Annotated in this window: 54 protein-coding genes, 2 tRNA genes and 2 pseudogenes (1 of these 58 running past the window's edge); 18 read left to right on the top strand and 40 right to left on the bottom strand. The window is 48.5% G+C overall.

The features are described 5' to 3' along the window. Together Q4579_RS14795 and Q4579_RS14800 are read left to right on the top strand one after the other, a co-directional pair. Positions 1–77 (top strand) — tRNA-Val (locus Q4579_RS14795). A gap of 46 nt (positions 78–123) precedes the next feature. Continuing rightward, positions 124–200: transfer RNA gene (locus tag Q4579_RS14800), tRNA-Val, on the top strand. A gap of 128 nt (positions 201–328) precedes the next feature. Here Q4579_RS14800 and Q4579_RS14805 read toward each other — a convergent pair. Genes Q4579_RS14805 through Q4579_RS14825 form a run of 5 tightly spaced genes read right to left on the bottom strand, consistent with a single transcriptional unit; the run spans position 329 to position 7,372 of the window. Then, complete coding sequence (locus Q4579_RS14805) at positions 329–2,122, bottom strand: M14 family zinc carboxypeptidase (RefSeq protein ID WP_303565297.1); 1,794 nt, start codon at positions 2,120–2,122, stop codon at positions 329–331. After that, on the bottom strand, positions 2,119–2,973 hold the full coding sequence (locus tag Q4579_RS14810) for an ABC transporter permease (protein ID WP_303565298.1): 855 nt from the start codon (positions 2,971–2,973) through the stop codon (positions 2,119–2,121). The genes Q4579_RS14805 and Q4579_RS14810 overlap by 4 nt, the downstream gene beginning before the upstream one ends. Before the next feature lie 5 nt (positions 2,974–2,978). Further along, positions 2,979–3,902: an ABC transporter permease gene (locus Q4579_RS14815; protein ID WP_303565300.1), complete on the bottom strand. Its 924-nt coding sequence runs from the start codon at positions 3,900–3,902 to the stop codon at positions 2,979–2,981. A 58-nt stretch (positions 3,903–3,960) separates the two neighbouring features. Next, positions 3,961–5,496: an ABC transporter substrate-binding protein gene (locus Q4579_RS14820; protein WP_303565302.1), complete on the bottom strand. Its 1,536-nt coding sequence runs from the start codon at positions 5,494–5,496 to the stop codon at positions 3,961–3,963. Continuing rightward, the gene (locus Q4579_RS14825; protein WP_303565303.1) at positions 5,465–7,372 is read right to left on the bottom strand and encodes an ABC transporter ATP-binding protein; all 1,908 of its coding nucleotides are present in this window, start codon (positions 7,370–7,372) and stop codon (positions 5,465–5,467) included. The genes Q4579_RS14820 and Q4579_RS14825 overlap by 32 nt, the downstream gene beginning before the upstream one ends. Positions 7,373–7,559: 187 nt before the next feature. Here Q4579_RS14825 and Q4579_RS14830 point away from each other — a divergent pair, with 187 nt between their 5' ends. The 4 genes from Q4579_RS14830 (at position 7,560) to Q4579_RS14845 (ending at position 11,797) form a co-directional block, all read left to right on the top strand. Then, positions 7,560–8,525, top strand: coding sequence for a LysR family transcriptional regulator (locus Q4579_RS14830; RefSeq protein ID WP_303565304.1), 966 nt, complete (start codon positions 7,560–7,562; stop codon positions 8,523–8,525). Between the two features lie 159 nt (positions 8,526–8,684). Then, entirely contained in the window at positions 8,685–9,362 is a 678-nt protein-coding gene (locus Q4579_RS14835; RefSeq protein WP_303565305.1) for an SDR family NAD(P)-dependent oxidoreductase, read from the top strand. Positions 9,363–9,667: 305 nt separating this feature from the next. Then, positions 9,668–11,365 (top strand): BCCT family transporter, encoded by a 1,698-nt coding sequence (locus Q4579_RS14840; protein ID WP_303565306.1) that lies wholly within the window; start codon positions 9,668–9,670, stop codon positions 11,363–11,365. A gap of 60 nt (positions 11,366–11,425) precedes the next feature. Continuing rightward, the gene (locus Q4579_RS14845; RefSeq protein ID WP_303565307.1) at positions 11,426–11,797 is read left to right on the top strand and encodes a hypothetical protein; all 372 of its coding nucleotides are present in this window, start codon (positions 11,426–11,428) and stop codon (positions 11,795–11,797) included. Positions 11,798–12,171: 374 nt separating this feature from the next. On the opposite strand, the gene Q4579_RS14850 is transcribed toward Q4579_RS14845, so the two are convergent. The 4 genes from Q4579_RS14850 to kynA form a co-directional block, all read right to left on the bottom strand. Then, entirely contained in the window at positions 12,172–12,786 is a 615-nt protein-coding gene (locus tag Q4579_RS14850) for an MliC family protein (RefSeq protein ID WP_303565308.1), read from the bottom strand. Between the two features lie 262 nt (positions 12,787–13,048). After that, positions 13,049–14,293 (bottom strand): kynureninase, encoded by a 1,245-nt coding sequence (kynU, locus tag Q4579_RS14855; RefSeq protein ID WP_303565309.1) that lies wholly within the window; start codon positions 14,291–14,293, stop codon positions 13,049–13,051. Positions 14,294–14,309: 16 nt separating this feature from the next. Continuing rightward, positions 14,310–14,939 (bottom strand): arylformamidase, encoded by a 630-nt coding sequence (gene kynB / locus Q4579_RS14860; RefSeq protein WP_303565310.1) that lies wholly within the window; start codon positions 14,937–14,939, stop codon positions 14,310–14,312. Next, positions 14,932–15,810, bottom strand: a complete 879-nt coding sequence (kynA, locus tag Q4579_RS14865; protein WP_303565311.1) for a tryptophan 2,3-dioxygenase — start codon at positions 15,808–15,810, stop codon at positions 14,932–14,934. The genes kynB and kynA overlap by 8 nt, the downstream gene beginning before the upstream one ends. Before the next feature lie 149 nt (positions 15,811–15,959). On the opposite strand from kynA, the gene Q4579_RS14870 reads away from it, so the two are divergent. Further along, positions 15,960–16,835, top strand: coding sequence for a LysR family transcriptional regulator (locus Q4579_RS14870; RefSeq protein WP_303565312.1), 876 nt, complete (start codon positions 15,960–15,962; stop codon positions 16,833–16,835). On the opposite strand, the gene Q4579_RS14875 is transcribed toward Q4579_RS14870, so the two are convergent. The 8 genes and pseudogenes from Q4579_RS14875 to Q4579_RS14910 all read right to left on the bottom strand — a co-directional run bounded on the left by Q4579_RS14875 (position 16,786) and on the right by Q4579_RS14910 (position 21,524). Beyond that, on the bottom strand, positions 16,786–17,277 hold the full coding sequence (locus Q4579_RS14875) for a GNAT family N-acetyltransferase (protein ID WP_303565313.1): 492 nt from the start codon (positions 17,275–17,277) through the stop codon (positions 16,786–16,788). The genes Q4579_RS14870 and Q4579_RS14875 overlap by 50 nt on opposite strands. Before the next feature lie 37 nt (positions 17,278–17,314). Beyond that, positions 17,315–17,740: an NUDIX hydrolase gene (locus Q4579_RS14880; RefSeq protein WP_303565314.1), complete on the bottom strand. Its 426-nt coding sequence runs from the start codon at positions 17,738–17,740 to the stop codon at positions 17,315–17,317. After that, on the bottom strand, positions 17,737–18,168 hold the full coding sequence (locus tag Q4579_RS14885) for a VOC family protein (RefSeq protein WP_303565315.1): 432 nt from the start codon (positions 18,166–18,168) through the stop codon (positions 17,737–17,739). Before Q4579_RS14885 ends, Q4579_RS14880 begins: the two co-directional genes overlap by 4 nt. Before the next feature lie 35 nt (positions 18,169–18,203). Continuing rightward, positions 18,204–18,950, bottom strand: coding sequence for a PhzF family phenazine biosynthesis protein (locus Q4579_RS14890; RefSeq protein WP_303565316.1), 747 nt, complete (start codon positions 18,948–18,950; stop codon positions 18,204–18,206). A 34-nt stretch (positions 18,951–18,984) separates the two neighbouring features. Further along, positions 18,985–19,101 (bottom strand): annotated as a pseudogene (locus Q4579_RS14895) (AraC family transcriptional regulator); the annotation flags it as partial. Positions 19,102–19,186: 85 nt separating this feature from the next. Next, positions 19,187–20,260: an endonuclease/exonuclease/phosphatase family protein gene (locus Q4579_RS14900; protein ID WP_303565318.1), complete on the bottom strand. Its 1,074-nt coding sequence runs from the start codon at positions 20,258–20,260 to the stop codon at positions 19,187–19,189. Between the two features lie 90 nt (positions 20,261–20,350). Beyond that, entirely contained in the window at positions 20,351–20,944 is a 594-nt protein-coding gene (locus Q4579_RS14905; protein ID WP_303565319.1) for a nucleotidyltransferase family protein, read from the bottom strand. Position 20,945: 1 nt separating this feature from the next. Further along, positions 20,946–21,524 carry a DUF6151 family protein gene (locus tag Q4579_RS14910; RefSeq protein WP_303565320.1) on the bottom strand — a complete coding sequence of 193 codons (579 nt, stop codon included), beginning with the start codon at positions 21,522–21,524 and terminating at the stop codon, positions 20,946–20,948. Between the two features lie 527 nt (positions 21,525–22,051). Between Q4579_RS14910 and Q4579_RS14915 the strand changes: the two are divergent. The 4 genes and pseudogenes from Q4579_RS14915 to Q4579_RS14930 all read left to right on the top strand — a co-directional run. Further along, positions 22,052–22,361 (top strand): annotated as a pseudogene (locus tag Q4579_RS14915) (transposase); the annotation flags it as partial. A 141-nt stretch (positions 22,362–22,502) separates the two neighbouring features. Further along, complete coding sequence (locus tag Q4579_RS14920) at positions 22,503–23,522, top strand: DUF3289 family protein (RefSeq protein ID WP_303565400.1); 1,020 nt, start codon at positions 22,503–22,505, stop codon at positions 23,520–23,522. Beyond that, on the top strand, positions 23,519–23,842 hold the full coding sequence (locus Q4579_RS14925) for a hypothetical protein (RefSeq protein ID WP_303565321.1): 324 nt from the start codon (positions 23,519–23,521) through the stop codon (positions 23,840–23,842). Before Q4579_RS14920 ends, Q4579_RS14925 begins: the two co-directional genes overlap by 4 nt. Positions 23,843–24,019: 177 nt before the next feature. Beyond that, positions 24,020–24,631: a sugar O-acetyltransferase gene (locus Q4579_RS14930; RefSeq protein WP_303565322.1), complete on the top strand. Its 612-nt coding sequence runs from the start codon at positions 24,020–24,022 to the stop codon at positions 24,629–24,631. Positions 24,632–24,765: 134 nt separating this feature from the next. Here the strand turns inward: Q4579_RS14930 and Q4579_RS14935 are convergent, their stop codons facing one another. From Q4579_RS14935 to Q4579_RS14970, 8 genes are all read right to left on the bottom strand, one after another. Beyond that, positions 24,766–25,401 carry a DUF1629 domain-containing protein gene (locus Q4579_RS14935; protein ID WP_303565323.1) on the bottom strand — a complete coding sequence of 212 codons (636 nt, stop codon included), beginning with the start codon at positions 25,399–25,401 and terminating at the stop codon, positions 24,766–24,768. 3 nt (positions 25,402–25,404) lie between these two features. Beyond that, positions 25,405–25,773 (bottom strand): hypothetical protein, encoded by a 369-nt coding sequence (locus tag Q4579_RS14940; protein ID WP_303565324.1) that lies wholly within the window; start codon positions 25,771–25,773, stop codon positions 25,405–25,407. Next, positions 25,773–26,330, bottom strand: coding sequence for a hypothetical protein (locus Q4579_RS14945; protein ID WP_303565325.1), 558 nt, complete (start codon positions 26,328–26,330; stop codon positions 25,773–25,775). Before Q4579_RS14945 ends, Q4579_RS14940 begins: the two co-directional genes overlap by 1 nt. Beyond that, a complete protein-coding gene (locus Q4579_RS14950) occupies positions 26,331–29,582 on the bottom strand; it encodes a PAAR-like domain-containing protein (RefSeq protein ID WP_303565326.1) in 3,252 nt (1,083 codons plus the stop codon). Between the two features lie 297 nt (positions 29,583–29,879). After that, entirely contained in the window at positions 29,880–32,993 is a 3,114-nt protein-coding gene (locus tag Q4579_RS14955) for an efflux RND transporter permease subunit (protein ID WP_303565401.1), read from the bottom strand. Beyond that, positions 32,993–34,381 (bottom strand): efflux RND transporter periplasmic adaptor subunit, encoded by a 1,389-nt coding sequence (locus tag Q4579_RS14960; RefSeq protein ID WP_303565327.1) that lies wholly within the window; start codon positions 34,379–34,381, stop codon positions 32,993–32,995. The genes Q4579_RS14955 and Q4579_RS14960 overlap by 1 nt, the downstream gene beginning before the upstream one ends. A gap of 10 nt (positions 34,382–34,391) precedes the next feature. Further along, the gene (locus Q4579_RS14965; protein WP_303565328.1) at positions 34,392–35,033 is read right to left on the bottom strand and encodes a TetR/AcrR family transcriptional regulator; all 642 of its coding nucleotides are present in this window, start codon (positions 35,031–35,033) and stop codon (positions 34,392–34,394) included. Positions 35,034–35,135: 102 nt separating this feature from the next. Further along, positions 35,136–35,738, bottom strand: coding sequence for a GNAT family N-acetyltransferase (locus tag Q4579_RS14970; protein WP_303565329.1), 603 nt, complete (start codon positions 35,736–35,738; stop codon positions 35,136–35,138). Positions 35,739–35,942: 204 nt separating this feature from the next. On the opposite strand from Q4579_RS14970, the gene Q4579_RS14975 reads away from it, so the two are divergent. After that, positions 35,943–36,554, top strand: a complete 612-nt coding sequence (locus Q4579_RS14975; protein ID WP_303565330.1) for a beta/gamma crystallin domain-containing protein — start codon at positions 35,943–35,945, stop codon at positions 36,552–36,554. A 221-nt stretch (positions 36,555–36,775) separates the two neighbouring features. Beyond that, positions 36,776–37,603 (top strand): hypothetical protein, encoded by an 828-nt coding sequence (locus Q4579_RS14980; protein WP_303565331.1) that lies wholly within the window; start codon positions 36,776–36,778, stop codon positions 37,601–37,603. 82 nt (positions 37,604–37,685) lie between these two features. On the opposite strand, the gene Q4579_RS14985 is transcribed toward Q4579_RS14980, so the two are convergent. The 3 genes from Q4579_RS14985 to Q4579_RS14995 are packed head-to-tail and all read right to left on the bottom strand — an operon-like array spanning position 37,686 to position 38,490. Further along, a complete protein-coding gene (locus tag Q4579_RS14985) occupies positions 37,686–38,087 on the bottom strand; it encodes an ACT domain-containing protein (RefSeq protein WP_303565332.1) in 402 nt (133 codons plus the stop codon). A 12-nt stretch (positions 38,088–38,099) separates the two neighbouring features. Continuing rightward, entirely contained in the window at positions 38,100–38,255 is a 156-nt protein-coding gene (locus Q4579_RS14990) for a hypothetical protein (protein WP_303565333.1), read from the bottom strand. A gap of 40 nt (positions 38,256–38,295) precedes the next feature. Then, positions 38,296–38,490 carry a hypothetical protein gene (locus tag Q4579_RS14995; protein ID WP_368501994.1) on the bottom strand — a complete coding sequence of 65 codons (195 nt, stop codon included), beginning with the start codon at positions 38,488–38,490 and terminating at the stop codon, positions 38,296–38,298. A gap of 768 nt (positions 38,491–39,258) precedes the next feature. Between Q4579_RS14995 and Q4579_RS15000 the strand changes: the two genes are divergently transcribed. Together Q4579_RS15000 and Q4579_RS15005 are read left to right on the top strand one after the other, a co-directional pair. Next, positions 39,259–39,399 (top strand): hypothetical protein, encoded by a 141-nt coding sequence (locus Q4579_RS15000; protein WP_303565336.1) that lies wholly within the window; start codon positions 39,259–39,261, stop codon positions 39,397–39,399. Between the two features lie 399 nt (positions 39,400–39,798). Next, positions 39,799–41,184 (top strand): sodium:alanine symporter family protein, encoded by a 1,386-nt coding sequence (locus Q4579_RS15005; RefSeq protein WP_303565337.1) that lies wholly within the window; start codon positions 39,799–39,801, stop codon positions 41,182–41,184. Positions 41,185–41,265: 81 nt separating this feature from the next. Here Q4579_RS15005 and Q4579_RS15010 read toward each other — a convergent pair whose 3' ends face one another. The 5 genes from Q4579_RS15010 to Q4579_RS15030 all read right to left on the bottom strand — a co-directional run bounded on the left by Q4579_RS15010 (position 41,266) and on the right by Q4579_RS15030 (position 44,749). Beyond that, positions 41,266–42,015, bottom strand: coding sequence for an NAD(P)H-dependent oxidoreductase (locus Q4579_RS15010; RefSeq protein WP_303565338.1), 750 nt, complete (start codon positions 42,013–42,015; stop codon positions 41,266–41,268). Between the two features lie 203 nt (positions 42,016–42,218). Then, the gene (locus Q4579_RS15015) at positions 42,219–43,109 is read right to left on the bottom strand and encodes an EamA family transporter (RefSeq protein WP_303565339.1); all 891 of its coding nucleotides are present in this window, start codon (positions 43,107–43,109) and stop codon (positions 42,219–42,221) included. A gap of 24 nt (positions 43,110–43,133) precedes the next feature. After that, a complete protein-coding gene (locus Q4579_RS15020; RefSeq protein ID WP_303565340.1) occupies positions 43,134–43,706 on the bottom strand; it encodes an O-methyltransferase in 573 nt (190 codons plus the stop codon). A gap of 261 nt (positions 43,707–43,967) precedes the next feature. Beyond that, the gene (locus Q4579_RS15025; RefSeq protein WP_303565341.1) at positions 43,968–44,363 is read right to left on the bottom strand and encodes a hypothetical protein; all 396 of its coding nucleotides are present in this window, start codon (positions 44,361–44,363) and stop codon (positions 43,968–43,970) included. A 155-nt stretch (positions 44,364–44,518) separates the two neighbouring features. Beyond that, positions 44,519–44,749, bottom strand: a complete 231-nt coding sequence (locus Q4579_RS15030; RefSeq protein ID WP_303565342.1) for a hypothetical protein — start codon at positions 44,747–44,749, stop codon at positions 44,519–44,521. 139 nt (positions 44,750–44,888) lie between these two features. Between Q4579_RS15030 and Q4579_RS15035 the strand changes: the two genes are divergently transcribed. Next, positions 44,889–45,413 (top strand): TetR/AcrR family transcriptional regulator, encoded by a 525-nt coding sequence (locus Q4579_RS15035; protein WP_303565343.1) that lies wholly within the window; start codon positions 44,889–44,891, stop codon positions 45,411–45,413. Positions 45,414–45,434: 21 nt separating this feature from the next. Here the strand turns inward: Q4579_RS15035 and Q4579_RS15040 are convergent, their stop codons facing one another. Further along, entirely contained in the window at positions 45,435–47,813 is a 2,379-nt protein-coding gene (locus Q4579_RS15040; protein ID WP_368501995.1) for an ATP-dependent helicase, read from the bottom strand. A 212-nt stretch (positions 47,814–48,025) separates the two neighbouring features. Between Q4579_RS15040 and Q4579_RS15045 the strand changes: the two genes are divergently transcribed. Together Q4579_RS15045 and Q4579_RS15050 are read left to right on the top strand one after the other, a co-directional pair. Continuing rightward, entirely contained in the window at positions 48,026–49,129 is a 1,104-nt protein-coding gene (locus Q4579_RS15045; protein ID WP_303565344.1) for a phosphoribosylaminoimidazolesuccinocarboxamide synthase, read from the top strand. A gap of 210 nt (positions 49,130–49,339) precedes the next feature. Then, positions 49,340–51,208: a methyl-accepting chemotaxis protein gene (locus Q4579_RS15050; protein ID WP_303565345.1), complete on the top strand. Its 1,869-nt coding sequence runs from the start codon at positions 49,340–49,342 to the stop codon at positions 51,206–51,208. A 242-nt stretch (positions 51,209–51,450) separates the two neighbouring features. Here Q4579_RS15050 and Q4579_RS15055 read toward each other — a convergent pair whose 3' ends face one another. The 6 genes from Q4579_RS15055 to Q4579_RS15080 all read right to left on the bottom strand — a co-directional run. Then, on the bottom strand, positions 51,451–51,960 hold the full coding sequence (locus tag Q4579_RS15055) for a GNAT family N-acetyltransferase (protein WP_303565346.1): 510 nt from the start codon (positions 51,958–51,960) through the stop codon (positions 51,451–51,453). Between the two features lie 60 nt (positions 51,961–52,020). Further along, positions 52,021–52,665 (bottom strand): DJ-1/PfpI family protein, encoded by a 645-nt coding sequence (locus Q4579_RS15060; RefSeq protein ID WP_303565347.1) that lies wholly within the window; start codon positions 52,663–52,665, stop codon positions 52,021–52,023. 326 nt (positions 52,666–52,991) lie between these two features. Further along, on the bottom strand, positions 52,992–54,536 hold the full coding sequence (locus Q4579_RS15065; protein ID WP_303565349.1) for a sodium:alanine symporter family protein: 1,545 nt from the start codon (positions 54,534–54,536) through the stop codon (positions 52,992–52,994). Between the two features lie 405 nt (positions 54,537–54,941). Next, positions 54,942–56,537, bottom strand: a complete 1,596-nt coding sequence (locus tag Q4579_RS15070; RefSeq protein WP_303565350.1) for an ABC transporter ATP-binding protein — start codon at positions 56,535–56,537, stop codon at positions 54,942–54,944. A gap of 1 nt (position 56,538) precedes the next feature. Next, on the bottom strand, positions 56,539–57,594 hold the full coding sequence (locus Q4579_RS15075) for an ABC transporter permease (RefSeq protein WP_303565403.1): 1,056 nt from the start codon (positions 57,592–57,594) through the stop codon (positions 56,539–56,541). A 25-nt stretch (positions 57,595–57,619) separates the two neighbouring features. Next, positions 57,620–57,671 carry the 3' portion of a microcin C ABC transporter permease YejB gene (locus Q4579_RS15080; protein ID WP_303565351.1) on the bottom strand. It continues 1,040 nt past the right edge of the window, so 52 of the gene's 1,092 nt are visible here — the last part of the coding sequence; the start codon falls outside the window, past its right edge — the gene reads right to left on this strand; its stop codon occupies positions 57,620–57,622.

The following is a 57,671-nucleotide window of genomic DNA, read 5'->3' on the forward strand; positions in this document are numbered from 1 at the left end:
GCGTCTGTAGCTCAGCTGGTTAGAGTATCGCCTTGACATGGCGGGGGTCGGTGGTTCGAGTCCACTCAGACGCACCAAATTTTTTCAATATGCTAAAGCGTGTTGAAGCAAAAACTGAATAAAGCGTCTGTAGCTCAGCTGGTTAGAGTATCGCCTTGACATGGCGGGGGTCGGTGGTTCGAGTCCACTCAGACGCACCATACAGAGAAGCCCGTTCGAAAGAACGGGCTTTTTCTTTGCCTGAAATTCAGGGCGTGAAAGGGAGTCACTTCCTGCTCCACAGAAAACATAACTCACCCTCATTCATAAAATTGAATCATTCCACTTTTTAAGTTATTGAGCGTTGCTCAGCCGCTCCCTCCACCAAACTCAATTGCTTTAAAGACTGAAAAACGTCATACGCAGCGAGCACAGTGGCCATCTGAATATTGTGACCCGCAATAAAATCATGATCAAAGATGCTTTCATCTGGGTACTCTGTGATCAGTTGAAGCGGCACGTCACATTGCTCGACTGCTGAAATAACACATGGGAATTGGTTAATTAATCTGAATCCAGTCTCTCCCGCATGCATTTCATACAAACGAATCTGTTTTTTGTTCATCGTGATCACTTCTGGATAACGATTCAGTTTTTGAGTCAGTGCCTGAATAAACCGCTCAGCAAATTCTGCCCAATCAGATGTATTTTGATACCGTAAAACCAAGAAAAATCCCTTGGGAATGGTCCACATCTCAAAACCTTGGGGCACATAACCTGATAAAGGTCTGGTCCATTCATGTGAAGGATAGCCATGCAGATTAATATGTAATTGTGCACCACTCAGTTGAAACGCTTGTCGGCGTATCTCTTTTTCATACCAGGGTGCTTTAGAGCGAAACTCGAGATCATCGCCCAAAGCAGTATATCTGGAGGCATGGTGCATGTGTTTCGCATTGTCTCTGATCAGTTCATGATGTAATGCATAACCATCTGGATTTTCTAAAGGTGAGATGACAAAGTGAGCCTGTGGACGCGCTGACAAATGCAAAGCAGCTCTTAATGCACCAACCACCCCGGTTGTTTCATTCGCGTGTTGTCCCCCACTGATCATCACTGCACTCTCATTCCCTTGGCGATAAATGGCCCTCACCTTATTTCCAGTCACTGTCTCGGCCTCGATGAGTCTGCCCGGGATTGCATCAAGCGCTATACCGACTTGCCGGTGGGATAAAGGTTGAAACGCTTTATCCAATGGCTGCAACTCACTTTCGGGAGTGAATAACGGGTATGGTTCAATGTCTAAATCATAATCATAACCCTGATGAGAAGAATGGCAGATAAAAGGAATGATTTGCCCAGGCTGAGAATTTCTCTCCGTTTTGCACTTTCCTTCCCGAAATTTAAACCACTCCTGAATTGAGAAGTAGAGATCTTCATGCAGTGCTTCTTTCAAACTCAAGACTTCATGTTCATATCCCACGGGTTCATCCTTTACAGGAATCGCCACTCTGACACACAATCGCTCGAAATAGGGTGGCTTCTCAGGCCATGGATAGGATTGAACCACGTTCATCAACGCCTGAAATACTTTTTCATAATCAGTCGCCAGGCGTTCGTCCCGAAGACATTCACCCTCTGGGTTATAAAGCTTAATCCACCCCGTCGGTGACAGGCTCTCCTCACCCGTGATCGAGGATGATACATGGTTGGGAGCAAAAACAGTCACTGCTTTATTTTCACCTGGTTCATTACAAAAAGTGACTGAATAACAATCTGAGCAGGTTTCATCCGGAAAAAAGCGAATCGGTTTATCTTTAAGCATCGCGCCGAGAGGATAAGCTTCAAGCAGAAAGCGCTTTTGTGATGCATGTGGACTGACCGGATAACCAATTTCAATGGATTGAGATGGGTACTGTTCGAAAGAAAAAGATTCGAGAAAAAAGTGCACTAATGGTTTATAAGCACTGAATATTCTGGCTTCGACCCCCAATTGTCTCAGCTTTTTTTCTGCGGCCAATCGAGTTTGATGGTCCGCGAATACCCAGACTTCAAGCTGAAATCCCTGATAATCTTTTTGCGAGAAGTCATCTATCAGCGCTTCCAACGTTGAGCGGGATGTCCCTGAACTTAAATGGCTCATCTGACTGTCCTCCCCGTTGGATCTAAGGAATCACGCAACCAATCACCAAGCAGATTCAGCCCCAGAACTGTCAGCAAAATTGCAATTCCCGGGAAAAAACTCACCCACCAGGCCGTTTGAATATAAGTTCTGCCATTCGCCAGCATCCCTCCCCAGCTGGGCGTTAACGGATCAACGCCGAGTCCCAAGAAAGTCAGGCTGCTTTCCAGCAATATATTATTTGCCACATTGAGAGTCATCAGCACAATCACAGGACCAATCAAATTTGGAAGCAAATGACTGAACAAAATATGAAAATGGCTTACCCCAATCGCTCTTGCCGATTGTATAAACTCCCGATCACGGAGTGAAAGCACTGAGCCCCTGACCAAACGCGCATATTGAACCCATTGAGAAATGATGAGCAAAATGATCATATTTTTCAGTCCCCCGCCTACAATGGCAATAAAAGTGATGGCTAACAAAATAAAGGGCATCGCCAGCTGGATATCAGCAAAACGCATGACAATCACATCAATAAAGCCACGAAAGTATCCTGCAACCAGTCCCATGAGAACACCAAAAACCACTGCCCCCATCACCGAAATAAACCCAACTTTCAATGATACTGTACCGCCTGAAACAACACGCGCCAGAATATCCCGGCCTAAAGGGTCGGTGCCAAACCAGTGTTCCGCTTGCGTAAAAGGAGCAATAAGCCGGGCAGACAAATTGATTTTGTCTGCCATCCCCTGAAATAAGAGGTCTGAGCACAGAACCAGTAAAATGATGCCGCCCGTCAGGATGAACCCGAATATAAATTCAAATTGTTTGAAATGTCTGAAGCGACATGCCTCTGTTAAAGTTGTCATCAGTATTACTCCGTTCTGATCCGGGGATCAATCAGCCCATATGCAATATCCACAAGCAAGTTCACCCCAACAATCAACATCGATAAAACGGTAATCACGGCTTGTAATACTGGATAATCACGTGCACTCACTGCATCGAACGCTAATGTGCCCAAACCAGGCCAGTTAAATACTTTCTCAATGACGACAATTCCACCCAGTAGCCCCCCAAATTGAAGACCAAAATAAGTCACCAGTGGAATGGCACAATTCCGGAGTGCATGCTTATAAAGTACCTTGTTTTCACTCAGGCCTTTCGCTCGCGCAACCATGACATATTGTGACTGCAACGTTTCCAGCATCGCCGTTCTGACCAAACGAACATTTGTGGCAGTCAGAATAATGGCCATGGTGATTGCAGGCAGAATAAAGCTACTGATGCTATCCTTCCCGCTTGGCGGGAGCCATTGAAGCGTCACGGAAAATACCAGCACCAGCATTAAAGCCAGCCAGAAGTTTGGAAACGACAAGCCAATCAATGAACCAATCCGAATCATTTGATCAACCCACTTTCCTCTCGATACTGCTGCCTGAACGCCTAATGGTACGGACACAAGGATAGAAATCGCCATCACAACGAGTGCCAGAGAAAGCGTTGCAGGCATGGCCAGTCCAATTAATTCAGAGACTGACGTCCCTCCCATAAAACTATTTCCAAAATCGCCGGAAAACAGCCCTTTCACAAACTCGGTGTACTGCACCCAAAATGGCTGGTTCAACCCTAAAGATTCTCGAATCAGAGCCAGATCTGCCTCCGTGACACTCCCCGCCCCCTGAGTAAGCATTAAGGCAGGATCGCCAGTTAAACGAATGGCATACGCAACCACCAAAGTGATGGAAAACAGTACAAAAGTGGCTTGAATCAATCGCTTTATCAGAAAGCTGATCATAAACACGTCCTTATGCTGGTTGCAGCTATACGACTCCTATGCTGCGCAGCGTGGCAATTTACAATGAATCAACAGTGACTTCAGTAAAACGCAAACGGCTGTCAGGCACCGGTTCAAAATGCTTCACACGATCCGACACTCCGAAAATGGCATTCAGACTGTAAAGTGGCATTTCTAAGGCACGCTCAGCGGTATAGCTCGCGACATTTTTTAAAATTGATTCACGTTTTTGCCTGTCAATCATTGAACGCTGTGATTCCAGCAAACGGTCTAACGCTGCATCGCTATCATACGGATTCCACTTTTCGCCCGTGTGATACATGAAGTAAGCCGTATTATCATAATCAAGCGTCCATCCGCCCCAGGACTGCTGGAACAAGGCTCCGGTTTTCCCTGCCGGTATAATGTCGTTTAACAGCACATTCGTTTCATAAGGCTGAATCACTGCATTCAGGCCAATGATCTGTAAGTAACTGGCAACAGCCTGTGCGACTTCATTAAACGTTGCATCGTTACCCCGGATATCAATCTGAATGGATGTCCCCGGTTTTACACCAGCCGCTTTCAATAACTGCATCGCCTTTGCTGGATCATACGGTAAAGGTTTCATCTCCGGATCATGGCCAAACGAAATCTTGCTCTGAAAGCTTGCAATCGGTTCTGCCTGTCCTCCTAATATCGAGTCGATAATTGCCTGTCGATCAACCCCATAGATCATCGCTTTTCTGACCCGCTCATCCTTGGTGATACCACTTTGCGAATTAAAGCGCAGTGCATAAACTGTCGGACTGGGTGTGGTCACCACAGAAAGATGAGGTGCGGATTGAATTGTTGGAATCATCGCAATCGGGATCGTTGGCGGAATGACCAGGTCGACTCGCCCGGCCTGTAATTCCGCAACGGCGGTCGAAGGTTCAGAAATGAAGCGATACTTCACTTCCGAAAGCTTCGGTGCGCCGCCCCAGAACTTTGGATAAGCTTGCAATTCAATCGAAACTTTAGGTTGATAAGCTTTAAACTGAAACGGGCCAGTGCCAACCGGATGCGTATTAAAATACGCCTCACCTTTCTCTTGAATATATTTCGGAGGCACAATCATGGCCCCATAACCGGCAAGTTTAGTCAGCAACACAGGATCCGGCGCTTTCAGGTAGAAATCAACCGTATAATTGTCAACAACCTGAACACGTTCAACCGCAGTGTAATTCGAACGCTGTGGCCCTTTTTTTCCTTCATCCCCGAGCAAACGATCAAACGTAAATTTAACCGACTCTGCATTAAACGCTTCCCCGTTATGAAACGTGACATGCTCGCGGAGGGTGAAACGAATTCTTTTTCCGTCATCGAGTTGCTTCCAAGAGGTTGCTAAACCCGGCTGCAATTTCAGATCGGGGCCCCGATATGTTAAGCCGTCAAAAATATTCGTCGCAACCGATGCCCAATTCACTAAAAAGGTATCAATTGGATCCCAACTCCCCGGATCCTGTGGCGATGAAACTGTCAGAGTTCCTGCAGCCAGACTCAGTGCAGAATACGTGAGACCTGCTGTCAGAGTGACTGCTTTAAACCAGTGTTTCTGAATGGGTGTTTTCATCAATACGTTCTCCATCAAAGCATGATTGTTGTGCCCCATTTCCCAGGGTTTGGGCAACATAATGTCCTGGTGCTAATTCGTTATAAATCAATGGCGCCGGCTCATGACCCACGAGCCGGACAGGACTGGGAATATCTCCTGTCATCGGGATATTGACCCGCTGATGATTGGGATCGGCAACAGGGACAGCACTGAGCAGCCGTTTTGTATAGGGATGGCAGGGTGATTCAAGAACCTGAGATCGTGGACCGATTTCAACAATTTGTCCTAAATAGAGCACAGCAATTCGATGACTGACCTTTTCGACGACAGCCATATCATGACTGATGAACAAATAGGCAATGCCAAACTCCTCCTGCAGCGCCATAAATAAGTTCAGTATCTGCGCTTGTATTGAGACATCCAGCGCTGAAAGTGCTTCGTCTGCAATAATTAATTTGGGCTTGGATGCGAGCGCTCTGGCAATACAAATGCGTTGCCGTTGCCCACCGGAAAATTCATGAGGAAATCGATTCGCATGCGCTGCATTCAATCCCACCCGTTCCAACAACTCACCAACCCGCTGCTGAATCTGGGCTTCATCGGTCAATAAGCGATGTGTCCGAATAGGCTCCGCGACCGAAAAACCAACTGTTTTTCTGGGATCAAGGGAAGCAAATGGATCCTGGAAAATATACTGAATTTCTTGCTTAAGCCGATGCCGCTCACGCTTCGATAACGCGCTCATGGGTTGGCCTTCGTAATAAATGTCACCACTGGTGGCTTCCTGTAACTGCTGAATTGTCCGCCCGATGGTTGACTTACCTGAGCCAGATTCACCCACCAATGCCAAAGTCTCACCCGGATAAATTTCAAAACTCACATCTTCAACAGCATGAACCCTGTGTGTGTCCTTTCCCCAGAAGTTCTTTTTCACAGAAAACCGCGTCACCAGGTGCAGCACTCGCAATAAAGGATCGACCTGATAGTTGGCAGTATCCTGCTCTTTTTCCTGACCGACGATTTTCAACTGATCGTTTTCCAGGACTGTGACAGGAAAACGACACGGATGCTGTCGTCCTTTCATACTCCCCAAACGAGGAACCGCTGATAATAAAGCCTGTGTATACGGATGCTGAGGCGCATGAAATATCTGCTGGACCGTGCCTTGCTCAACCTTTTTCCCTTGCCACATCACAACGACGTCATCCGCGATTTCGGCAACGACGCCCATATCATGGGTAATAAAAATGACAGCCATATCCAGCTCTTTTTGCAACTCGGCCATGATTGCGAGAATTTGCGCCTGAATCGTGACATCCAATGCTGTTGTCGGTTCATCTGCAATTAAAATTTTTGGCCTGCATGCCAGCGCCATGGCAATCATGACCCGCTGCCTCATTCCGCCTGAAAGCTGATGAGGATACCGCTTGATCATCTCTGCAGCGTCGGGCAATCGAACCAAATGAAGCAATCGTTTTGCTTCTTCGAATGCCTCAGCTTTCGACATGCGCTCATGCAGCAGTAACGCTTCACACAATTGTTCTCCAAGGGTAAAAACCGGATTCAGCGACATCATGGGTTCTTGGAAAATCATTGCAATTTCTTTCCCGCGAATACGGCGCATTTGTGGCTGTGTTAATGTCAGCAAATCAATTGAAGTCGATGGAGAAGCCTGATACTGAATTCTGCCGGACGGGTAACTTGCGCCGCCGATATCCGCCAATCGCATGATTGACTGGGATGTCACCGATTTCCCTGACCCGGATTCACCAACAATTGCTAGCGTCCTGCCTGGCACAACATCAAAACTCAAATCATCAATCACCCGCGTATTCCCAAATTGAACGGAAAGGTTGCATACGGAGAGAATTGGAGTTTCCGAAAATTCGGTCATTTGCACATCCTTGTTCTGAACAATTGACTGTGTTCAGGGCTTGATTGGTTGTCATGACTCGGTAAACCAAGCCGGCACGCCTGCCAGACAAATCAATGTTGTTGACTTGTAACCATCTTGTAAATTAAATTCGATACCAACAACTTATATTCATGCATATTCAATGTGTAAATGTTATGGGTCTTGAATGAAATTTCGACAGCTTGAAGCATTCCGAAACATCATGTTACGTGGTACAACAGCCGCAGCAGCAGTAGAAATGCATGTCACTCAACCTGCAGTCAGCAGGCTGATCAGTGATTTAGAAGACTCGCTGGGATTTCGCTTATTTGATCGAAAAAAAGGACGTTTGCACCCAACACACGAAGCCGGTGAATTTTTCCGTTCTGTCGAAGAAAGCTTTCTGGGGTTGGAAAAATTGACATCCGTTGCTGAAGCAATCCGTAGCCGTGCACCCAGAGAGCTTAAAATCGCCAGTACTTCAGCCATTGCCAGCACACTTCTACCACTTGCCCTGAAAGAGCACAGAAAATACTACCCGGATGAAAAATTCATCATCCATACCGACGGCATGGCTGAAATCATCATGAAGTTACAGTCGAATGCGGTTGATCTTGCTGTGGGCCTTCAACTCTCTCAGTTGAATGGTATCGAGCAAGAGTTTATCGGGAATGCACGTTATGTCTTTGCAGCCAAGAAAGGTCACCCGTTACTCAATAAAAGCGTTGTGACGGCCAACGATCTCGCTGGCGAATCAGTGCTGACAGTTTTAGATACCAATCCGAATTATTGGAATCAACTGACATGTGCCGTGAATGATGTCTCATCAGAACTCACCCGGCATTTATTTATTGATACCTCCCACACTGGCTACTCTATGGTGGCAGCGGGTTTAGCTGTTGGGATCATTGAACCCTTTGCCGCCAGAGTCTGGGCGAATCATGAAGTCATCACTCGCCGCTTTGAACCGGCCATTTATTACCCTTATGGATTTTCTTATCCAACCAACACACGGCACCATCCCTCTTTATATCGACTCACTGAGTCGATTAAACGCTGCGCCAAATCAATGCCGGAGTTTATCAATCCTGATGATCAAATTGAGTCGAAGTCATGCGCATCCATTTCATCCTCACCAAGTGCTGAGCTCTGAAAGCCGCACATTCATATCGCTGAAAATTCACCCTTCTGGCGATAAATAGGCCATATCACTTGAGTGTCAGGGGAAACCTAATCTGACTCACACAACAACCACACAGAGGGAATCTCGCTATACTTGCCTGTAAACACAGAAGAAACAAAAAGGTAAGCTATGATTCTCATCACCGGAGCCAGCAGTGGTTTGGGCGCTGCACTGGCAAAACAATATGCCCGCGATAAGATTGCGCTGACCCTGACCGGACGTCACGAAGAACGGCTTCATGCGGTCGCACAGCAATGTCAGCCAGCTAACATCTGCACCCTGGCCGCAGATCTGGCCGATCCCCAAGCGGTCACTCAGCTGTTTGACCATCTGCCCCACGCGCCAAAATCCATTATTTTCTGCACGGGCAGTGGTTATTTTGGCCCAATAGAAAAACAGGAACCGGATGCCATCGCGCAATTGGTTCAGAACAATCTGCTGTCAGCCAGTTATTTTCTGCATGAAGTCGTGAAGCGTTACCGGAATACACCGCTGACCTGTGCTGTGGTGATGTCGACAGCCGCGCAGTCGGCCAAAGCGGGTGAGTCGACCTATTGTGCAGTGAAATGGGGCGTCAGAGGTTTAGTTGAATCGGTTCGTCTTGAACTTAAAGGCAAACCCATGAAACTCGTTGGCGTCTATCCGGGCGGGATGGCGACAGAATTCTGGGCCACCAGCGGTGAAACCATGGATACCCGGGAGTGGATGACCCCGGACGAAACCGCGACCATGCTCAGAAATGCCCTGCAACAAGCCCAGCATGGCTATATCTCTGAGATCACAATCAGCCGCAATGAACTGTTTTGAATCAAGATGGGCCCGATGCGGTGGCTGCAGCCTGAAGCTGTTCGCACGCCTCATCCTCCTTCGCATTTCCAGTTGGAACGCGCGAAAAGCGATCATCCAACAATAACCCTCCCCTGCCAGCGAGGGTCAAACTCTGGCAGGATTTCACCGCTTTCCTCGCCTTTGAAGCATCTGCGTTTGAAAGCTCAACTATAATCAGCACTGAGCTGATTCCGTCCGCCCGATGGCTCCTCGTTTGTCAGAAGTCTGGCTGTGACAATGAAATCATTCTGCATCATACGAATCCAAAACTTCCGGAGGTTGAGATGTCGTCTACGAAGTTCAATGACATCATTGATAAACCCACTTTTTTTGGTTCTCTCTTTCTTTTACTGGCAGTCACTCTCCCTCTGATCTTTTTCCCGGAAGCCGGTGCTGCCTGGGTCAAATCCGCCAAAGATTTTGTCACCGATCAATTGGGTGTCCTTTATCTGATCCTCGGTCTCGGGGCATTTATTTTCATGGTCTATGTGACTTTCAGTGATATCGGTCAGATCAAGCTGGGAACACCGGAAGAAAACCCGGAATTCTCAACATTCTCCTGGGCTGCCATGCTGTTTTGCTCTGGGATTGGGGCATCGATTCTGTACTGGTCGATGATCGAATGGGCTTACTATTTCCAGACGCCGCCTTTTGACATCCCCGGTGGCACCCATGAAGCCGCAAAATGGGCCGTCACTTACGGCATATTTCACTGGGGCCCGCTGGCCTGGTCGATTTACCTGATCCCGGCGATTCCGATTGCTTATTTCTACTATGTCCGTAATCACAGTGTTCTGAAAATCAGTGAAGCACTGATGCCGGTTCTGGGGGATGAACGCGCTCGAGGCTGGCTCGGTAAAGTCGTGGATGTCTTCTTTATTTTCGGGATGCTGGGCGGCGGCGCCACTACGCTGGGCCTTGCAGCTCCATTAATCAATCAGGGCGTGCATGAGCTCTTTGGTGTCCCGAATAATCTGTATACCCGCATCGTGGTGCTGATCGTCTGTACCGCCATCTTTGGCTACAGTGCTTATGCTGGGCTGAAAAAAGGGATCCAATTACTCTCGAATATCAACATGTGGCTCGCCGTCGGAATTCTAGTCTTCATTTTTGTCACGGGCCCGACACTTTTCATGCTCAACACCGGGTTAGATTCACTGGGCCGGATGATTAATAACCTGTTTGAAATGGCAACCTGGACCGAGCCATTTGCTCAGTTCCGGCAATTCCCGGATACCCACTTCCCGCAAGACTGGACCATTTTTTACTGGGCCTGGTGGCTGGTGTTTGCACCCAGCGTGGGCCTGTTTATTGCCCGGATTTCCCGAGGCCGTACCATCAAAGCCATGGTTGTGGGTTCCATTTTCTTCGGTACTCTGGGGTGTTTCCTGTTTTTCATGATTATGGGTAACTACGGAATTTACCTGCAGCTTTCCGAACAATTAGATGTCATTTCCATCCTGAATAATGATGGGGCAACTGCGGCCATCTTTGCCATGCTCAACACGTTAGCGCTGAGTAAGCTGGTGATTCTGGCCTTCACCATCCTCGCGGTGATTTTCACCGCCACCACCTTCGACTCAATTTCCTACATTCTTGCTGCCGTTGTTCAGAAGGAAATCGACGAAGAACCTGCGCGCTGGAACCGGTTGTTCTGGGCATTCGCTCTGTCCTTCATGCCAATCACCCTGATGTTTCTGGGTGGGCTGGATACCTTGCAGACCGCCAGTGTGATCGGCGGTGTACCACTGCTAATCGTGGCGGTGCTGCTGTGTGTTTCGATTATCCGAGCGGCGCATTTCGATCTCAGATACCAGCCGGACTTCGAAGATAAAGAAATCTACATTGAAGAATTGCCCGATGATGACCCCTGGACAGAAGAGGGTTCCTGGGATCTGGAACCACCGGAGGAGCACGGTGTCTCCCATGATGACAAGCCCCATGAAGAAGGGGATCCCGACAGCCATCCTTCAAGGCTGTAAAGACATGCGACTGCAAAATCAGCAACAGGCGCCTGACACACCCTGCATCCGGGGGGTATTATGCGCCTGATGATCGGATTACTGGGTGTGTTGATTGCCTTTGTGGGCCTGATCATCGCAGCAGAACCGAGATTGATTCTGGACTTTCTGTCCCGACACAAAAAAAAGCTCTGGCTTCATGGTGTTGCAGTGGTATTCCGTTTACTTGTGGGCTATCTGTTGATTGAGTTTGCCGATTCTACGGCCATTCCGCTGGTTGTGGCTGCCGTGGGCTGGTTTGCCATCATCGCCGCGATATTTCTGCTCATTCTGGGCAGAGCGAATTTTAAAAAGCTCATCAGTTGGGCCGTTGAACTGAACGATGCACAAGGACGCGCCGCTGGGATCATTGCGACGCTGTTTGGCGCTTTTATGGTGTATATCGCGTTATAAAAGGATATTTATGTCGCAACGAGTCATTAAAATCATCCTGCCACTAATACCAATCGCAGTAAATAACTGGTCATCCTAGCTTGCTAAAATATTCGATAACTTCGTTAGATTTTTTGATTGTAGAATCAGGACTTATCTAAAAAATCCGCCTTGTTCTCAAACATTTTTCCGGCGCTATTTCTGATCATTGACTTACTTTGATTGGTATAAGCTGGCTGGACAAAGCGAAAGAATTGCTGGAAGAAGATTCAAACACCCTGTACTGGCAGGCCGATCAAGCGAAAAAAGCCAGCCGCAAAGCACTGATACTGTGGTCTTCCACTTTGCTGTTACTGGCGATTGTGATTCTGTTCTGGTCACTGTTTAGCAACGTCTCAGAGGGTGCGGCGGCATTTCAGTTCGGGAGCGCCATAGCCCCAGCGGATTGTCGCCTCCCCCTGATGTTCCCACAGGCTTTCATTCCGACCGGCATACCGGGCGCCACTGCCACTTTCCTGCTGGTACATCAGCGCCACACTGTCGCCCCGTTCCGCGATTAAAGTAGGCGGATTCGTTGGGAAAAAGGTTGCGATGACTTCACTGCCCGGCTGATCATCGCAAAGATAAGTCACCGTTGCAGTGAGGGGGATTAACCGATATGTCGCTTGCAGTGCTGCAATACGCAGCTGATATTCTGAGGTGACACACGCTTGAGGCTCAGCCGCTTTCCAGCATTCATTGCGGCCTTTGATCCACCCGCGTTGCTCTGCTTTCAGGACTGGCGGATGTTCATTTGTTGCTTTTAAAGCGGCCTGCCTGTAAACCTCAGCCAGTTGATTGTCTAAAACAGCCAGAGCGGGATCCTGACAAATCATGGCTTCAATACTCCCGGCATCAATGTCATGACAGTCGAACGATGGCTGTTGTGCTTTCACTTGTGTATAGAGCAACACACCTGCTGCAGCAATACTGAAAACCAGCCAGCCGAATCTCATTTTGCCCAATTTCATCCGGCCTCCGAGAGAAAACCTTCGTCATCTAATCAACTATAGGCAATAGAACTTCGCGTGCCAGAAGAATCAACTCAAAGTACATTTTGCTAAGCGGATGATTATTTCAGTTTACCGATCAGACCAATCAACTAATTCACCTGAATCTGGCATCCCGGCTGTTCTTCTCTTTTTCAACCCAATGGTTTTGCTCCATCGGATTCAGCAACCGGGTGATGCCGGAGGCCGTTAACCCGATCGCTTCAGGCAACCATGAAACGGTTCAGGTCACTGCCGTCAATTGATGATAAGCAGGCTGATCCCAGAGATTATTTTCCATGATATCGGCCAGTGCATCGACGCAATCCCACAAATCAACATAGCGAAGATAAAGCGGGGTAAACCCGAACCGCAAAATTTCGGGAGCCCGGAAATCACCGATGATATTTCTGGCAATCAATGCCTGCATGATGGCAAACCCCTGCGGATGGGTCAGGGAAACCTGGCTGCCGCGGACTTCGGGATCCTTTGAAGAAGCGAGGCCAAACCCGAATTTGCTGCAACGCTCTTCCACCAGCGTAATAAACAGCTGCCCCATTCGCATCGATTTCTCACGAATCAGCTCCATACTGGCAGAGGCCATCAAATCCACCCCGACCTCCAGCAAACTCGCGCCCACGACAGACGTTGTGCCACACAAGGTGCGTTCAATCCCGGCTGCCGGTTCATAATCGTCCCGCATCGCAAACGGACGTGCATGGCCAAACCAGCCACTCAGTGGATGCTGCAATGTGGCCTGATGCCGTTTGGCCACATACAGGAATCCGGGAGCTCCGGGCCCACCATTGAGATATTTGTAACCACAACCCACAGCAAAGTCGGCCTGAACCTGATTCAGATGAAGCGGCACAGCACCTGTGCTGTGGCTCAGATCCCAGATCACCAAAGCACCTTTTGCATGGGCTTTCGCGGTCAATTCGGCCATATCGAACATCGCACCGGTTTTGTAGTGAATATGGGTCAGCACCACAACAGCGGTGTCCTCATCAATAGCGTCCAGCAACCGCTCTCTGGGTGCTGTCACCAGCCGGACCTGACCGTCCAGAAAGTGTTCCAGGCCTTGCAGGATGTATAAATCGGTTGGAAAATTCCCCGGTTCAGACAGAATTTTACTGCGCCCCGGATTTTGTTTGACTGCGGCGGCAGCCAGCTTGAACAAATTCACCGATGTCGAATCCGCCACAATAACTTCGCCGGGATCGGCACCAATCAAACCGGCAATTTTATCGCCAATCCGGCGCGGAAGATGAATCCAGTCATGGGTATTCCAGCTTCGGATCAAGCCATTGCCCCATTGCCCTTCAACAACATCTCTTGCTTTTTGTCTGGCTGCCTTGGGTAACGCACCCAGAGAATTACCGTTCAGATAGATGTGTGCCGGAGGCAGTTCAAAAGATTCACGAAAATGTGCCAGCGGATCCGTGCGATCCAGGGATTCAAAATAAGCCCTGTCCAGTGTTTGCATCATCATATACTCCTGCAACTTATGTGACACTGCGCAGCAATGCCCGAACGGGGGATGCATCCAGTGCATCCAGTTTGAGTGGGGGGGCAATCAGTTCATAACGGCCAACCGGTACATCATCCAGAACCAGCCCTTCCAGAATCGCCATCCCATGACGTTTGATGGCCTGATGGGCCTGCATGGTTTTTGAGGTTTGCGGATCCAGTGAAGGACTGTCGATCCCAATCAGGCAAACCCCGCGTTCCGCCAGCAAATCGATCGTTTCCGCTGCAACTGCCGTGAAGTCTGACACCCACTGATCATGCGGAAATCGTTGATAGGTCCTGAAAATGACGCGCTCAGCCTGATCCGGCAACTGATCAATAATGTCCTGCGGTTTCACCCAGCCAATCGCATGTGTCGCGTCAATCAGGACACAAGGCCCGATGTAATAAGACAAACTGACCGCCGCCATGGCTTTACCCTGCGCATCATAATGAACCGGTGCATCCGCATGGGTGCCGGAATGACAGGACAGCGTAAACTGCCCGACGTTCACCGGACAGGCATCACTCATTTCCCAGTGAAAATGAGACTGGAAAGCTGTATCCCCTGGCCAGACGGGTAAACCCTGACGCAAGGTTTGTGAAATATCCCAAATCTTAGTCATGCTTTACCCCCTCAATGGAGGTTCGCACCGACCAGAGTTCGGGGAAAAATTGTAGATCCAGCGCTTTGGTCAGATACTTCACACCCGATGTTCCCCCCGTGCCCCGGCGGTATCCGATGATCCGCTCCACAGTTTTCATGTGGCTGAAGCGCCATTTCTGGAAGTTGAACTCCAGATCCACCAGCTTTTCTGCCAGTTCGTATAAATCCCAGTATTCATGACTGTGTTGATAGATCTTTGCCCAGATGGCTTCAACCGCTTCGCAAGGCTGATACGGCAGTGAAAAATCGCGGTTGAGCTGCGACTCAGGCACGTCAAACCCGCGTGATTTCAACAGCGACAACGTCACATCATAAATACTTGGTGCATGGAGCACCCGCTTGAGATGATCGTAATATTTCGGATGCGCCCGGTGGGCCTGAATCATGGCTTCATTTTTATTGCCCAGTAAAAATTCCAGCTCCCGGTACTGATAAGACTGGAATCCGGAACTCTGACCAAGCTCATCGCGGAAGCTGGCATAATCTGCTGGCGTCATCGTCGCCAGCACTTCCCAGGCGTTGAGCATTTGCGATTGAATTCTCGCCATGCGGCTCATCATCTTAAATGCGGGTCTCAGCTTGTCCTGACGAATATTTTCAACGGCCCCGTAGGCCTCGTGTAAGCACAGTTTCATCCACAATTCAGAAACCTGATGAATGACGACAAACAACATTTCATCATGCTGCTCTGTCACCGGGTGCTGGCAGGATAACAGCGGGCCCAGGGCAAGATACTGGCCGTAACTCATGTCCTGATCCCAATGAACGGATTCCTGGGCCAGATCCACTTTGAGTGTTGGCTCTGCCTGTTCCTTATCCACATGGCGCATAGCGTATGTCCTTATTCCTTCAGAGTAATTAACCTTTCAGAATTCAGTTTACGAGACGTTTTTTTGCCTGTACATTTCATAAAATATTCAATTTTCATTAACTTTTTTCATACATCATGGCCACCAAAATCAGCACTAGACACTTGCAAATGGTGTTAGCGATCGCTAAAGCAGGCAGTGTCTCTGAAGCCGCCAGTCAAATTGGTCTGACACAATCTGCGGTCAGTCACCGGATTCGTGAAGCAGAGCGGCTACTCAATACTGAACTGTTTTACCGGCAGCATAAAAAGCTGATCCCAACCAGTGCCGGGAAGCGATTATTGCTGTCTGCATCCGTGGTACTGAGTGAGCTGGAACGCGCCGAGAATGATATTGATAAGTTATCCGTTGGCATTGAGCATGTGATCCGAATTGGCAACGAAGCCTTTGGGGGCTACCACTGGATGCCGCCATTTATCCGGCAGTTCAATCAACAATATCCGCGCTATTCTGTGGAAATAATCCCGGATGTCTCGCTCGATCCTTTCAATGCCCTGCGCAATGGCACCATTGATGTGTCGATTGTCTCGGGCACAATCACACAGACAGGGTTTCGCTCATTAAAGCTGTTCCGGGATGAAATGGTCGCTGTGATGCACAAGGCGCATGTGAATGCCGGGAAGGAATGGCTGACCGCAGAAGAAATTGCTGCAAATACCTATATTACTTATCACACCACGCCCGCGCCCGGCCGGGAGTATGAGCAACTGTTCAGCCCGAACCATCTGCTGCCGCCGAAAGTCATTCGTGCGGGGGTGACGGAGGCCGTAGTTGCTTTTGTTGAGGCCGGTATGGGCATTACCATCATGCCAAGCTGGGTGATCAAACCCTATCTGAAGAATCCCGATCTGGTCACGGCAAGAGTGACTGAACAAGGGCTCTATATCGACTGGCGCGTCCTGTTCAGAAAAGATGAACGATCAGACTCGCCCACCGTTACTTTTGCCAAAGCGTTGAAGCAGGCTGATCTGCAGGCATTGTCGTGACAGACAAATGACAGACTAAAGGCTGATAGCGCAGCCCGGCCAGTTCAGCCGGGCTGCCACTTTTTTCAAAGCCAATGGCTTCATAAAAGGACACCGCATTCAGAGAAGCCCGCACCGAGAGCTGCGACTGCCGGCAATGCGGCCGCAAAGCATTCAACAGGCGCTTTGCAATCCCTCTTCCCTGACATTCAGGCAGAACAAACAACATGGCGAGATGCGCGCCCTGCTTCAGCTCTGCCATGCCAAGAATCTGCCCGGCTTCTTCATGTACCAGAATCAGATGATCCTCCTGCAAACGCAGCAACAAGGCTGCTTGAGAAGCAATTCTGAAAAAGGTTTGCACCCCGGCCTGAGACAAACCCGGTGCGATACCAGTCATAAACGCCGTTTTCACTAACGCCTCAACCTGCCCGGCATCTTCAGGCATCATTCGTCTGATCACGATGCGCTTCCCCTCATATTCAAACCAGCAAAACGAATTAATCGGTGCCGTTATTTTCATTCAGCATCGGTAAAATCACCCGGCGGTATTCAGCCAGAGCTATATTGTCTGCGGCCACAGTGGCAGGTTCTGATTCGTACACCGAGGTCCAGATAAGATCTTCGGCTTCCTGGGCGGAAAGCGAACCTTGCCAGTCCGTCACCACAAAGTAATGCAAACGCTGTAACTCAGTGGTCGGGTGATACAGGCTGCACAGCGGAAAATAAAGTAAAGGTTTGACGGTCAGCTCTTCTTCCACTTCCCGCATTAACGCATCGACCAGACTTTCTCCGGGCTCCACATGCCCGCCGGGAATCGCCATCAACCCCGGATCAACCGTTTTCGTCAGCTTGCGCTTTTCCAGTAAAATCTGATCGCCACGGATCAGCATAAATGACACGCAGTCATGGACTTTTAGATTCATGATTCAACCCTACCCCGGTTCGCCATTGGATGATCGGGACTGAATTGCAGCAAGTCCCATAAGTTTCCGTACAAATCTTCAAATACGGCAACGGTGCCATAGTCCTGTTCTGCCGGCGGACGGACGAAATGAATGCCGTCAGCCACCATCCGGTGATAATCCCGCCAGAAATCATCCGTGCTCAGGAACAGAAAAACACGCCCGCCAGCCTGTTGACCCATCACATCTTCCTGTTCGGGTTTCGAAGCGCGAGCAAGCAGCAGCGTCACACCATTGGAGCCAGGCGGAGAAACTACCACCCAGCGTTTATCCTGCTCGGGTTGATAGGTGTCTTCAATCAACTCAAACTTTAGCTTATTCACATAAAAATCAATCGCTTCGTCGTAATCTTTGACGACCAAAGCGACATGCACAATCGCTTGTTTCATTCACATCCCGTTTTTCGTTGTTTCGTCTTAAACATTCAGATTCGCTGGGCTGTCGCAGGGAAAACTCGCCCGCCCACCCAAAGCTGACCTTCAACCGCATGCAGATGTATCGCATTGGCATAGGCCGGAAAGCCCATGTAAACAACCTTTGGTGTGGTCAAAGCAATAGGTAGCGCCGCACAACACACCGCACAGGCCACATCTTCTGGAATATTGAATAATGGGTTGCTCGCCCGGGCATAAAGGCCCTGTTCAGTGATGGCATACAGAATATACCCGCTAAAGTTTTTCCCCTGATTCCAGCTGGCTAACGCTTCGATATCAAACTGAACGGCGTTTAATGCATCCAGCGTATCCAGTTGGATACACCATTTCGCTTTCCCTGCACTAAAAATACCCTGAGAGCGTATTTGGTGAGACATCAATCCAAACCATCGCGCTTCAGGCAGTTCGCGAAACGAAGGCGCAACTTCGACGGGTAACGACATGCTGACAGACACTAAATCGCCGTCTTTTCGGACGTCGCTGATGCCGGAACCCGTCTCCACCCGAAAAGCTGAAGATGGCAAATGATAAGCAGCACCCAGCAAAGCATGACCACAGATGGGCGCTTCTTTCGAATCCGGATAAAAAAAGCGAAACCGCCAGTCCGCTGTCTGCGAAGCTGAAATCACCACCACCACAGGCATCCCTGAACCCGCAGGATTCTCAGCCACTTCGGAGACGGCCATCAAATTGCCCCCTCTGCTCTCGCTCTGCCCAAACACTTTATACATTGGCATGAGCGCCCTCCAGATAGGGAGAGATCACGGTTGGCGTCGGGCTGGTGATTTGTACCAGCCAGTTTTTTGCTTGAACCCGGTTCAGAATCGCGTATGCCACGAGTGAATCGAGCTCATTGAATCCTTCAAATGTCAGTATGGCAATCTTCAAGACAGGCTCCTTCCCTGAACAAAAGCAATGCTGCCAGATTACCCCGAATAAACAGAGATTTACCAGCGGCAATTCCCCCGTTTTCCTATTTCCCCGGCTTCGGTACATCATGAACATTGACCTGCTTTTCCTGAATGATCTCCTGTGCCCAGGTTTCATCTTCAGGTTCTGGCTGTAATCCATTGTGTTTCTGGGATGCCATAGGCTCAAGGTAGAGTTCGGTATACAAAGCAAAGTGATCGGAGCCGATGGAGGGCAAACGCTGAATCTTGTGCAAAGTGAAATGATGGCTGTGAAAAATATGGTCCAATGGCCAACGCATGAACGGATAGTCTGCATGAAAGGTATTAAACATCCCCCGCCCGACTCTTGGGTCGAGCAGACCGCTGATTTTCCGGAACAGACGGGTTGTTGCAGACCAGGCAACATCATTCAGGTCTCCGGTCACAATCAGCGGTTGTGTTGAACCTTCAACACTGCGGGCAACGAGAATCAGTTCAGCATCGCGCTCCGCAGATTCAGGATTTTCCGTCGGACTGGGTGGTGCCGGGTGCAGAAAATGCATTCTGACTCTCTCACCGCACGGCAAGACCAGCAAGGCGTGCATGGAAGGCACATCATCTTCAATCAGAAACTCAACGCTGGTCTCTTCCAGTGCAAAGCGAGAATACACATGCATGCCATACAGGTTGTCCAGCGGGCATTTCAACGTGTAAGGCATGTCACGGACCAGCGTATCTAACTGAGATTGCCACCACGCATCCGATTCCAGTGTCACCAGCACATCGGCATGAAATGCATGCACTTGTTTGATCAACGCATCCGCACGGCGATTCGGTGTCAGCACATTGGCCGTGATCACCCTGAGCCTGCGATTCACATCATCGCCTTTTGCGAAATTGACTTCACAACGCCAGAGACGTGTATACGGCAGAATCCACCACAGATGCCAGCACAGGCAAGCCAGTGCGAGCACAAACAATCCCCATGCCTGAAAAAAGCAAAGATTCACAACAAGCAATACAACCGCAAACACAGCCAGTTGCAGACGCGGAAAGTCCCACCCTCTGACGAGCCAGTGAGGATGCCGCCAGACAGGTAAAACGGTGGTCAGAACCAATAAAGCAGTCAGCAGAGTCAGCGCAATCTCCATACCCATTGGATTCACTAAAATTCAAATGATAAACGCCGGGCCAATCGAACGGTCCGAGCCTAAGTATTTGTTCTACCAGTTGAGTTTAGGCTGATTTTACTGAAATGAGAGATCAGTTTCTGAACGCAGGGAAATCACCTGTAACATCGGCCAGCGGGTCAGCCATTGTTTTTCCGCGATACGTGCTTCAAAAACAGCGCGAGGCCGCCGGGGATTATGGGTGAGATGTCCGGCAAACAAAGAAGCCAGTCCAAAGCCTGAAATAATCGCCAGCGTGTCATTTTCCAACCTGACAGCGACTGCAGTTTCCTGTTCCACCCAGTAACCAATCGCATCCAGCGTACTCTGATAAGGCGGATCATCATGACGGGTATGCATCAGCGCCTGATTGCGAACCTGCCAGACACAATGTGGATGGTGTTGATTGAGCCAGGCTTCAATTTGCCAGGCTGTTTCCTGCGTCTCCTCTGTGGGATCGAAGTAAATGACATCCACATCGTTCAGCGGCGTTGTGACACTGTCACCAAGAAGACGATCCCAGACCAGATTCCGGACAAATCCAGCCCCGATATAGCATTGTGGTAAATTCAGCGCAGCAACAATGGCCAGGATCTGCATGCGTTCCTGATCCTGCCTGAGCCATTGTCGCAGCTGATCTTCCCGTTGACTTTCTGCGTCGCTCAACATCATATTAACGTGTTGAATCAATGACTTCGGGCTGAGTTAACGGCCGACCTTGCGAGTCAAAAAATGGATTGGGTTTTCCTTTTCCGGTGAGCTTCCATCCCAGAATCTTCAGCATGACCCGGATCACCATCGGCCAGACCCGGTTGTGTTGCAGGATGTCCTGCGGCAACCTCGGATTTGCATGCTGCGGATAAGCATGTGCCCGGACAGGCCCTAAATTCTTATCCGTTCTGTCTTCCGGTGTAATCGCCGTTTCAATCAGGCCGACAAAAGGAAAACTTGGCTTGAGCGTATTTGCCAGAGGGGTCTGGCAACAGCCTGCATACCAGCGGTGTAAACCCGCTGCGGTCAGTCGCAAACAGCGAATATGTTCAACCCCCTGATGCCACTGAATACTGGAAGGGCTCACCTGGAAAATCGCCGTGCCACGATGAGGCGTCAGGATTTTTTCGGGCTGAAGCTGCATTGCAAACGCCTGACAATCCTTGCAATAACAAACAACCCGGTTCCCAGATTCAGGTGACGGTACTTCAGCTTTCCCCTGTATTTCTCCACACGCACATCGTAAATGCAGTGTTGTCATCAGTGTGTCCTCAATTAGCCTTCAGTTTGCTTGCGCCGCCCGTGATGGCTGTGCCTGATTCAATTGCACTTTGAGTGCTTGTGCATATTCGCGTAAACGTAACGCATTATTCGCAAACTTTTCGTGACCACAAGCAATCCCCTGATAAAAACATCCTCTGGAAACTCTCGCACCACTGTATTTATCCGAATGCCTCAAATTCTTACGACTGACGATACATTGCGTTAGAGCTCACAGTTCATCTGCATAGAAGCGGCCAAGATGAAGCGTGTTTTCAAGCCGTTTTGAACGGCTAATTCACCCATTCTTACTGCTAGATGCGTCTTACTGAGCCGCTTGGCCCAAATAACACAACATTTTCCTTTCATTTGATATAGCCATCTTAGTTAGCTTATTGAGCTGTTTCATCGATGCGCCTGTCGCTAACTTCAAGTCAAAATCATCAAACGTTTTGTGCTTTTAGTCATTGCGTCAGCTGTTATACATCTAGGCGATGATGTTACCTCTGATCAGGTGGCCAAATTAACTCTGCAACTTCACCGAAACATAAACTGCCGGTCATTATATCCGCCAGAACTGGCGTATTGAGAACAGTTAGCACTACGATCTCGGTGTCGATTTCAAGGAAGATAACTCATGTATTATCTGGAGGGTGTGGTGGAAAATCTAGCTTTAGTCAGGCGTTTCGTCACGAATTTTCTCAGACAGTGTGGCTGTGAACGCTCAAGTCAAAAGATTAAGTTAAAAAAGTCAGCTTGGAGAGATGTTTATAAAAATAGTCAATCTTTGGGTTGTAGAAAAGTGCGCTCGCGACCTGACCAAGATCTACTCTTTTAGGCGAAAAAAACAATCGCCCTGAACGTCTGAATAGTCAAATTAATCATTTCGTTGATTTTCACCTCAAAATACCTTATTAAAGAGGATACTCACTGAAATTATTGATATCATCTCTATTATTTTTTATATGAGTAAACTCGTATCCGGTATGAATCGTTACCATATAAACCTGAAAAAAAGCAAGAAACCACAAGAGAAAGAGCAGAGCGTCAACGTCAAGAACGCAGAGCGGAATTAACCTATACAGCTCAAGATTATGAGAGGTGGACTAAAGAGCGTGAAAGAGTTCTTGCTGAACGTGCAATGGCAACAACCACAGAAGATTGGAAACCCGTAAAAGGAAGTTTTCCGCTATTGGTTTTTGAAACACGAAACAAAATGGATGACTTTGATGCTCCAGATATGAATTTCGGAGATGAAGACCGTTATAAAATAGAGTCTTACGGATTTATGCAGCCATTTGCTCAAAGTGTCAATTATGACCCTGATCATATTGCTTCAGATGGTACGCATTCATCCCTTAGTGAAGACCAATTTTCCTTGCCTGCATGTGAGTATTTCGAACGTATGCGTAATTTAGGAACTGTGTTTTCTAATCAAACATTAGGCGATGTTCTGGGATTCGAAACAAGCTCAATTTTTTCTGAAATGGTTGATAAATTTGAGCGTAACGAGGGCGGTTATTACAGTAATCCATCGCTAAATAAAGCACTGCAAGAGCACGAGACAACTCAACGTTTTCATGACGCTCTGAAAAATTGTTTAGAAGAAAGCCTTAAAAATGGAAAATTGCCTGATGATATCGTTAGCGCTTCAAGTCTGTATATGTCCACTAAGGGAAAAGGGGCTAACTTGCCTCAGTTCTCTTCCGATCTAACAGGAGCGGATCTTTATAATGGAAATGTTCTTACTGTACATGGGATTTGGTCTATGCGTGTCTATGTTGAACAACTTGAATACAAAGGAAATCAAGTTCGTGGGATTTTTAAGTACAAAGTTCAAGATCATTTTGGTCTAGATTATCGTGATATAGACCATGAATGGAATGAGCCTCTGCATTGGTATGAAAAGTTGGAGGGGTTCCGCTCTTGGTATTTGCTTCAGCACTTTCAAGGGTATGGGTATCAGCCTTTTATCACAAAAATAGATTTTGAATTATGAGTCAGATTTTTCGATATTCTTTGTTGTTAATTCCCTTATGTTTTTTTGTTTTGCTTTGGTTGGGTGTGGTTTTCGGTGTCGATATAGTTCCTGATGGTGTACTCTATGATGACACGGTTGAATACACTGGTGATGGTATAAAACCTAGTGGTTTGATACCTACCAGTCTATTTGATTTATTTGGGGTTATTGCAATGATCCCTGGTTTTTTCATTGGTTCAATCTACACCGCCAACAAAAAACTTTGGTGGTGGTTTGGGGCGTACATGCTTATCGGTGGTTTGCCTGTTGGTATTTTTTCAATCGCTGTTTTTTTGTAACCATTCACGCGTAGTGTGTTGACTCGCCAGAAGCCCGTCCAAAGATATCCGGGGTCAGAATGCCTGAAGCTCGTACGTCTGACGATAAATTGCGTTTGAGCTCACAGTTCATCAACATAGAAGCAGCCAAGATATTTCTGGAACATCCAATGCAGCAGCCCATTACAGGTAGCGATCATGGCGGATAAGTTAACTGATTTCAGCACCAGACGATTGATTGATCAGGCACTCATTGATCACCAGATGGAACGACGGGAATTACTCTACGAGTTCAATCACTCCCGGCCGGGCGAGCATCAGAAACGCCGGGATTTACTGAAACAGATTCTCGGTCACTATGAAGGAACCCACATCGAACCCCCGTTTCGGTGTGATATGGGCAGCCAATTATCCATCGGAAAAGGTGGATTTATTAACTATGGCTTGATTGTGCTGGATATCGCCCCCGTGAGTATTGGCAACCATGTACTGATTGGTCCGAATGTTCAGCTTTGCGCTGCCAGCCACCCTATCCTGCTGTCGGAACGAGTCCAGCCTTTCGCCTGTGGCGATCCGATTCAAGTGGGTAACCATGTCTGGATTGGCGCCGGAAGTATCGTGCTTGGTGGTATTTCGATTGGGGAGAATACCGTCATTGGTGCCGGAAGCATGGTGACCCAAGATATTCCGCCCAATGTCGTCGCTGTCGGGAACCCTTGCCGAGTCATCCGTACGATTGAACAGGGTGATATACCAACAGAGGCAGAAATTCAGGCCCTTTACCAGACACTCGGTGTGGGGGATGATTGAACGCATTTTAGGATACACAACACCAGGCAGTTGAAATAATTCAAGAATGAAAATGACGCTTCATCCTCAATGAAAGCACATTCCAAAAGATAATAATTCATATCAAAAATTCCCGGTGTTATGAAGAAAACTACTTACAAGTCGTCATAAAAATCATCTTCCTCATCTTCTGAGGCAAAAGCGGCGCCTGGTCCCCAATCTTGAAGACTTAAAAATCCTACGCCAGTTAACCCGGCTAACTTCAAAGCGCTTACCACGGATTCATGATAAAGATAATGTGGTTTTTCATGTAGCCTGAACACCAAACGTTCTTGTAAAGGAATTTTATCCAATACATCTTCATTCAAAACCATTTGTCTCAATTCAAACTCATCATTTTCATAAGTTCCATCATAAACCGATCGCTTTGGATCTAAAGCACGATAGTTTTTCCAGATGTGCACTAAATAATGCTTATCCCACGTTTTCCCTCGATTCTCGATATATGCCGGGTAAAAATCAACACCAGGCAATTGAAATGATTCAAGTACGTTCTTGAACTTTTCAGACACTAATCCTGCAGGCAATACTTCATGATAATCACAAGGGCTAAAACGTCCATCATCCCCCACAGTAATATGTATATATCCAGGGCCAAGAACCTCACGCTGAATCGAACGCATTGCTAGCAATCTCAATATTCCATCATCAGATTTCCGATTCTTCGCCAGCATATATGGTGCAGAATCTGCATCTTCTGTCAGTAAATAGTACTTAGAATCATACTTCATTATTTACAATTTCCGGTGCATTCGAATGTGTGAATTCGCTTGCTGGATTTTCTGAGCAAGATCTGGATGAAAATACAAAGCTTCATCATCATACGCAAGCCAGATCTGCTCACCTGATTGAATTGCACCCAAAACCATAGGTACAGCTTCCGCCTGAATAAATTCATATTCCCAATCTTCTTCATCTGTCATACGCACCATTGCAGGTAATGTCTCGAAATCGTCGGTAATCCCTAAGTCATCACTGATGTAGACGCCAGGAAATATCGTAAAATCAAGTATCACTCGAGGCTCATCAGAGTAGTATTTCGTTTTTTGTACTTCAGCCAATGGACCAGGCTGTTGGTAGCTTTGTTTGATCCAGTTATCCATCAGATCACCTCTATCGGGAAAGTCACAACACCAGTGATATGGTGCTTATCTAAGATATTCTTAACTTTTTCATTGACAACGACAGCACTGATATATTCTTTCACTCTAAAAACATCATGTTTTATTTTCAATTGATTTAACTTTTTTGAGTCAAACACCATTTTTTTGATGAAATCGTATGATTCATAATAGTCACTGTAATTTCTTGCTTCAGAACGATGAACCTCTAACACTGAATACGATGTATAAACATTCATGTGGAAATAATCAGTGAGAACATGATCATCCAGATTGACTTCAACCGGGATAAATTGAACACCTGAAATAAAGTTTAAATTAAAGAAATCAACTATTTTCCGATGCGGAATAAAGTCAATAGTCTTCAAAACGTCAGAGATATTCCTCTGTGTATAAACCTGGTCAACATGGATAACAGGAGGATGACCATAGGCTTTAATTGATAGATCACTTTTGTTGACAATTTTTCTAAACTCATTATCAAATGAAAATGACGCTTCATCTTCAATAAAATCACATTCCAACAGATAATAATTCATTTATCCTCCTAATTTAGCTTTTGCACCAGAATTCAGTAATTTTATGTTGTTATAGAAATCAAGGAACTGATGATGACTCGCCCCAAATCTATGATTACATTGCTGTTCTTTAGATTTTTTCTTATCACCTTCTTTCAACTTCCCTCTACAGCCAGCATTACCTTGCGCATAATCAGCACCAAAACTTGCTGGTTGACTAATAATTCCTTTATGCGAAAAGTCATTCATCAGCTGAAGCATATCAACAGATATATTATATAATCGGTTTATTATCATATCTTTCGCTGCATTTTTCTGATAGCAATAGAATGAATCTTCTATTTCATCAGATAACATCAAGAGCTTTCTATTTATTTCTATCGTATATGCTGATGGATGACTACTGTTATGTAATGGAACTTCCAATGCACAAGCTAGCTCCGGAACAATTGGTAATACTGTAACATTATATTCTTTGTTAATGTTATAGCCTAGCTTTGGAAGCAGATTAAAAAGGAAGTCATTTTTTTTCATTTCCTCTATAGTAACAATATGATGCGCCGCGATAACATTTCCAGGATATTCCTGTTCATGCTCTTTTCTACGCCATTTTCCATGTTTATTTTTATCTGCACACCTTGCCCACCAGTCATGATCAATTGCTTTGATGCCCAAGTACTTCCATGGTGAGTGTTTTCGCTGCTCTTTGTCAGACCCTTTTCCTGTAAACCCACGACGAGTGAAACCATAGTTAGGATCTGTTGCTTTGAACAGCTCACCTTGATAACCATCGTGCTTGCACAAATTTTTTGTTTTCTGTGCTTTTCTCCCTTTAAAAAGAACTTTTTTACCACATAAACCACAAGGCTTTCCCTTATGCCGCTCTAAATTAGTTTCATTCTCCGTCTCATGCTGTTTCTTTTTATGATGATTCAGCATCAGCTTTTTGTTCTCTGCGATCTTCATCAGCACTTCAATCAGGCCTTCCAGACCTTTACCGGCATTTCTGGCCGTCACACCTCCCGTGATTGCAGCGGCAGCAACGGGGGCTGCGACACCAGCACTGGCTGCACCGGCCAGTGCTGTTCCACCGGTGACCGCGGCTGTATCAATCCCTTTTTGAGTGATCTGTGAAACGGCAAAACGTGTGAATTCATCAGGCGGCATGGCCTGCATCAAACGACGTGGCAAGCTGGCGAGATATTCACGGGTTTCCGGTTCTGATAACAAAAGCAGCAGAATCTCCATCGCCATACTGGCTTGCTGCAAACCCAGTTTTGCCCGATCGATCTGATCTAAACGCCGCTGCAGGATGTCGATGTCCCCTGTTGCAATGGCTTCGACCAGAACGTCAACCCCGATATCTGCCGCGTCCATCAGTTCACCGAACTCGCCGAAATCCGGGATATAGTCGGTAACCCCGGTACTGACGCCTAACCCGGCATGCTGCGCATAACGCCAGCTTTGTTCCAGAAAAGAGAGATCATCAAACGCATCTTTCCGGTGCTCCATTTCCGCTAATTCTGCTTCCACAGATGCCTGTACCAGCGCAAACAGCTCAGGTTCAACTTCAGTGACCGGCATCGTCGCAGCTTCACGACGGGCAATATTCACCATCTCTTTGAGCAATGGCGCCATCTGTTCCGGAATTTGTTTGATCAGATCAGGGATCGCGGTTTCAGCCTTTTTCGCTTCACCTTCATCACCAAACTCAATCTGTGCGCCCACTTGAGGAACGCCATACAAAACGACACTGCCTTTGGCATCCAGTTTCCCTTCATGTGTTTCACCATTGGCAAACATCACGGTATAGGGCACGTATCCCGCTGGCGTGCGTTCGATATCATCGTAAGTCAGGTTGATCGCCAAAGGTGCGGGCATCGCTTTCAGAGCATGTACCACATCATTGATACTACTGCCCTGTGTTGTGCGTTGCTGCTGACTCAACACCACCATTGGCGCTTCACCTTTCGCCCGAATCGTCGTGATTTTCTGTTTCAGGCCTTTCATGGCTGCCGAAACATCGTCCGGAAGAGAACGGCGAACGGTTTTGATGGCATCCCGGTGTGCTTTCAGGTTGTCTGTAATCAAGCTGTACCCACGGGTGTCGGCATGCAGACTGACCGTCTCTAGCCTTTTGTCTGTCTGTTCAAGGATTCGGACACAGGCGCGGCTCAGTTCAGTCGACTTTGCATCCCAATCGAGCTGATCCAGCCAGGCTTGCGGATTCCCCCGGCCAATATACCGCATGGAAGCCAGCAGATTCTGACCGGATTCTTCTTTGTGGTACTTCACAAAGAGCTCAAACAGGACGCCTTCTTTATCCAGCACGGGCATCAGCGTACTGATTAACCCCAGAACCTCCTGCTCTGGCACAGTCTGCTGCTCAAAGAAGTTCATCAGGCGCGCTGCGATATCTTCCACTTGCCCGGGTTTTGGGTTGAGCGGCAGCGCGGCGCGGATTTCCACTTCAAGCATCTGACGGATGTCCATGCTGTCTGTCAGCACTTCACCAACATAGCCCCAGGATTGTTTTTGCATATCCCCGCGCGGGATCCAGAACGGTACACAACGCTCAGAGGCTCGGTCAAAAAATATATCATCCGGCAGGGTTGCCTGATTCGGATTCACAGAACGCAGATAATTGACCGTAAAAGGTGCGGGAGCTTCACCATATTCGACGGTGCATCCTTGGGTTGGCAGGCCGTCGACAATCGCTTCCCCCTGACCGTTTAGCGTCCCTTCTGCCAGCACGGCACCGGATTCATCTTTCAGTTTGAACGGTGCATCGGCCAATGGATAACCTGTACTGTAACGGCAATGAATGCGCAAGGCATGAGTTTGATCCTCGTCCGGCTGGACCGTGACAGACGGATTTTCACATCCGAAGCACACGGTGTTCCCTGCGTTCATGGTCATCATATCGGTTTTACGCGCGACCCCAACGCCCTCAATTTTTACCGTTGAGGAAGCAGACGTAAATTTGGCTTCTGCTTCTGTAGTACCGGACACCAACCCTTTCTGATCGCCACCGGCATCCCCTGTACTGCTCGAGAAAATACTGTTTTTCAGCGCAATACTGTTGCCGCCATCTGCGGTCACTGTCGTGGTGCCATCGGCCAGATCTGCCGACTTTGCGTGATTGCCATAGGGAATCGGAACCACAGGTTTACCTACCGTTGTCAGACAAACATCAGGCACGGAAGCATTGGCTTCACCGCCGGAACCTTGATGAACAATACTCAGACCATCCGCACTGATCGTGACACCCATGACGCTTTCCTCATGAACTGAACAAGAATGGTCGATATTCTATCAGATGCTTAGCAACTCATCCTATTGATAGAAAAGAAGAAATCGCCTGTCAAAATCACTTTTTGACCTGTCATTCCGACACTTGTTCATATCTGTGAAGCGGATCAATGTCGTCAAAATTTTGAACATCACGGGGCGTCTGGCATTCAAAATGTGCGGTAACTGAGTCCATCAAAGTGAAGACGATGGCTGATTTCAGCGTTCTGAAGCACAGATCCGAATCCCATGGCGACACATTCCCTTGGGCTTCAGATCTCAGCTTTCCGTCACAGGTGCCCGGCTTTTATGCGCCTTCAGAGCACGATAATCAGCCAGAATGCCGTAAATGCAAGGCACCACGAACAACACTAAAAGGCTTGCGGCCAGTAAACCGAACGTAATGCTGATCACTAACGGGATCATGACCTGCGCCTGCAGGCTGGTTTCGAATAACAAAGGCAGCATGCCAGCAATGGTGGTCACGGTGGTCAGTAACATGGCCCGAAGACGTGCTTCACTGGCTTTTCGGGCTGCATCCTGCAAGGCCATCCCTTCCAGAACATTGGCTTTCACATAAGTCACCAGCAAAATAGCATTATTCACCACAATGCCCGCCAATGAGACAAATCCCACCATGCTGGGCATGGTCAGCGGATATCCCATCAACATATGGCCCGCAATCACACCGATCAGTGACAACGGAATCGCCAGCATCACAATCAGGGGTTCTGCATAAGTCCGGAACTGAATACTCAGCAGCACAAAAATACCGATCAATCCGATCAGAAACCCATTGCGGACCGAGATCTGGGTGATGCGGCTGTTTTTTATCTCGCCTTCCACCTGAAGGCTGATGCCTGGAAAGCGGGTTTGCAATTCAGGCAGAAAACGCGCAAGTGTATCCGTCACCACCGCTTGGGCATTGGCTTTCTGGCTGTGAACTGCGCCAAATACAGTGACGGTCTGCTGACTGTCGATGCGATGAATCCGCGAGTAATCCCGCTCAACATAAATATCAGCCACACTCAGCAAGGGAATACGGTCCCCGGTCCGTGGATGAAGTAAAGGAAAGTATTCCAGAGATTCAAGATTCAGCTGACTCTCGGCGGCAAGCTGTACTGTGATTTCCAGATCATCAATTCCCCGGTAAATCTCATCGACGGTCACACCATGAAATGCCTGACGGAGCTGCGCTGCGACCTGAGCAGACGTGAGGCCCGACGCCAGAGCTTCCGGTTTGAGCGTAAACCTGAGCTCGGGCTTACCCGGCCGTAAATCATCGAACACGTTATCAACGCCCGCATACCCTTTCAGCCATTGCTGGAGTCCGTAAGACGCCTCTGACAACTGCGCAAGATCCCTGCCCTGCAAGCGTAATTCAATGGCTCTGCCTGCAGGACCGAGAGACGGCTCGGTGAAAATCACCTGAGCAACCTGAGGCAGCGCCGGTAACGCGTCTGACCAGGCCTGAGTCAGGGTATCCATTTCTGTCACCCGCTGCTCAGCCGTGAGCAAGTCGACACTGATCGTTGCCAGATGCGCGCCGGTCTCAAAGGCATCCGCATTGTGGCTGTAGGTGACGGTGACCGCTTTCACCAGCGATTCAGATGCTTGCGGCGCCAGTGAATCCGTGGCTTGGTTCAGCGCACTCAGCACGTGATCAACCACCTGCGCTGTGACATGGAAGGGAGTTCCGGACGGAAGGATCAGCCTTGCCTCCAGCACATCCCCATCCATGTCAGGCAGGGCCTGAAACTTCAGATGACCGCTCACCAGCATCCCAACCGAAAGCATCAGTAATGCGAGACTGCCCCCAAGGACGGCATAGCGGTAATGCATGGCATGCTCAACCGCCTGCCCCGTGCGCTGCTGCAATTGCAGAAATGCCTGATTGATTCGGGTTCTGAATCGGTTGTCCGGCGATGGCTTGTCATGCATCAGGGTATGATGCAAATGGCTGGGTAATATTAAAAACGCCTCAATCAAACTGACCGAGATCACCACGAGTAATACCGCAGGAATCACCCGAAGGACCTGTCCAATCTCTCCTTCAATGAATAATAAGGCCCCAAAAATCAACACCGTGGTTGCAAAAGAAGACAGCACTCCGCTGGCCGCACGAGCGACCCCGTCTGTCACTGCTGCCAGCGGCTTTTTTCCCAGTCTGGACTGCTCGGCAATGCTTTCTGAAATAACAATGGCATCGTCCATTAAAATGCCTAATGCCAGTAACAGCGCGACAATACTCATCATATTCAGCGTGATGCCAAGCGATGACAGGACAAAGAAACTCGCCAGAAAACTCACGGGTAATCCGGCAACCACCCAAAAGGTAAAACGCAGGCGAAAAAACAGCAGCAGACTCAGAAACACCAGAATCAATCCCTGCCAGGCGTTTTCTATGAGCATGTTTAAACGATCCACCACGATCGAGGTATTGTTCTGAATCAGGGTAAGCTGAACACTCTCGGGGAGATGGTCATGCTCAGCGGACACAAAGGACTCAACTGCGGCAAGGACAGACAAGCTGTCATCCGTGATATTTTTCCGGACATTCAGCAAGGCCGCTGGCTGTCCGTTTAATCGGGCCTGATTTTCCGGCTCACTGAATCGCTCTTCAATCGTCGCCAGATCGCTCAATTGGATCTGGCTGCCTGTGTGCCCGCTGAAAATAGTCAGATTGGCAAGTTCAGCCGCAGTGACGCGTTGATCATCCAGGCTCAGATCATACGTTCTGGACACTGTCTCTATGGATCCCAGAGGCAGGTTCAAATTCTGGGAAGCTATCCGCTGACTGATCTCTTCCAGTGTTAAACCGTAAAAACGGAGTTGCTCCGGGCTGACTGACACCCGAAGTTGTCGCGTTGAAAAGCCTTCAATCCGGACGATCGGTATCTCAGGTTGCCGCAACATTTTGGTTTTCAACTGCTCTGCCAGTGTTTTTAATTCCGTCTGGGACAGACCGGACGCCGTCACTGCAATCGTCACCACGGGGCTGGTTCTGCCCATCTCTTCAACGACTGGGGTTTCCGCTTCATCCGGAAAGCTGTCAATACTGTCAACGGCTGAGCGGATATCTTCCTGAAATACCGAAAAATCCCGGCCCTCCTCCATGGTCAGTGTCATCTGCGCGAGGTTATTCCTGGCCTCACACAAAACTTCAAGCAGATTGGGGATCGCTTCCGTCGCATCTTCCAGGGGGCGACAAATCCCGTTTTCAACATCTCTCGGACTTGCTCCGGGATAAGGCACCAGCACACGCACCGTGTCTGACGCAAGCCTGGGGAAGGTCTCCCGTTGTAAAGATGGCAGTGTCAATAACCCTGCCAGAATCAGCAGGATCATCAGTAAATGAGCCGCCGTCGGGTGGCTGGCAAAATATCGGATCATCACTGGCCCACTCCTGCCGACTGCGCCAGCATGGTCGGTGTGGTTTCCAGGCGAGCCGGCGTCAGTGATAACGGCAATCCATCCAGTGCGGGCTGTACATCACTGGTGATCACTCGGGTGCCGTCCGGAATATGACCCGGTGTAAACAACGCCCAATCCTGCATCGTCAGGCTGGCCGTCGCAGACACACGGCTCAAACGCCCCTGCTTGTCGGCAGTCAGAAGCGCGCCAGCATGCAGCGCATGACGCGGCAGAACCACCGCCTCAACCGGGGAACCCACCAGCGTCGCAATGACTGGCATCCCTGCCAGCAAAGGCGGCTTTTTGCCCGGCGACAAAAAACGGTATGGCTGATCGACCGTCAGGGTAATACTCAGTGTGTGCGATTGCGGATCCAGCGACTCCCCCAGATTCACAATCTGCCCGCGCCAGACCGATTCTGAAAAGCCCGGCACCTGAATCCGGGATTCAAGCCCCAGTTGACTCAGCAAGGGGCCGAATTGTCCCGCATCCGTCAGATCAATCGCAGTGCCGTGATCGTCAAACAACAGCTTCAAAAAGGGTTTGAGTTTCGCGATGGGGAACTGCGCTTTCACTTCCATCTGATCGATACCGCTGGCTTCAAATAAACGTTGTCCCGCAGGCACATACTGGAAGCGATCCGTATGAACGGCGGTCAGCCGACCGGTAAAAGGCATCACAATCCGGGTCCGGTCTAAATCGCGCTGGGCCTGTGTCACTTTCGTTTCTGCCAGTGCATGTTTTGCTTCCAGTACATGGCGTCTTGCTGGTAGCGTCGCGATTTCATTTTCCAGTATCGCTTGCTGCTGGCGGAGCTGAATCAGTTTTTGCCGTTCACTGTCGACCTGAGAATCGGATTGTGCGCCCCGCTCGCTCAGCGTCCTTTTCCGCTTCAGTTCACGCTGAGCCAATGCGATGTTCTCCTGAATCAGCGCGTCACGCTGTGACAGGTTCTCCGCAGTGGTATCGATTTCCCGTAAATTCGCTGCTGCTATCGCCCGTTCCGCTTTCGCCTGAGTGAGTGCCAGTTGATAATCCGCAGGATCCAGTTCAACCAGCACCTCCCCCTGATTCACCAGACTGCCTTGTTTCAAATGAGGCGAGACCCGAACCACCTTTGCAGACACCTCAGCCAGTGCCACCACTTTTTGGGTCGGTTCAATGAAACCATGCCCCACCAGCTCGGGACGAATCGACCTTGGCGCCGTTTCGATAAAAGTTACAGCCATGGGCGTCATTTCAGTTGACTGGTGATTGACTGGCGGACGTGTTTTGAACAGCACAACCAACATCAGCAATCCCACCACAGCGAGCATGGGTAACGCGAGTTTGGATTTTAAAATGACTTTCAGGCGATTGCATTTCATGTGGAGCCCCTTACCTGGGCGGACTGCCCAAACCTTGTGTGAGTAATAACGTCAGATGCTGTTTCCAGGCACTGGAGCGAAGCACCTGGCGATCAACGCCCAGTACATCCTGAATCAATGGCTCGGCAATCATTGGAAAAGCCATCAGACTGATCAGCGATGCGGTGGCAAATTTCGGATTGATGTCTTCACGGAGAATGCCTTTCTGCTGCAAAGTCGTGAACAGATTCAGCAAGGATTCCCCCATCCGGGCAGGAAAGGTTTTTACGAAATGCGCTCTCAGTTTGGCCTCGCGGGTCAGCACTTCATCTTTGATCAAATGAACCAGCCATGGTTCTTCAGACATCATGTCTGCGATCCGGTCAACCAGTACCGGTAAAACGGATTCTGGCTGCGTTTCAAGTAAAGACACGACTTCCTGTATCCGCTGCTGGCGCTGACGCCCGCTCCGGTCCAGAAGCGCGATAAACAGCCCTTCTTTGTTTCCAAAGTAGTAACTGATCATGGCGGATTGTGTGCCGGCTTCCGCTGCCAGCTCACGAATAGTGATGGATTGATAAGATTTTTGATCCAGTAATCTTTCGGCAGCATCAAGGAGTGCCGACATCATCTGTGCCTGTTTTTCGGGATCTTGCGGTCTGCCTCGGGACATGAGCTCTCGTTTAGTTAATCAAGTGATTAACTAAATCATAGATGCATTCGGTGAATGATTCAATCCTGTCATTCAGAACGCAGATCAAAACTTAAGAAAATGTCAGTCGCCGCGCAGGTGATAGATCATGGTGGTTGAACCGGAGAAGCCGATCAGACGTTTCAGGAAAGGAAAGGATTCACTTTTGATCGCAACGAACCCTTTTTCCGTGTAGAGCTTTCTGGCTCTGGGATTAGAATCGATCACATCCAGCCGGACCTGCAGGTACTGATCTTCATCTGCAAAAGCAAGGATTGAAGACAACAATGCAGAGCCAATCCCCGCCCCGCGACATGCGGGGTCTACAGCAATGCCATCCATGATCATTTCCCCAGAAACAGGCTGACGTTCAAATAAACTCAAAATGGCTGCGGCGCGTATTCCCTGCCAGAAACCCAGCACACGAAAAAGGGATTTCAGGGTGATCCCGCCAGTCAGCGAACCTTCCGGCGTTTGAAAACCCGCAATACCGACAATTTTATTTTTCTGGGTCGCTACAAATGAATATTCAGGATTGAACGACTCAGCCAATAAATGAATCCGCTGTGCCTGACTCGGAATCGCAACCTGAAACTTATGACCAAATGCCAGCTCATATAAAGTCGCCACTTCCAACGCTCGGGACCGGTGCCACCCCTGTTCAATAGCAATATGTCGCTCGTCCATCAAATTCTCCTTTCAAATCCGGGGGGATCGGGAAATATCGCCCGCTCTGGGTACCTTTGTTTGAAATACTCGCGCACGATTATATTGGGTTCTTTTATTTTTAAATCAATGGTATGCATTTACGGTTTGCACAATAGATTCTGACGTCTAGGGTTTATTTGGCTGTGAAAAAGCCGAAAATCAATACCATCAATAGGTGAAAAAATGAAAAAAACAACGGATGTGGCATTTTATCGCGAAAAAAATTTTGGGGGTTCTCCTGAATATTACGGGTTAGGGGATGATGTGACCTTTCACTACGGAGACAACTTCAATGATAAGTACCTCTCTCTGAAAGTGATTAACCCGGTTAAAATTAATTGCTATCAGAATTCCGACGGCTCAGGGATTTTCAAAACCTATACACAAGGCGACTACGCTGATCTGGCAGAAATCGATGGCCTGTCTAAATTTCAAATTCTTGAAGTTGATACCTATTTCTCGATCAGTATGCGTCTGATCGATCAAACCGGCGGAGAGCCACATCAGTTCTTGATGACTTTCAACGCGCACAACATCGGACAGGCAGAATTTTGGTCCGGCAATGATGACTATACGGCTTTACCGGTCACAGATAACAGTGATCTGGTCACGTGTGCCATTTATATCCGCGACATGTCCAGCGGTGAATATATCAGCAATGGTTCCATGTATTTTCAGTACAACCCGCAGCATGGCATGATTGAAATTGTAACAAACAGCGAGACTTTTCCGTCTAATCTGAAAGTGCAGCGTATTGACAATACCAAGTTCGATTTCACTTTATTGAGCCGCTAATCACGCAATCCATTGTACACCCCGCCCCGGCGCATGTGACTTTTCTGTCGGGGCAGATCGTGAATCTTTCAAAACACAAGCTTCCGTTTAGTTCGCGAATCCCATATCGCAGTTGGATCTGATCACATGCCTGAAAAGCGCTTGTATCTCTTCCCTTAAATTTACCGTTCGATCTGTCGCATAAACCATTGATAGAATTATTGAATACATCCGCATCGACAATGGACCCTTTCATTTTAGTATTACTGTCACTCATCCCACTCGGGATCATGGTTTACATTTGGATCAAAACGACGTTCTATCTCAGAACGCAGCATATTTTGAAGTATCCTTTTCCACAGCCTCTCAAAGCAAAAGTAAAATCGGCTTATCCGCATCTTTCAAATAATGAGGTTGAATTCGTCTTTGAAGCGCTACGGGAATATTTTCTGATGTGTCGTCAAACATCGCTGATTTCTATCGCGATGCCATCCAAAGTGGTCGATACAGCCTGGCATGAAATGATTTTATCGACCAGAACCTATCATGAGTTCTGTAAAAAATCCTTTGGTCGCTATCTGCACCATCAGCCCGGTTGGGAAAGTCCTTCAAAAAATGTACAAAAATTTCAAAACCAGAAAAGCTGGGGAATCATCTGCCAATTTGGCCAAATCAATCCGGCATATCCTGCAACAATACCATTGCTATTTCAGATCGATGAACAACTGAACATCCAAGATGGATTCTTTTACCAATACCGGCCGGAAAAAAACGCAATTTATGTGAAAGACTGCAGCCGCTCTCAGCATGCGCCCTGGAAGCTCTATTGTCGACTCCCCGTTCTTGAAAATCATTCTGATGGCGGTGATGGTGGTGATGACAATGGCAGTAAATCTAACAGCGATGATCGTGATGAAATCCGTCATACAGGGAGCCACGGTGGAAATGCAAGCGGCAGCGATACCAGCAGTAGTGGCTCCAGCAGCGATTACGGCAGCTCAAGTTGCAGCGGTGGTTCAAGCTGTAGTAGTTCAAGCTGTAGTGGTGGCGGGAGCAGCTGTAGTTCTTGATCAGATCAATGCACCAAATGGGAATCAGGCAGATTTCAACGCCAGATCTCCATTTGTCATACGGGGTATACGCTCCGGCGGCTTATGCTGACTGGGCCAGTTGCTGAAGCACGCTCATCGCCTGCGCAGCTTTTCCTGCAGGCACAAAGATATGATCGTGATAATACGCGGCAATGACGTTCGCACTGATGCCCTGTTCAGCCAGTGCCGCAGAAAACGCCGCCGTTAGCCCCACCGCTTCCAGACTTGAGTGTACCGTTAACGTGATACACCGGAAGATCCCTTCGAAACTGAGTCCTGCATGTTCAGCGACCTGACGGGACACGACCAGAGTTAACCCTTCTTTTTCAATAAAGGTCGCCAATGGCGCCAAATGCACATAATCGTTCAGATCACCCGACACCGCACAGAAGACATAATCTTCCTGCTGCATCTCTGGTGACAGCGTGCGAATCATTTGTTGTAAATTGGTCAACCCTGACATGTTGTACTCCCGTTAATCCTTGAAACATTTGTGCATCACATAAGTATCGACTTCACCTAAAACGCGATGCCGATATGCCGCAGGTATCGTGCCAACAATGCTGTAACCGAGCTTTTGCCACAATGCCACTGCCGCTTCATTGGTTGAGACCACAGAATGAAACTGCATCGCTCGGAATCCCATTCCCCGCACAACCTGCTGAGAATAATCACATAATTTCCGGGCAACGGACGACATCAGGATGTTTTGCCGTCGCCTGCTCGTGATAAATATCTGCCAGATAACCGGCCAGCTCACTTTCAGCGAGTTCTGCCGGAATCACCACATCATAGATTCGAACGCGCAATGAAGTTTGAGATTCAGAAAACAGCAACCACTCGCCAGATATTCGCTGGACGGACATCAACTTTCCATAAACAAGAAAACGAATCCGCATATTCAACTCATGCAACAACCAATCGTGAGTGAAAGTATGCCTGAGCCATCCTCAAGGGTCATCTGTCAGTGTCACAAATCATTGTTCGCATATGCTATGCAAGGACAAATCAGTACAAGTCGCCCAGAACGATAAACCGGAAAAGTTTCACGACCTGATTCGATACAGGTCCATCGCAGACGTATGGGAGGGAGAGAAAGAAGAGAAACAAACGCATGGAAAAAAATCGGGGCTTTTCAGCCCCGCACTCAAGGAACCATAGTTCAGTTTCTTATTATTATTCGGTTGTCATCCAGCGAAATGCTGAGAGACCAATAGGTTAAGACTATGCAATCGATTCAATTCACGCGAGAAAATGACCAAAAAAAGCATCAAAATCTCGTCAAGATCACGAAAGATTCAAGAATTTTCTGAGATTTTACAAGAAGTCAGCACGAAGGAGTGACGATAAGAGGTTCAAACCTGACAACGAAAATCCAAGTGTTTTCCTGAACTGTAATCATATTTGACCAGAGTAACATTGAAATATGACAGTTCAATTCTTTCATTTATTGCACTGAATCACAGCATGGTTGACGTTGATCAATTTCGAAAACATCTATGCAATCACGCACAACATGCCATCCCTTTCTCAACCATTCATGAGCAAAGAAGAATACATTCTCTTATAACCTTTGGCAATTATTCTCTTTGATAATATAACTGTCATTGTGCATTCACCGCTGTGAGAGAGAGATGCTTTCCATCTTCACCTTTTTATTCTCCGTCAAAAAACTATCACGAGCGACCCACCTCTCACCGGATGCTGCTTACCTTCAAACCACACCATCTTTGTATGCAGATGCGCTGGAAGCAATCTACCGGGCGCTGCATTGATCTGAAAGCGAAACATCAGATCTTGAGAAGCATTTCCCAGCGATGATGCATCCGATTGCATCGGACATGCAATTTATTTCGACATCCGTGATCATCGGACGGTCTCAATAACCTTTCTGGAGACCGGACCCAATACCATCGTCATGAAACATCTGTCAGACAGACTGACTGACTCATGACAAAATCATTAGACATCGAACCATCGTCCTTCACCCGAACTGTATGAAATTCCAACAAAATCCATTTTAAACACTGTTTCAGATCACATTTTTATTGATATGCATCGCGATTGATAGCAATTTCACCTAGGGTTTACTCGGTTTAAACAAAGAACCCGATCGAGCGATTTCATTTGCACTCTAAGCAAAAAATCATTTCAAACTGCACAGGATGTCACTCATGATTGAAACATGGATCAACGCTTTTGTTGGATTTGTTTGGGGAAAACCCATGCTTATCCTCCTGGTCGGCGGCGGCCTCTTCTTCACGCTGTACGGCAAATTCACGCCATTTAGATACATCAGACACAGCTTTCAACTGCTCACCGGAAAATTTGACGATGGCACAGGCAGCGGAGATTTATCGCATCGCAAAGCATTAGCGGCCGCTTTGTCCGGCACTCTGGGATTAGGCAACATCGCTGGGGTCGCATTAGCACTCAGCGCTGGCGGACCCGGCGCTGTATTCTGGATGTGGCTTACCGCACTGCTGGGAGTTTCCACCAAATTTTACACCTGCACCCTCGGCGTGATGTATCGCCACCGAGATGCGCAAGGTCGTGTTCATGGCGGTCCGATGTACACGGTCCAGAATGGCCTTGGCGCTCCTTATCAATGGCTGGCCATCCTGTTTGCGATTGCAGGCTTAATGGGATTTGTCCCTTCGTTTCAGATCAACCAGCTCTCTGCCGTGATTCAGACTCAGTTATTTCCGGAAGTCAGCTGGCTCGACAGTCAGGCTTTCTCCTGGGCGCTGGGGCTGATTCTGGCGGTCTTTGTGGGTTGCGTGATCTGGGGCGGATTGAAGCGCGTGGCCGATGTGGCAAGCACGCTGGTCCCCTTGATGGCTGGCAGTTACTTCGTGATGGCAGTGCTGGCATTACTGCTCAACGCAGAAAAAATTCCAGCCGTTTTTTCATCGATCTTTGAAAGTGCATTCGCCCCGCAAGCGGTATTCGGCGGTGTCCTCAGTGTCATCATCATTGGCGTCAGCCGGGGTGCATTTTCGAATGAAGCCGGCATTGGCACCGAGGTGATGGCCCATAGTGCCGCCAAAACGGATGAACCGGTTCGGGAAGGGCTGGTTGCCAGTCTGGGCCCGATCATTGATACCCTCATCGTTTGCAGTTGCACCGCCCTGGTGATTCTGGTGACTGGCGTATTGGACCAAAGTGAAGGCATGCAGGGCGTCAGCCTGACGATGGCCGCATTCCAGTCTGCATTTGGGACGACGGGAACCTGGTTACTGGCAGCGCAAGTTCTGATTCTGTCCTTCACAACGGTCTTCACCTTCTGGTATTACGGCTACAAATGTTTCGTGTATCTGTTCGGCGAACAGGCGGGTGAATACTACAAATACCTCTATCTCGGGTTAGTGGTCTTAGGTGCAGTCGCCTCTGTTGATATCGTCTTTCTTTTCCTGATTGGTGCTTACGGACTCATGGCTGTACCCACCATGGTCTCTGGCATTTTGCTTGCACCCAAAGTAAATCAGGAAGTGAAACGCTATTTCGGAGAAGAGAAGCATCGGCTTAATATCGCCAGAACCTCTCAGCAAACGGATTAAAAAAATTGCCCCGATCTCCTGAAAGGGGCAATTTTTTGTAATCATTTCAACAGCAATGAATCAAAGTATCCCATTCATTCGTTATTTTTGTTTTTCATCAGGATCATGAATCTCAATCCCCTGCTCATCCCAGCAATCCCACCCCGGAAATGCCAGTGGCTCAATCGTTTCCAATTGGCAGACATGCTGTGCCCAATCCGCTAAGTTCGCTTGTAAATCATGCTCAAATTGTTCTGTCGATTTATACGTGAAGCCTTTGTTCTGGATCTCAGTCGACAAATAAGGCGGTAACACTGTAAAGCCCATATAGTGCAGAGAAAAATTGATCGACCGAAGTAATGATTCTATTTCACCACCGCCACGCCCCTGTTCTGTGAAGGTAGCCCGTGGTGCGCCAGAAGTCACAGAGCAAATCGCTCGTTTCCCTCTAAAATAACCGTTGTCATATCGCATTTTGCTGGTATACAAGCCACCCCCCACAAATACGCGATCAAACCAGCCTTTCAGCATCGCTGGCTGCTGATGCCACCAAAGCGGAAATTGTAAAATCAGCATGTCACATCTTTCCAGACGCTCAATTTCACGTTGAACATCAGCAGGCAATGTCTGAGTCCGATACGCATGTCGCTGCTCGGATAAAATATCGAACCGGCCCTGCTCAGTCCGGTTGGAGTAATGTGCAGCTTTCTCAACAGGGTCAAAGTTTTCCATATATAAATCAGAAACTTCTACCTGGTGGCCTGCATTTTCTAATGCGCGAATTGCTGTCGTCGTCAAAGATGCATTAAAGGATCTGGGTTCAGGATGACAATGGACGATCAAAATCTTCAAAACTTCTCCTTGTGTAATACCAATCAAAGTAGGTCAATGATCAGAAGTAGCGCCGAAAAATGTTTGAGAACAAGGCGGATTTTTTAGATCAGTAGTGATTCTACAATCAAAAAATTCTAACGCAGTTATCGAACATTTTAGCAAGCTAGGATGACCAGTTATTTACTGCGATTGGTATAAGTTCCTCTCAAAAAACATTCTCTTTAAATCAGTTCTTCTACCGTTTTAACATTCATTTTCAGCCATCGACCTCCCATGACACAAATCGATAAGCCCATAAAAATCAATCCAGCGCCGAACATTTCCGGCTCAGTCATCCCCTCTCCCAGCATCAAAGACGCAGTGATCATACCAACGACGGGAATCAACAGTGCAAAAGGTGTCACCGTGGCAGCCGGGTAGGTTTTCAGCAAATACCCCCAGAGTGCGAACGCAAGTAATGTCGACAGATAACTGACATACCCAAGTGCGAGCCAGATATCCAGTTTGGCAGTGCTCATCAATATCCAAGGCTCCGACGATTCCGTCAGGTAAGACATCAGCAACAGTGGGATGGGCGGGATCACGCTGACCCAGACCATAAAGTGCAACAGATTCACACCTTGCATCCGCTTCATAATGGTATTGGCGATCCCCCAGCAGAATGCCGCTGCCAGAATCATGCTCAGGCCGATCAAGGTGATATTGCCATCACTTTCAAGGAAGAAAAGACCGAAACCGACGATAGCGACCAACATACCCAGTGTCTGATAGCGGCTGATGACTTCTTTATAAATTAGAACACTCAGCCCAATTGTGAAGAAAACCTGAGCTTGTAAGATCAACGAAGACAACCCGGCAGAGGCATCCGCTTTCATGGCCATAAAGAGTAAACCAAATTTCAGCACACCCAGAAAAAGGCCAACACCCAGCACATTCCATACCGAGGTTTTCGGGAAAGGAACGAACAGCACAGCCGGAAATGCCACAACGGCAAAACGTAAGGCAGAGAACAGTAAAGGCGGTAATGCCTCAAGGCCGACTTTGATTGCTGAAAAATTGATACCCCAGATAAAGACGACAATCAGGGCCAGGCCGATATCTCTCGATTTCATGCGACAACTCCTTTTCCCAGATGTTCAGGCTTGATGAACCACAAACTCCCCTTTCCCCACCGGGATTAAACAAGTGGTCAGCCCTTCTTTTTGGTTCAAGACCGACATGAAGTCGACCAGCTCGGCGTGATGGGAAATCGCGTTGTCGCAGATCAATACGCCGCCAGAAGATAAACGAGAGAGCATGGGTTCGATATAACTCAGGTAGGCCGACCTGTCCGCATCGAGAAAAATGAGATCATAGCTTTCTTCAGTTTGATTCAGATATTCACCCGCATCGCCCTGTATCTGAGTGATCCGGTCTGCAAGTCCGGCACGTGAGAAATTCGCGGCGGCCATTTCCGCTTTTTCAGACCGCTTTTCAATGGTCACAACCCGACCCGTTGCCGGAAGCGCATTCGCCAGCCAGAGGGTGGAATAACCATTGGATGTACCGATTTCCAGAACCCGCTGTGCACGCACCGACTTCACCATCACCGCCAGAAACTCACCGGTATCGCGCGTAATATTCAGCAGTTTTTTTGCTCTGTCTGTTTCCGAAGCATCGTTTCGGCTGCCGTGAGCTTCAAGTTCCAGTAATAAATCTGATAAAGCCATGTTTCCCTCCAAAATTTGAAACGGTCCATCAAAGACAGTGCATTCAAATATGCACAGCCGACCATATCAAGAGAACAGTTCTTCAGCAATCTCTGTCTGGAAACAAAAAAAGGCTGCACAAGGCAGCCAAGCATCACAACTAATTGGGGGGTCATCCCCCCATTCTTATACCGTTCAACATCTATCTGCTCACTGGCAGAGAAATGTATCAATAGAAGATAACGACCAACAGCCATACAACATTAAATGCTCAGTGAAAAATCAAGGCTGTTCGCGACATGGCGCAATTTGCTTTTCCTGATAGCCACACATCACCGGATAAGCATTCGCATGACTGAGTTCGGGCTCAACCATCAGGACATGATCTTTATAGTGACGCCAGGTGTATTCCGCCATACGCACACAATAGTCAGGATTGGAATCTGCCGTGCACTGCTTTCGCGCACGGATCAATGCAGACATTTCCACCTGGCACACGCCGACTTGCGCCACATCATGATAGAGCTGCTCACAGAGTGCGAGCTGTGTTTGTGCCGACTGGGCGGGTTGCACCTGCAGCACTAAATGACGGCTGATATCCCGCCAATGAACTTTTGGCGAGGCACACGCCATCAGCATTGCAGCCAACTGAACCATCAACAGCCATCGTATCCACATCTGCGCTCCCTCTCCCATTTCAACCTCTGAGACGACATGGGTATCAGGCGACCATTCAGCTGGGGTTCATAAACAGACGTTTGTTCAAAAAAGAAAGCATCAAAAAGCCATGCAATCGCATGGCTTTCTGGAGTACTGATGGCGTTCAGGATCCGTTACCCTCTGGCAACAACCGGATGTTCAGGTGTGTGATATGCCTTCTTTAATTCAGCCAGGGCCGTTTTCGGGCCAAGAATCAAAGAGAGGAAAGCAACGCCTCCCAGCATTAAAACACTGCCAACAATCGGCCCGACCATAAAACTGTAAAAACCAAGAAATGGCAGATACACCGTATAACGCAGTATGACCAGCAACAGGGTCTTCATGGGTTGTAACTGATTCATCATGTTTGTCTCCGTCAACTAAAATTGAGCACGCTCATTTATGGTAATTTGAGCGCACTCATTTTTCAACCATCTGACTAAACCTTTTGATTGGTATACGTTATGATATCGGCTCTGTTTGACGATCCCCGGCAACAAGACGATGAAAAAAAGAGAGCAAACCCGCTTAAAAATACTGGAGGCAGCCTGGCTGCTATTTCGGGAAAACGGATATCAGGACACGACAACACGCCATATTGCTGAACAAGCTGGCGTTGCGGCGGGAACGGTGTTCAGTCACTTTCCGACGAAACTTGATTTACTGAAAGCCGGACTGACCACGCAAATTGATGAAGTGATTGACCATGCTGAATCGGAACAGCCCGCCGGATGCCCGCGCCTCAAGCTGCTGCATTTCGCAAAGCACCTTTATACGTTTTACTGTGAGGAATCAGACTTCAGCCGGGAATTATTCCGGGAACTGATCTGGCAGCAGAAAGAATTTGAGCAGCAACTGGACGGATTTCGTCACAAACTCTTTTCGCAAACTTCTCAATATGATGCCTGCAAAGCTGCCGTGATGATGGACTGTTATTTTATGACACTGGTTTCAGGATTGAATGCAGCGCAACCCGACGCTGCACGAATGCTGAAACAACTGGAACGTAAACTAGAAACCTTTGCCTGAAAGGCACTGCCTGCAGACAACTCAGCGCAAAACTTGCCGACGTGCGTGGGCGACTGCAATCAGCCTTTTGGATAGAACAGATATTTTCGAAGGTTCGGCCTGCTCTAAATCCCGCAGCAAACGCGTGATTTCCCCATCCAGATACCGGGCATTTTTGGTTCTGACCAGCGAGCGAATGACTTTTTCTGCATTCTCCGGCAAGGGTTGTGACATTGCCCACTGATAACTGTAGTTTTCTGGTGCAGCCGGAGAGGAAGAAACACGCGACCGGGACTGTCCCGGAACAGGTTTTGCCGGGACGTCTCCAGTCCGGCCGATTCTGTCGACGTACCGCTCAGCCATCGGCGTGTCCAACGCAGGGAGCATTCCGGTTTCGTATAGCTTTGGCCCCAGAATCCCTGCCTGCTCTAATGCAGCTTCACGCACGAACACACTGGCAGCCCGCTTTCCTTTCTTTTCAGCATCAGTGTAATAAACCGCTGCGAAATCTTTCGCCCGGGTTAATGCTACATAGGCCAGACGACGCTCTTCCTCATGATCGGTTTTCATGTCCGAGGCCGCCGGATTACGATAAGGAAACGCATCACTGTCCCAGAAAGGTAAATAAACCCGACTGTATTCGCAGCCTTTTGCCCGGAAAATGGTTGTCACCTGCAGCCGCGCCCCCTGATCTCGTGTGGAGTTTTGCTTATCCTGCGGACGCTGCGATTGTGCTGTGTAAAACTCAAAATATTGCAATGCGTTCTCGCAGCGCTGATCCATCGATTCTAAGACGGTAGACACCGCATCCAGCCGGTCGATCGCTTCTTCGATCTCGCTGGCTGTCGCTTCCGTTTTCCAGATCCAGGCATCCAAACCACTTTCACGCCGATACTGCTCAAATACATCCACCGCTTTTTGCCCACCTTTCCGGGTGATGCGATGTAAGAGTTCCAGCCGTTCAATCAACGTATCCAGCTTCAGGTTCGGATACGCCTGACCATATCGCTCGGCAAAGCGAACCCAGTCGGCGCTGCCATATTTTGCCAACTGATCACAGAGGGGTTTCAGCGACTTATTCGGAACAAAGCAATGCGGAAACGACAGCAGTTGAAACAGCAACGCAGATTTTTCCTGATCACTTCCCTGATTCAACCGACCGGTTGCTAATTCCATGACTTCCATCAGCAACCGGACTTCTCTGCTGTTTGCCAGCACAGAAGGAACCGGCATTTCATATGGGATCTGCTTACTCAGAAAAGCCAGCTCAAACATAAGCGTCTGCGACCAGCGTCGCACCAGAATTGCGATGTCTGAGGGCTGTCCTCCCTGCTCCAGATACTTTTGGATACTGGCGACAATTTCCCCCACCTGGCGTGGGGAGCCCGTCAGATTCACCTGAGTATCTGTCACGGATTCCGCCGGGATTGTGAGAAAGTCTGAAAACCGGGCCTGATTATGGGCAATCAGATGACTCGCCGCGAGTGCCAGGCTGTGGCCAAACCGGAACGTCTGCGACAGGGTATAAACCGTTGCAGGTGCAAAATCACGCTCAAAGTTCAGCATGAACTGTGGCGCACTGCCCCGCCAGGTATAAATACACTGGTCGACATCCCCGACGGCTACCAGTTGCGATTCCTCGCCCAACAATTGCTTGAGTAAGCGATACTGTGCGTTGTTAATGTCCTGAAATTCATCTACAACCAACAGACGGCAGGACCGCTGATACCGCACTCTCAGCGTTTCATTTTGCGCCAGCAAACCAACAACCGTCACCAGCCAGTCATCAAAAAACAAAAGTTTCTGAGCTTTTCTAAGTTGCTCAAACGCCTGATACGCATCCACGATAAAACGGTATTCGCCGCTGATGCCTGCCATCGAAAAGACTTCACCGGGCGGCAGCATGTGCGCCTTAACCAAGCCGACGAAACTCAGCAATAACTCCAGCGTTTTGGGATCTTTATACACTTGCTGTTTCGTGTAAGCCGATTCTTTCCCTGCCATCTGGCGTAATACCTGCTTGGCCAGACTCTTGTCATTTTCGCCGGGATGAAAATCGACCCGGTAGCCCGTTTCGGCCAGAAAACCAGACTGCTTGAGAACACTCAGGCAGAAGCTGTGAAACGTATGTACAGGCACAGGTTGCGCGATCCCTGCCCGTTCCAGTTTCTGGCGGAAGTCACGGCGGATGTCACTGTTGAACATCAGCACCAGCATTTCGTTCGGAGCGCGCCGTTGCAGCTGAGACGCCACCAGCCCAACTAATGTGGTGGTTTTACCTGTCCCGGCACCAGCGATACACAACGCATTTCCGCCATCATGCTGAATAAATCGCTGCTGCTCGGAAGTAAAATGGGTCATGTTCAGGGAATCGCCTTTGCTCGGAATCAGAAACAGGCCGGGATTTTGCCATATTTTCATCTCAGGCACGAACGGGATGAACCGCTTTGCGATTTCCCCTGAAATTTCAGGTGCTGCTGTAAATTTCATCGGATCGAAAACCAACAAGGCAAACGTTTGCTTTTTTGCTGAAAGGCAAAAATACTTCTGCTATGATCAGCCACGCCTTCAGGGCATTGTTTGCCCCGGCCTGAAATTTTCAATGTATTGACTCTTGAAATAGGAACTTCGCCATGAGCCTTGCTGATCAAGTTCTCGCTGTAAATGATGATCTCCCAATCCGTACCGACCAGCCGGTTCACAGCGGAAAAGTCCGTTCTGTTTACTGGCTGACTGAAGCTGACAGCCGCCGCTTGATTCAGGAAAAAGGCTACAATGTCAGCCCGGACGCACCGCTTGCAATCATGGTCATCAGTGACCGAATTTCTGCTTTTGATTGCATCTGGCATGGCGAAGGCGGTCTGAAAGGTGTCCCTGGCAAGGGCGCTGCACTCAACGCAATCTCAAACCACTGGTTCCGGTTATTCCGGGAACAGGGTCTGGCAGACAGCCACATTCTGGATATCCCCCACCCGTTTGTCTGGATCGTCCAGAAAGCCCGTCCGATCAAAGTCGAGGCGATTTGTCGTCAATACATCACAGGTTCCATGTGGCGTGCTTACGCCAACGGTGATCGTGAATTTTGTGGCATCGCTGTGCCGGATGGTCTGCAAAAAGATCAAAAGCTGCCTGAGTTACTGATCACCCCGTCTACCAAAGGTATTCTGCATGGAATTCCGGGTGTACCTGCCGTTGATGATGTCAATGTCACCCGCAACGACCTGCTTCAGAACTTTGATGCGTTCAACTTCAGCCAACCAGAAGATATTGCGCATTACGAAATGCTGCTGAAACAAGGATTCAACGTGATCAGTGATGCGCTGGCACAACTGGATCAAATTTTTGTCGATACCAAGTTTGAATTCGGCTATGTCACGGATGCCGAAGGTCGTGAAAAAATGATCTATATGGACGAAGTCGGCACCCCGGATTCTTCCCGTATCTGGGATGGCCCTGCCTACCGCGAAGGCAACATCGTAGAAAACTCCAAAGAAGGCTTTCGTCAGCTGCTGCTGAATCACTTCCCTGATCCAGACATCCTGCTGAATAAAGACCGGATGGATGAACGTGAAGCGCTCGCGCGGGATAATGCACTGCCGGAAGAAGTCCTGATGCAGGTTTCTCAGGTCTATACCGGGATTGCTGAAAAGATCACCGGACAAAAAATATCCTTGGGCGGCAATCCGAAAGAAGAAATTATTCACGTATTGCGGAACGATTATCACCTGATCGACTAATACGCTTTCAGTTGAGTATTCCAGGGCAGCATTCGCTGCCCTTTCTTATCTTTACAACATACTCAACTAGCAACAAATGGATTATTCCTCACAAAACTATCTCTCAAAAGCATTCACGCATCACAATTACACTCTTTTGCTATTAAGGCTTTTTTGCTGTGCACCGACAATAAAGGAACAAAAAATACAAAGCCGTAGTTGAGGGATCACATGAAGTTCAGCCATAAAATCGTTGCCACTTCGTCGGCAATTTTATTTGCCGCCTTAGTCTTACTCTCTGTCATCCAGTACTTGCATACCAGAGATGATGTTCACAAACTCGTCAACAACAGTATCAATGAGGTCGTTTCCGGGGTCAGTCAGACCTTAGTGACCGAAATCTCCAGCCGTACCAAACTCGCCAATATGACAGCGGACATGGTCGAACTAGATATGTCACCCGACAATATTCGCGCCGTCATCAGTCAACCCGTTTTGGCATCAACTTTTGAGCTGACTGGCGTGGGATTTGAACGAGATGGTTCTTATCTGATCAGTGACCCGAGCTGGAAGCCTGCTGCAGGATGGGATCCGCGGAAGCGTCCCTGGTACATTCAGGCGAAAGAGGCGGATCAGATGATCATTACGTCAGCCTACCGTGACTCTGTGACCCATGAAATTCTGGTTTCTTTTGCTGCGCCGCTGAAACAACAGGGCCGCTTCGTCGGAGCGATTTTCTTTGATGTCAGCATGAGCAAAATAGCCAGTTTGATCAATCAGGCCTCCCTGTTCAATGCCGGTTTCCTGTTCCTGCTGTCAGATGAAAAGACTATTATTGCCCATCCGGATAAAGCGATGAATGGTAAAACGCTGTCGGAAGTTTATCCGGGGATGAAGCTGACAGACACGCCAGTGGATACCGTGCTGAACAATGAACCCGTGAATATCAGTTTCCATCAGGTTGAAGGACAAAACCTTCAGATTGGTGCCGTCCTGAAGAATGATGTTGCTTTTGCAGCCGTGGATCAGATCAAGCAGAACGCAATGATTTATTCCACTCTCTTCATTCTGGTGGGCTGTATTGCGGTGTTCCTGATGGTGAAGCGTCTCATGCGACCGTTGGATCTGGTGAATCAGGCCATGAAAAGTATTGCTTCAGGTCAGGCCGATCTGACGCAGCGTTTGGATACCCGTGCAGAACCTGAATTTGCGGCGCTGGCGAAGAGCTTTAATCAGTTCACTGAACGGATGCAGCAACAGATCATTCGTTCACAGGATCTCAGCCGGGACATCATGCAGGGTACAGAGTTGACGGCTGACGGGGCAAACCGCTCTGCGGAAGCGATGAGCAGTCAGTTACAACAGCTGGAGCAACTGGCGACTGCAATGAATGAAATGGCTTCAACCTCAGCCAATGTGGCCGACAATGCACAAAGTGCTGCCACCGCAGCCACCGCAGCAGAAGCAGCCGCGCAGGAAGGCAGTGACGTCGTCTCGCGCACCTCCGTGTCGATTCATGATTTGTCCGATCAGATTGATCAGGCCGTCGATGTCGTCCGTGAACTGGAATCGGCAACGGGCAATATTGAACGGATTCTTCAGGTCATCAATGATATTGCGGATCAGACCAACCTGCTGGCTTTGAACGCAGCCATTGAAGCCGCAAGGGCTGGAGATTCTGGCCGGGGTTTCGCGGTGGTTGCCGATGAAGTCCGGACCTTAGCACAGCGCACACAGCAGTCCACCACAGAAATCCGCCAGATGATTGAACAGCTTCAGGCCGGGGCAACCACCGCCACCAGCACGATGGCCTTAAGCAAAAATACCGCTGGGAATACAGTCGCGATGGCGCAGGAAGCGGATGAAGCGCTGTCCCGGATTCGTGAAGCCATCCAGCAAATTAATGATATGAACATACAGATCGCCTCTGCTGCCGAAGAACAAAGCCTGGTTGCCGAAGATATTAACGGCAACACCATCAGCATTAAGGATTTGTCCGTTCAGGTAGCAGAAACGGCCAGCGATACCAGTATTGCAATGGAAACTCAGATTCAGAACGTTCGTGAGCAGAACGATTTGATGAGACAATTCACGGTGTAATACCAATCAAAGTAAGTTAATGATCAGAAATAGCGCAGGAAAAATGTTTGAGAACAAGGCAGATTTTTCAGATAAGTAGTTATTCTACAATCAAAAAATCTAACGCAGTGATCGAACATTTGAACAAGCTAGGATGATTAGTGATTTACTGCGATTGGTATAATGCCTCGAATGCTTCATGTGAACAAAACGCCAGTCATACTGGCGTTTTTTATTCGAATGGATTGATGCCGAACTGGGCTTCAGAATGCGCCCCGTTGGTAGATATGGTCAGCATACAGGTGGCCACCGATTTCATAGGCAAGCGGGATTTTTTCTTTCAGCGTAAATCCGCACTTTTCCAGAACACGCTCAGAAGCGACATTCCCTTCGGTCACCACAGCTCTCATCTGATGTAACCCTTGTGTTTCTGCCCACTCAACCACAGCTTGCAGTGATTCAGTGCCATAGCCTTTACCATAAAATTCAGGCATCAGCAGGTAACCAACTTCCGCAATGCCATGATCGACAAAAAAGCCAGTAATACCGACGGGTTTACCCGATCCTTTTTCAGTAATCGTCAGCGTTAACCATGTCCCACTCTCTGGTGCCCAAGGCTGAAGACGCCCCTGAAATTTGTCTTTTAAGTCATCTTCATCGGGCGCATCGAAACATTTTTCAATCACCAAGGATGTTGTGTGCAGCGCATGAAAGAGTGACCAATCCTGCTCCCGGATTGGTGCCATGATTAATTGTTGTGTTTCTAGTTTCATCCGTAAATCACATCCTTTTTATCCAATGAATCAGCAATATAATAAACAAGATATGAAACACTACACTTGTTTCCGGGCAATGAATATAAAACCAGTCACTGATTCATTTGAAGCCTCTGCGATAGATTGGCTGATCAGCGCTTCAAAGACTTCCTTCTGGCCTGCAGGGATTAATTGACGATGAATCTCCCGGCGCTTCTCCACACCATAGAATCGTTCAGCCAGCCAACCGGTCAGGTACATCTGAGACAAGCATCCACCAGCCGTTGCGATATTGCCATTCACCACGAAAGGTTTATCCAGCACCTGTATTCCTTCAGCTTCCAACGCTGTTTTGGCATCCGGATGCGTTGTGGCTGGCTGACCGTCCAATAAACCCAGACGCGCAAGAAAAAATGCACCGGCGCAAATGGAGCCAATCAATTGCTGGTCAGGATTAAGACGCAGTGAATCCATAAACTCAGGATCTTTTAATGCTGCAGGCACACCCCGGTACCCACTACTGAACAGCACAGCGTCTGATTGTGACATCTCGGATAAATGCCCATCTGTTTTCACCGCCATGCCCAGAGATGAGCGATGAGAAGATTTTGTTCCCAGTACTTTCACAGTCCAGTCGGACTGACTTCTGCCCAGAATATCTCTCAGTAGAAAAAAATCGATATCCGTAAAATCATCAAAAATCACAATGGCGATTTGATACATTGGCATCCTCACAGCTTCAATAGCGGATGTTAGATCTACAGATTTCCCAGCGTTTCATCCCCGCGAAATCACTCAGTATTCATTGTTTGATCAGTTCAGCTTGTCACAGCCGCATGTCGTGAACTGATGCAGACTTTCACCCACCAGATGTAACAATATATGAATAAAGCAATGTAGCACAATAGCAACAGAGTGCATACTATCTAGCCCTGTACCCTTGATGATCAGTCCGTTCGCGTACACCGTCGCGGTGGCGTATTCGAAAGAAATGAAAAAGGCCAGCAAACGCTGGCCTTTGAACTGAATGTACCTGTCTGTATTTTTCTTTAGAGCGAAGACTTCGCTGTGCCAGACGTTGACTCACCGCCAAGATCCGGTGCGGTCTGACCTTTACGTTTCAGACGCTCTTCCCAGTAGTCTGCGCCTTTGATACCCAGTTTCACTGGATCGAAGACATACTCTTTCACACCGGCTTTCTTCTGGGCTTCATAGTCTTTCAGTGCTTTCAGCGCTGGTTTCGCCATGAAGAAGATGATCAGAATGCCCACGATGTTCAGCCACGCCATCAGGCCAACACCCACATCACCCAGCGCCCAGGCCAGATCCGCGGTTTTCACTGCACCGTAGAACACAGATGCCAGCAAGAACAACTTCAGGACAAACATCAGGCCAGGAACATGAACGGTCCGGTGAATGTACGCAACATTGGTTTCAGCAATGTAGTAATACGCCAGAATTGTGGTGAATGAGAAGAAGAACAACGCAATTGCAACGAATGGTTTACCCAGACCAGGCATCGCTGTTTCAATGGCCATTTGCGTAAATACAGGGCTGTTCGCAGCAATGTCCGCAGGCAGGTTTTGAATCAGGAATGCGCCCTCTGCGCCGTGAACGTTAAATGCACCTGTGATGATAATCATAAATGCAGTTGCGCTACAAACCAGCAGGGTATCGATGTAAATCGAGAACGCCTGAACGAAACCTTGTTGTGCAGGGTGATCAACCTGTGCCGCTGCAGCAGCATGAGGACCCGTCCCCTGACCCGCTTCGTTGGAGTAAACACCACGTTTTACCCCCCAACCGATGGCAGCACCCACACCCGCCATCGGCGAGAAGGCGTCACCGACGATAGTCGCAAACACGGTTGGCACCATATCAATGTTCAGCAGGATAACCACGAAGGCAATCACGATGTAACCCAGCGCCATAAATGGCACGACAATCTGGGTAAAATGCGCGATACGCTTCACACCACCAAAAATGATGAATGCCAGAACCACACAAACAATTGCACCCGTGATGACCTTCGCAGAACTGAATGTACCTAAAGTTGTTTCGATCATGTCACCGGAGCCGAATGCTGCAGCCACTGCATTACCGATACTGTTCGACTGAACACCCGGCAGGAGCAGACCACAGGCAATGATGGTTGCAATGGCAAACACCCATGCATACCACTTCTGACCCATTGCTTTCTCGATAAAGTAAGCCGGACCGCCACGGAACTGCCCTTCATCTTCTTCTTTATAAATCTGAGCCAGTGTTGACTCGTAGTAAGCTGTTGAAGCGCCTAAAAACGCAACAACCCACATCCAGAACACCGCACCCGGACCACCAAAACCGATGGCGGCTGCAACACCTGCAATGTTACCCGTGCCCACACGACCAGACAGAGATACTGCCAACGCCTGGAAAGATGAAATCCCTTTTTCTGAGCTCTGTCCTGCGAACAGCAAACGGATCATCTCGCCAAAGTGACGAACCTGCATAAAACGTGTGGTAATGGAATAAAACAAGCCGGCGCCCAGGCAAAGATATATCAATGCCGGACTCCAGATGATTCCGTTCATAAAATCGACCAATGACTGCATGTGAGTCTCCCTCTTATAGTCTGTATGGTTACAACTCGAGCAGTATAATACGCAGATTGTAACCTAATTGTTAAGAGTTTTATTTCATCAGCCCAGACGCGGCCAAAGAAAGCACAAAATAGCAACAAATCATCAACAAGTGGTTATTCAAACCATTTTTAAAAAGTTACACAGATTTTACACCTGAGAATATTGCTTACACCCTGTAATCATTTGTATAACAATCAACCAGTACTATCTGAAAAAATTTCAATAATGTGCAGTAAGTCAGCATAAAGCGGGTGATTACGCACACGGTTGTACAACACGCTGTATCTCAAGCATAAATCACAGTCAGGAAAAAGACGTATAAAATCTGCGCCTGCTCCGTTCAAAAAACACAGGCGCTGACCTTGAGGGGGACAATCAGCTGTGGAACGACAAACTGACCAGCTGGCGGGTATATTCGGCTTTGGGTTCCTGAAATAATTGCAGGGTTGGCCCCTGCTCAACAACCAGCCCGTCCTTGAGCACCAGAGTATAATGACAGAGCGACTTCACCACATTTAAATCGTGGCTGATAAAAAGATAACTCAGCTTATACTTCTGTTGTAATGCTTTCAGGAGCTGCAAGACCTGATGCTGTACGGTTCTGTCGAGCGATGAGGTCGGCTCATCCAGCAGAATAAACTCTGGTTTCAGGACCAATGCTCTGGCAATCGCAATCCGTTGTCGCTGACCACCAGAGAATTCATTCGGATAGCGATAACGCGTCTCCGGATCGAGCTCGACATCCCGCATCGCCTGGCAGATCATTGCATCGGATGCCTGTTCAGAGAGATTCTGCTGAACTTTTAAGCCTTCACCAATGATCTGGGCAACGGACATTCTGGGATTTAATGCAGAAAATGGATCCTGGAACACCACCTGCAACCGGCTTCGGTAAGGCAGCATGGCTTTCCGGCTTAACCCGCTCAGTTCTTTGCCATCAAAACGAATGCTGCCTTCACTGTTCAGCAGTCTGAGTATTGCCATCCCTGTGGTTGATTTTCCCGAACCACTTTCACCCACCAGACCGACACTTTGTCCTTGCTGCAAGACAAAACTCACATCCGTGACCGCTTTGATATGACCGACAACACGCTTCAGAATGCCACCTTTCACCGGGAACCAGACCCGCAATTTGTCGATATCAAACAAAGATTTTTGTTCGCCCTGAACAGGAACCGGTTCGCCCGACGGATCGGCATGAATCAATTTCTGAGTATACGGATGAGCAGGCGACTCAAAAATGGCATCCCGAGTGTTGGTTTCCACCAGTTGGCCGAGCTGCATCACCGCGACACGATCGGCAATCTGACGAACAATGCTGAGATCATGGGTAATAAACAACATGGCCATACCCATTTCCTGCTGCAACTGATTCAGCAGTGTCAGAATTTGCGCTTGGACAGACACATCCAAGGCTGTGGTTGGTTCATCAGCAATCAGCAAATCCGGCTCATTGATCAGCGCCATGGCGATCATCACTCGCTGCCGCTCACCACCAGACAGCTCATGCGGATAGGCACTCATCCGCTGTTCCGGATTTCGGATCCCCACTTTTTTCAGCCAGGCCAGAGCCTTTGCTTCTGCAGGTTTTTGCCGCATGCCCCGGTGAATGGCAAGGGTCTCACAAAGCTGCCTGCCAATCTTATGGAGCGGATTGAGCGACATCATGGGTTCCTGAAAGATCATGCCAATCTTTCCGCCTCTCAGTCCTCTGAGCTGACGCTCACTGCATTTCAGCGTATCCAGACCGTCATACCGAATCTCTCCTTCCAGATAACGGGCTGTCGCCTTGGGTAAAAGACGCAGAATTGCATTGGCCGTGACGGATTTACCGGAACCACTTTCACCCACCAGTGCCAGCGTTTCTCCCCGCTTGATGGTCAGACTGACTTTTTCGGTCACAGGCCGTACGGTTTTACCACTGGCAAATCCCACGGATAATTGATGAATCGTTAGCAGTGCATCGCTCATACTACTTCCCTGAAAACGAATGTTGATGATGGGGGTCGAAGGCATCACGCACGGCTTCACCAATAAACACCAGTAAGCTCAGCATGATCGACAACACAACGAAAGCAGACAGCCCGAGCCAGGGTGCCTGAAGGTTTGTTTTCCCCTGCGCCAGCAATTCACCTAAAGACGGTGAGCCGACCGGTAAACCAAACCCCAGAAAATCAAGAGAAGTCAGGGTTGTCACCGAACCACTTAAGATAAACGGCATCATGGTTAAAGAAGCAACCATGGCATTCGGTAGCATGTGCCGAAGCATAATGCGGGTATCGTTCACCCCCAGCGCCTGTGCAGCACGAACATAGTCCAGGTTCCGACATCGCAGAAACTCTGCCCGCACAACACCCACCAGCCCCATCCAGCTGAACAGCACCATAATGCCCAGCAACCACCAGAAGTTTGGTTCCACGAAACTGGACAGAATAATCAGTAAGAATAAGGTGGGCATGCCCGACCAGATTTCGATAAAGCGTTGGCCGAACAAATCAATCCAGCCACCGTAATAGCCTTGTCCGGCGCCGACCAGAACACCAATCACTGTCGAAATAATCGTGAGCGCAAACCCAAACAGGACGGAGACCCGGAATCCATAAATAATCCGGGCCAGCACATCGCGGCCTTTATCATCAGTTCCCAACCAGTTCACCTGATCCGGTGCTGAAGGTGCCGGCCCGGACAAATTATAATTGATGGTGTCATAGCTAAACCGAATCGGTGGCCAGATCATCGAACCTTCCGCTGTGATGAGTTCCTGTACATAAGGGTCGGTATAGTCGGCTTCGGTCGCAAACTCTCCCCCGAATTCAGTTTCGGCATAGTGTTGAACGATCGGGAAATAATAATCGCCCTTGAAGCTGATCAGTAACGGCTTGTCGTTAGCGATCACTTCTGCAAACAAACTCAGAAAAAAAAGCACAGAAAAGATCCACAGCGACCAGTAACCCCGCCGGTGTGCTTTAAATCTTTCCCAGCGCGCTCTGCTCAGTGGGTTCATGGGCAATCGTGGTTTCTTCAGCATCGCGTTTAAGTTTTTTGAAATCATACTACCTGGCCTCAAAATCAATTCGCGGATCGACCAGGGTATAAGTCAGGTCA

Origin of the sequence: Photobacterium sp. 1_MG-2023, from assembly GCF_030547945.1 — a bacterium.
GTDB lineage: Bacteria > Pseudomonadota > Gammaproteobacteria > Enterobacterales > Vibrionaceae > Photobacterium.

What these genes read in the sequence shown, in the direction of transcription:
- Q4579_RS14805 (WP_303565297.1), bottom strand. Translation starts at nt 2,122, where the DNA reads ATGAGCCATTTAAGTTCAGGGACATCCCGCTCAACGTTGGAAGCGCTG.
- Q4579_RS14810 (WP_303565298.1), bottom strand. Translation starts at nt 2,973, where the DNA reads ATGACAACTTTAACAGAGGCATGTCGCTTCAGACATTTCAAACAATTT.
- Q4579_RS14815 (WP_303565300.1), bottom strand. Translation starts at nt 3,902, where the DNA reads ATGATCAGCTTTCTGATAAAGCGATTGATTCAAGCCACTTTTGTACTG.
- Q4579_RS14820 (WP_303565302.1), bottom strand. Translation starts at nt 5,496, where the DNA reads ATGAAAACACCCATTCAGAAACACTGGTTTAAAGCAGTCACTCTGACA.
- Q4579_RS14825 (WP_303565303.1), bottom strand. Translation starts at nt 7,372, where the DNA reads ATGACCGAATTTTCGGAAACTCCAATTCTCTCCGTATGCAACCTTTCC.
- Q4579_RS14830 (WP_303565304.1), top strand. Translation starts at nt 7,560, where the DNA reads ATGAAATTTCGACAGCTTGAAGCATTCCGAAACATCATGTTACGTGGT.
- Q4579_RS14835 (WP_303565305.1), top strand. Translation starts at nt 8,685, where the DNA reads ATGATTCTCATCACCGGAGCCAGCAGTGGTTTGGGCGCTGCACTGGCA.
- Q4579_RS14840 (WP_303565306.1), top strand. Translation starts at nt 9,668, where the DNA reads ATGTCGTCTACGAAGTTCAATGACATCATTGATAAACCCACTTTTTTT.
- Q4579_RS14845 (WP_303565307.1), top strand. Translation starts at nt 11,426, where the DNA reads ATGCGCCTGATGATCGGATTACTGGGTGTGTTGATTGCCTTTGTGGGC.
- Q4579_RS14850 (WP_303565308.1), bottom strand. Translation starts at nt 12,786, where the DNA reads ATGAAATTGGGCAAAATGAGATTCGGCTGGCTGGTTTTCAGTATTGCT.
- kynU (WP_303565309.1), bottom strand. Translation starts at nt 14,293, where the DNA reads ATGATGCAAACACTGGACAGGGCTTATTTTGAATCCCTGGATCGCACG.
- kynB (WP_303565310.1), bottom strand. Translation starts at nt 14,939, where the DNA reads ATGACTAAGATTTGGGATATTTCACAAACCTTGCGTCAGGGTTTACCC.
- kynA (WP_303565311.1), bottom strand. Translation starts at nt 15,810, where the DNA reads ATGCGCCATGTGGATAAGGAACAGGCAGAGCCAACACTCAAAGTGGAT.
- Q4579_RS14870 (WP_303565312.1), top strand. Translation starts at nt 15,960, where the DNA reads ATGGTGTTAGCGATCGCTAAAGCAGGCAGTGTCTCTGAAGCCGCCAGT.
- Q4579_RS14880 (WP_303565314.1), bottom strand. Translation starts at nt 17,740, where the DNA reads ATGAATCTAAAAGTCCATGACTGCGTGTCATTTATGCTGATCCGTGGC.
- Q4579_RS14885 (WP_303565315.1), bottom strand. Translation starts at nt 18,168, where the DNA reads ATGAAACAAGCGATTGTGCATGTCGCTTTGGTCGTCAAAGATTACGAC.
- Q4579_RS14890 (WP_303565316.1), bottom strand. Translation starts at nt 18,950, where the DNA reads ATGCCAATGTATAAAGTGTTTGGGCAGAGCGAGAGCAGAGGGGGCAAT.
- Q4579_RS14900 (WP_303565318.1), bottom strand. Translation starts at nt 20,260, where the DNA reads ATGGGTATGGAGATTGCGCTGACTCTGCTGACTGCTTTATTGGTTCTG.
- Q4579_RS14905 (WP_303565319.1), bottom strand. Translation starts at nt 20,944, where the DNA reads ATGATGTTGAGCGACGCAGAAAGTCAACGGGAAGATCAGCTGCGACAA.
- Q4579_RS14910 (WP_303565320.1), bottom strand. Translation starts at nt 21,524, where the DNA reads ATGACAACACTGCATTTACGATGTGCGTGTGGAGAAATACAGGGGAAA.
- Q4579_RS14925 (WP_303565321.1), top strand. Translation starts at nt 23,519, where the DNA reads ATGAGTCAGATTTTTCGATATTCTTTGTTGTTAATTCCCTTATGTTTT.
- Q4579_RS14930 (WP_303565322.1), top strand. Translation starts at nt 24,020, where the DNA reads ATGGCGGATAAGTTAACTGATTTCAGCACCAGACGATTGATTGATCAG.
- Q4579_RS14935 (WP_303565323.1), bottom strand. Translation starts at nt 25,401, where the DNA reads ATGAAGTATGATTCTAAGTACTATTTACTGACAGAAGATGCAGATTCT.
- Q4579_RS14940 (WP_303565324.1), bottom strand. Translation starts at nt 25,773, where the DNA reads ATGGATAACTGGATCAAACAAAGCTACCAACAGCCTGGTCCATTGGCT.
- Q4579_RS14945 (WP_303565325.1), bottom strand. Translation starts at nt 26,330, where the DNA reads ATGAATTATTATCTGTTGGAATGTGATTTTATTGAAGATGAAGCGTCA.
- Q4579_RS14950 (WP_303565326.1), bottom strand. Translation starts at nt 29,582, where the DNA reads ATGGGTGTCACGATCAGTGCGGATGGTCTGAGTATTGTTCATCAAGGT.
- Q4579_RS14955 (WP_303565401.1), bottom strand. Translation starts at nt 32,993, where the DNA reads ATGATCCGATATTTTGCCAGCCACCCGACGGCGGCTCATTTACTGATG.
- Q4579_RS14960 (WP_303565327.1), bottom strand. Translation starts at nt 34,381, where the DNA reads ATGAAATGCAATCGCCTGAAAGTCATTTTAAAATCCAAACTCGCGTTA.
- Q4579_RS14965 (WP_303565328.1), bottom strand. Translation starts at nt 35,033, where the DNA reads ATGTCCCGAGGCAGACCGCAAGATCCCGAAAAACAGGCACAGATGATG.
- Q4579_RS14970 (WP_303565329.1), bottom strand. Translation starts at nt 35,738, where the DNA reads ATGGACGAGCGACATATTGCTATTGAACAGGGGTGGCACCGGTCCCGA.
- Q4579_RS14975 (WP_303565330.1), top strand. Translation starts at nt 35,943, where the DNA reads ATGAAAAAAACAACGGATGTGGCATTTTATCGCGAAAAAAATTTTGGG.
- Q4579_RS14980 (WP_303565331.1), top strand. Translation starts at nt 36,776, where the DNA reads ATGGACCCTTTCATTTTAGTATTACTGTCACTCATCCCACTCGGGATC.
- Q4579_RS14985 (WP_303565332.1), bottom strand. Translation starts at nt 38,087, where the DNA reads ATGTCAGGGTTGACCAATTTACAACAAATGATTCGCACGCTGTCACCA.
- Q4579_RS14990 (WP_303565333.1), bottom strand. Translation starts at nt 38,255, where the DNA reads ATGCAGTTTCATTCTGTGGTCTCAACCAATGAAGCGGCAGTGGCATTG.
- Q4579_RS14995 (WP_368501994.1), bottom strand. Translation starts at nt 38,490, where the DNA reads ATGTCCGTCCAGCGAATATCTGGCGAGTGGTTGCTGTTTTCTGAATCT.
- Q4579_RS15000 (WP_303565336.1), top strand. Translation starts at nt 39,259, where the DNA reads ATGCTTTCCATCTTCACCTTTTTATTCTCCGTCAAAAAACTATCACGA.
- Q4579_RS15005 (WP_303565337.1), top strand. Translation starts at nt 39,799, where the DNA reads ATGATTGAAACATGGATCAACGCTTTTGTTGGATTTGTTTGGGGAAAA.
- Q4579_RS15015 (WP_303565339.1), bottom strand. Translation starts at nt 43,109, where the DNA reads ATGAAATCGAGAGATATCGGCCTGGCCCTGATTGTCGTCTTTATCTGG.
- Q4579_RS15020 (WP_303565340.1), bottom strand. Translation starts at nt 43,706, where the DNA reads ATGGCTTTATCAGATTTATTACTGGAACTTGAAGCTCACGGCAGCCGA.
- Q4579_RS15025 (WP_303565341.1), bottom strand. Translation starts at nt 44,363, where the DNA reads ATGTGGATACGATGGCTGTTGATGGTTCAGTTGGCTGCAATGCTGATG.
- Q4579_RS15030 (WP_303565342.1), bottom strand. Translation starts at nt 44,749, where the DNA reads ATGATGAATCAGTTACAACCCATGAAGACCCTGTTGCTGGTCATACTG.
- Q4579_RS15035 (WP_303565343.1), top strand. Translation starts at nt 44,889, where the DNA reads ATGAAAAAAAGAGAGCAAACCCGCTTAAAAATACTGGAGGCAGCCTGG.
- Q4579_RS15040 (WP_368501995.1), bottom strand. Translation starts at nt 47,813, where the DNA reads ATGAAAATATGGCAAAATCCCGGCCTGTTTCTGATTCCGAGCAAAGGC.
- Q4579_RS15045 (WP_303565344.1), top strand. Translation starts at nt 48,026, where the DNA reads ATGAGCCTTGCTGATCAAGTTCTCGCTGTAAATGATGATCTCCCAATC.
- Q4579_RS15050 (WP_303565345.1), top strand. Translation starts at nt 49,340, where the DNA reads ATGAAGTTCAGCCATAAAATCGTTGCCACTTCGTCGGCAATTTTATTT.
- Q4579_RS15055 (WP_303565346.1), bottom strand. Translation starts at nt 51,960, where the DNA reads ATGAAACTAGAAACACAACAATTAATCATGGCACCAATCCGGGAGCAG.
- Q4579_RS15060 (WP_303565347.1), bottom strand. Translation starts at nt 52,665, where the DNA reads ATGTATCAAATCGCCATTGTGATTTTTGATGATTTTACGGATATCGAT.
- Q4579_RS15065 (WP_303565349.1), bottom strand. Translation starts at nt 54,536, where the DNA reads ATGCAGTCATTGGTCGATTTTATGAACGGAATCATCTGGAGTCCGGCA.
- Q4579_RS15070 (WP_303565350.1), bottom strand. Translation starts at nt 56,537, where the DNA reads ATGAGCGATGCACTGCTAACGATTCATCAATTATCCGTGGGATTTGCC.
- Q4579_RS15075 (WP_303565403.1), bottom strand. Translation starts at nt 57,594, where the DNA reads ATGCTGAAGAAACCACGATTGCCCATGAACCCACTGAGCAGAGCGCGC.